The sequence below is a fragment of the Nostoc sp. UHCC 0302 genome, from assembly GCF_038096175.1.
Taxonomy (GTDB): domain Bacteria; phylum Cyanobacteriota; class Cyanobacteriia; order Cyanobacteriales; family Nostocaceae; genus UHCC-0302.
Genome location: NZ_CP151099.1, coordinates 1,097,573 through 1,155,243, shown reverse-complemented (window position 1 = coordinate 1,155,243; position 57,671 = coordinate 1,097,573). Strand labels below are relative to the sequence as shown.

The 57,671-nt window shown below is 40.4% G+C and carries 50 protein-coding genes and 3 pseudogenes (2 of these 53 running past the window's edge); 24 read left to right on the top strand and 29 right to left on the bottom strand.

Annotation, left to right across the window (positions count from 1 at the left end):
- The 4 genes from WKK05_RS04800 to WKK05_RS04785 form a co-directional block, all read left to right on the top strand.
- A protein-coding gene (locus WKK05_RS04800) for a sugar ABC transporter permease (RefSeq protein WP_341528637.1) crosses the window boundary here: on the top strand, window positions 1–551 show its 3' portion. Its footprint begins 361 nt before the window's first position; the window shows 551 of its 912 coding nt (coding positions 362–912); its start codon lies beyond the left edge, outside the window; the stop codon is at window positions 549–551.
- Between the two features lie 3 nt (window positions 552–554).
- A complete protein-coding gene (locus WKK05_RS04795; RefSeq protein ID WP_341528636.1) occupies window positions 555–1,439 on the top strand; it encodes a carbohydrate ABC transporter permease in 885 nt (294 codons plus the stop codon).
- Between the two features lie 9 nt (window positions 1,440–1,448).
- Complete coding sequence (locus tag WKK05_RS04790; protein ID WP_341528635.1) at window positions 1,449–2,549, top strand: ABC transporter ATP-binding protein; 1,101 nt, start codon at window positions 1,449–1,451, stop codon at window positions 2,547–2,549.
- 240 nt (window positions 2,550–2,789) lie between these two features.
- On the top strand, window positions 2,790–3,035 hold the full coding sequence (locus WKK05_RS04785) for a DUF1186 domain-containing protein (RefSeq protein ID WP_341531021.1): 246 nt from the start codon (window positions 2,790–2,792) through the stop codon (window positions 3,033–3,035).
- 353 nt (window positions 3,036–3,388) lie between these two features.
- On the opposite strand, the gene WKK05_RS04780 is transcribed toward WKK05_RS04785, so the two are convergent.
- From WKK05_RS04780 to WKK05_RS04770, 3 genes are all read right to left on the bottom strand, one after another.
- Entirely contained in the window at window positions 3,389–3,913 is a 525-nt protein-coding gene (locus tag WKK05_RS04780; RefSeq protein ID WP_341528634.1) for a DUF1772 domain-containing protein, read from the bottom strand.
- Window positions 3,914–4,366: 453 nt separating this feature from the next.
- The gene (locus tag WKK05_RS04775) at window positions 4,367–5,977 is read right to left on the bottom strand and encodes an acyl--CoA ligase family protein (RefSeq protein ID WP_341528633.1); all 1,611 of its coding nucleotides are present in this window, start codon (window positions 5,975–5,977) and stop codon (window positions 4,367–4,369) included.
- A gap of 249 nt (window positions 5,978–6,226) precedes the next feature.
- The gene (locus tag WKK05_RS04770) at window positions 6,227–6,445 is read right to left on the bottom strand and encodes a DUF308 domain-containing protein (RefSeq protein WP_341531020.1); all 219 of its coding nucleotides are present in this window, start codon (window positions 6,443–6,445) and stop codon (window positions 6,227–6,229) included.
- Window positions 6,446–6,787: 342 nt separating this feature from the next.
- Between WKK05_RS04770 and WKK05_RS04765 the strand changes: the two genes are divergently transcribed.
- The 4 genes and pseudogenes from WKK05_RS04765 to WKK05_RS04750 all read left to right on the top strand — a co-directional run bounded on the left by WKK05_RS04765 (window position 6,788) and on the right by WKK05_RS04750 (window position 9,875).
- Window positions 6,788–7,063, top strand: coding sequence for an HU family DNA-binding protein (locus WKK05_RS04765; RefSeq protein WP_341528632.1), 276 nt, complete (start codon window positions 6,788–6,790; stop codon window positions 7,061–7,063).
- A gap of 320 nt (window positions 7,064–7,383) precedes the next feature.
- A complete protein-coding gene (locus WKK05_RS04760; RefSeq protein ID WP_341528631.1) occupies window positions 7,384–8,124 on the top strand; it encodes a dienelactone hydrolase family protein in 741 nt (246 codons plus the stop codon).
- A gap of 450 nt (window positions 8,125–8,574) precedes the next feature.
- Window positions 8,575–8,925 (top strand): annotated as a pseudogene (locus tag WKK05_RS04755) (DUF4277 domain-containing protein).
- A 56-nt stretch (window positions 8,926–8,981) separates the two neighbouring features.
- Window positions 8,982–9,875 carry a transposase family protein gene (locus WKK05_RS04750; protein WP_341528630.1) on the top strand — a complete coding sequence of 298 codons (894 nt, stop codon included), beginning with the start codon at window positions 8,982–8,984 and terminating at the stop codon, window positions 9,873–9,875.
- Window positions 9,876–10,037: 162 nt separating this feature from the next.
- Here the strand turns inward: WKK05_RS04750 and WKK05_RS04745 are convergent.
- A pseudogene (locus WKK05_RS04745) lies at window positions 10,038–10,416 on the bottom strand (DUF6444 domain-containing protein); the annotation flags it as partial.
- 190 nt (window positions 10,417–10,606) lie between these two features.
- Between WKK05_RS04745 and WKK05_RS04740 the strand changes: the two are divergent.
- Window positions 10,607–12,010, top strand: a complete 1,404-nt coding sequence (locus tag WKK05_RS04740; protein ID WP_341528629.1) for a DUF2252 domain-containing protein — start codon at window positions 10,607–10,609, stop codon at window positions 12,008–12,010.
- Between the two features lie 423 nt (window positions 12,011–12,433).
- On the opposite strand, the gene WKK05_RS04735 is transcribed toward WKK05_RS04740, so the two are convergent.
- Window positions 12,434–12,640 carry a hypothetical protein gene (locus WKK05_RS04735; RefSeq protein ID WP_341528628.1) on the bottom strand — a complete coding sequence of 69 codons (207 nt, stop codon included), beginning with the start codon at window positions 12,638–12,640 and terminating at the stop codon, window positions 12,434–12,436.
- Window positions 12,641–13,400: 760 nt separating this feature from the next.
- Here WKK05_RS04735 and WKK05_RS04730 point away from each other — a divergent pair.
- Window positions 13,401–14,045, top strand: coding sequence for a TetR/AcrR family transcriptional regulator (locus tag WKK05_RS04730; protein WP_341528627.1), 645 nt, complete (start codon window positions 13,401–13,403; stop codon window positions 14,043–14,045).
- Window positions 14,046–14,443: 398 nt separating this feature from the next.
- Here the strand turns inward: WKK05_RS04730 and WKK05_RS04725 are convergent, their stop codons facing one another.
- The 7 genes from WKK05_RS04725 to WKK05_RS04695 all read right to left on the bottom strand — a co-directional run bounded on the left by WKK05_RS04725 (window position 14,444) and on the right by WKK05_RS04695 (window position 20,231).
- The gene (locus WKK05_RS04725; protein WP_341525064.1) at window positions 14,444–15,385 is read right to left on the bottom strand and encodes an IS982 family transposase; all 942 of its coding nucleotides are present in this window, start codon (window positions 15,383–15,385) and stop codon (window positions 14,444–14,446) included.
- A gap of 632 nt (window positions 15,386–16,017) precedes the next feature.
- A complete protein-coding gene (locus WKK05_RS04720) occupies window positions 16,018–16,656 on the bottom strand; it encodes a histidine phosphatase family protein (protein WP_341528626.1) in 639 nt (212 codons plus the stop codon).
- A 262-nt stretch (window positions 16,657–16,918) separates the two neighbouring features.
- Window positions 16,919–17,077, bottom strand: a complete 159-nt coding sequence (locus WKK05_RS04715; protein WP_341528625.1) for a hypothetical protein — start codon at window positions 17,075–17,077, stop codon at window positions 16,919–16,921.
- A gap of 1 nt (window position 17,078) precedes the next feature.
- The gene (locus tag WKK05_RS04710) at window positions 17,079–17,291 is read right to left on the bottom strand and encodes a hypothetical protein (protein ID WP_341528624.1); all 213 of its coding nucleotides are present in this window, start codon (window positions 17,289–17,291) and stop codon (window positions 17,079–17,081) included.
- A gap of 372 nt (window positions 17,292–17,663) precedes the next feature.
- The gene (locus WKK05_RS04705) at window positions 17,664–18,548 is read right to left on the bottom strand and encodes an aspartoacylase (RefSeq protein ID WP_341528623.1); all 885 of its coding nucleotides are present in this window, start codon (window positions 18,546–18,548) and stop codon (window positions 17,664–17,666) included.
- Window positions 18,549–18,600: 52 nt separating this feature from the next.
- A complete protein-coding gene (locus tag WKK05_RS04700) occupies window positions 18,601–19,632 on the bottom strand; it encodes a glutathione S-transferase family protein (protein ID WP_341528622.1) in 1,032 nt (343 codons plus the stop codon).
- A gap of 74 nt (window positions 19,633–19,706) precedes the next feature.
- Window positions 19,707–20,231, bottom strand: a complete 525-nt coding sequence (locus WKK05_RS04695; RefSeq protein WP_341528621.1) for a DUF937 domain-containing protein — start codon at window positions 20,229–20,231, stop codon at window positions 19,707–19,709.
- Window positions 20,232–20,570: 339 nt separating this feature from the next.
- Here WKK05_RS04695 and WKK05_RS04690 point away from each other — a divergent pair, with 339 nt between their 5' ends.
- The 5 genes from WKK05_RS04690 (at window position 20,571) to WKK05_RS04670 (ending at window position 24,996) form a co-directional block, all read left to right on the top strand.
- Entirely contained in the window at window positions 20,571–22,124 is a 1,554-nt protein-coding gene (locus WKK05_RS04690; protein ID WP_341528620.1) for a GTP-binding protein, read from the top strand.
- Window positions 22,125–22,158: 34 nt separating this feature from the next.
- On the top strand, window positions 22,159–22,395 hold the full coding sequence (locus WKK05_RS04685) for a hypothetical protein (protein ID WP_341528619.1): 237 nt from the start codon (window positions 22,159–22,161) through the stop codon (window positions 22,393–22,395).
- Window positions 22,395–22,796: a type II toxin-antitoxin system VapC family toxin gene (locus WKK05_RS04680; RefSeq protein WP_341528618.1), complete on the top strand. Its 402-nt coding sequence runs from the start codon at window positions 22,395–22,397 to the stop codon at window positions 22,794–22,796. Before WKK05_RS04685 ends, WKK05_RS04680 begins: the two co-directional genes overlap by 1 nt.
- Window positions 22,797–22,910: 114 nt before the next feature.
- Entirely contained in the window at window positions 22,911–23,039 is a 129-nt protein-coding gene (locus WKK05_RS04675; protein WP_341528617.1) for a hypothetical protein, read from the top strand.
- Window positions 23,040–23,271: 232 nt separating this feature from the next.
- Complete coding sequence (locus WKK05_RS04670; RefSeq protein ID WP_341528616.1) at window positions 23,272–24,996, top strand: serine/threonine-protein kinase; 1,725 nt, start codon at window positions 23,272–23,274, stop codon at window positions 24,994–24,996.
- A gap of 39 nt (window positions 24,997–25,035) precedes the next feature.
- Here the strand turns inward: WKK05_RS04670 and WKK05_RS04665 are convergent, their stop codons facing one another.
- Window positions 25,036–27,165 (bottom strand): tetratricopeptide repeat protein, encoded by a 2,130-nt coding sequence (locus tag WKK05_RS04665; RefSeq protein ID WP_341528615.1) that lies wholly within the window; start codon window positions 27,163–27,165, stop codon window positions 25,036–25,038.
- 282 nt (window positions 27,166–27,447) lie between these two features.
- Between WKK05_RS04665 and pstS the strand changes: the two genes are divergently transcribed.
- The 4 genes from pstS (at window position 27,448) to WKK05_RS04645 (ending at window position 32,194) form a co-directional block, all read left to right on the top strand.
- A complete protein-coding gene (gene pstS / locus WKK05_RS04660) occupies window positions 27,448–28,500 on the top strand; it encodes a phosphate ABC transporter substrate-binding protein PstS (RefSeq protein WP_341528614.1) in 1,053 nt (350 codons plus the stop codon).
- Window positions 28,501–28,687: 187 nt separating this feature from the next.
- Window positions 28,688–29,650 (top strand): fatty acid desaturase family protein, encoded by a 963-nt coding sequence (locus tag WKK05_RS04655; RefSeq protein ID WP_341528613.1) that lies wholly within the window; start codon window positions 28,688–28,690, stop codon window positions 29,648–29,650.
- Window positions 29,651–29,936: 286 nt separating this feature from the next.
- Window positions 29,937–31,622 (top strand): OmpA family protein, encoded by a 1,686-nt coding sequence (locus tag WKK05_RS04650; RefSeq protein ID WP_341528612.1) that lies wholly within the window; start codon window positions 29,937–29,939, stop codon window positions 31,620–31,622.
- Window positions 31,623–31,726: 104 nt separating this feature from the next.
- Window positions 31,727–32,194: a hypothetical protein gene (locus WKK05_RS04645; protein WP_341528611.1), complete on the top strand. Its 468-nt coding sequence runs from the start codon at window positions 31,727–31,729 to the stop codon at window positions 32,192–32,194.
- Window positions 32,195–32,282: 88 nt separating this feature from the next.
- Here WKK05_RS04645 and WKK05_RS04640 read toward each other — a convergent pair whose 3' ends face one another.
- The 10 genes from WKK05_RS04640 to WKK05_RS04595 all read right to left on the bottom strand — a co-directional run bounded on the left by WKK05_RS04640 (window position 32,283) and on the right by WKK05_RS04595 (window position 46,484).
- Window positions 32,283–33,482, bottom strand: a complete 1,200-nt coding sequence (locus WKK05_RS04640) for a DUF4159 domain-containing protein (RefSeq protein WP_341528610.1) — start codon at window positions 33,480–33,482, stop codon at window positions 32,283–32,285.
- Window positions 33,483–33,542: 60 nt separating this feature from the next.
- Window positions 33,543–34,574 carry a phage tail protein gene (locus WKK05_RS04635; protein WP_341528609.1) on the bottom strand — a complete coding sequence of 344 codons (1,032 nt, stop codon included), beginning with the start codon at window positions 34,572–34,574 and terminating at the stop codon, window positions 33,543–33,545.
- Between the two features lie 153 nt (window positions 34,575–34,727).
- Window positions 34,728–36,929: a putative baseplate assembly protein gene (locus WKK05_RS04630; protein WP_341528608.1), complete on the bottom strand. Its 2,202-nt coding sequence runs from the start codon at window positions 36,927–36,929 to the stop codon at window positions 34,728–34,730.
- Complete coding sequence (locus tag WKK05_RS04625) at window positions 36,926–37,342, bottom strand: GPW/gp25 family protein (protein ID WP_341528607.1); 417 nt, start codon at window positions 37,340–37,342, stop codon at window positions 36,926–36,928. Before WKK05_RS04625 ends, WKK05_RS04630 begins: the two co-directional genes overlap by 4 nt.
- Window positions 37,343–37,672: 330 nt before the next feature.
- On the bottom strand, window positions 37,673–39,721 hold the full coding sequence (locus tag WKK05_RS04620) for a VgrG-related protein (RefSeq protein WP_341528606.1): 2,049 nt from the start codon (window positions 39,719–39,721) through the stop codon (window positions 37,673–37,675).
- Window positions 39,722–39,805: 84 nt separating this feature from the next.
- The gene (locus tag WKK05_RS04615) at window positions 39,806–40,384 is read right to left on the bottom strand and encodes a hypothetical protein (RefSeq protein ID WP_341528605.1); all 579 of its coding nucleotides are present in this window, start codon (window positions 40,382–40,384) and stop codon (window positions 39,806–39,808) included.
- A gap of 38 nt (window positions 40,385–40,422) precedes the next feature.
- The gene (locus tag WKK05_RS04610; RefSeq protein WP_341528604.1) at window positions 40,423–45,480 is read right to left on the bottom strand and encodes a hypothetical protein; all 5,058 of its coding nucleotides are present in this window, start codon (window positions 45,478–45,480) and stop codon (window positions 40,423–40,425) included.
- Window positions 45,481–45,503: 23 nt separating this feature from the next.
- The gene (locus tag WKK05_RS04605) at window positions 45,504–46,067 is read right to left on the bottom strand and encodes a phage tail protein (protein WP_341528603.1); all 564 of its coding nucleotides are present in this window, start codon (window positions 46,065–46,067) and stop codon (window positions 45,504–45,506) included.
- On the bottom strand, window positions 46,067–46,369 hold the full coding sequence (locus WKK05_RS04600) for a hypothetical protein (RefSeq protein WP_341528602.1): 303 nt from the start codon (window positions 46,367–46,369) through the stop codon (window positions 46,067–46,069). The genes WKK05_RS04605 and WKK05_RS04600 overlap by 1 nt, the downstream gene beginning before the upstream one ends.
- Window positions 46,356–46,484 (bottom strand): hypothetical protein, encoded by a 129-nt coding sequence (locus WKK05_RS04595; protein ID WP_341528601.1) that lies wholly within the window; start codon window positions 46,482–46,484, stop codon window positions 46,356–46,358. The genes WKK05_RS04600 and WKK05_RS04595 overlap by 14 nt, the downstream gene beginning before the upstream one ends.
- Window positions 46,485–46,511: 27 nt before the next feature.
- Here WKK05_RS04595 and WKK05_RS04590 point away from each other — a divergent pair, with 27 nt between their 5' ends.
- A complete protein-coding gene (locus WKK05_RS04590) occupies window positions 46,512–47,993 on the top strand; it encodes a DUF4157 domain-containing protein (RefSeq protein WP_341528600.1) in 1,482 nt (493 codons plus the stop codon).
- Window positions 47,994–48,212: 219 nt separating this feature from the next.
- Window positions 48,213–48,425: a hypothetical protein gene (locus WKK05_RS04585; RefSeq protein ID WP_341528599.1), complete on the top strand. Its 213-nt coding sequence runs from the start codon at window positions 48,213–48,215 to the stop codon at window positions 48,423–48,425.
- Between the two features lie 6 nt (window positions 48,426–48,431).
- Here WKK05_RS04585 and WKK05_RS04580 read toward each other — a convergent pair.
- The 6 genes and pseudogenes from WKK05_RS04580 to WKK05_RS04555 form a co-directional block, all read right to left on the bottom strand.
- Window positions 48,432–49,058: pseudogene (locus WKK05_RS04580) on the bottom strand (Uma2 family endonuclease).
- Between the two features lie 115 nt (window positions 49,059–49,173).
- A complete protein-coding gene (locus tag WKK05_RS04575) occupies window positions 49,174–49,368 on the bottom strand; it encodes a hypothetical protein (protein WP_341528598.1) in 195 nt (64 codons plus the stop codon).
- An 89-nt stretch (window positions 49,369–49,457) separates the two neighbouring features.
- Window positions 49,458–50,084 carry an FHA domain-containing protein gene (locus tag WKK05_RS04570; RefSeq protein WP_341528597.1) on the bottom strand — a complete coding sequence of 209 codons (627 nt, stop codon included), beginning with the start codon at window positions 50,082–50,084 and terminating at the stop codon, window positions 49,458–49,460.
- Window positions 50,062–52,200: a substrate-binding domain-containing protein gene (locus WKK05_RS04565; RefSeq protein WP_341528596.1), complete on the bottom strand. Its 2,139-nt coding sequence runs from the start codon at window positions 52,198–52,200 to the stop codon at window positions 50,062–50,064. Before WKK05_RS04565 ends, WKK05_RS04570 begins: the two co-directional genes overlap by 23 nt.
- A 42-nt stretch (window positions 52,201–52,242) precedes the next feature.
- Window positions 52,243–52,923, bottom strand: coding sequence for a response regulator transcription factor (locus WKK05_RS04560; RefSeq protein ID WP_341528595.1), 681 nt, complete (start codon window positions 52,921–52,923; stop codon window positions 52,243–52,245).
- An 8-nt stretch (window positions 52,924–52,931) separates the two neighbouring features.
- The gene (locus tag WKK05_RS04555) at window positions 52,932–54,053 is read right to left on the bottom strand and encodes a HAMP domain-containing sensor histidine kinase (RefSeq protein ID WP_341528594.1); all 1,122 of its coding nucleotides are present in this window, start codon (window positions 54,051–54,053) and stop codon (window positions 52,932–52,934) included.
- A gap of 638 nt (window positions 54,054–54,691) precedes the next feature.
- Here WKK05_RS04555 and WKK05_RS04550 point away from each other — a divergent pair.
- From WKK05_RS04550 to WKK05_RS04540, 3 genes are all read left to right on the top strand, one after another.
- A complete protein-coding gene (locus tag WKK05_RS04550) occupies window positions 54,692–55,528 on the top strand; it encodes a Pvc16 family protein (RefSeq protein WP_341528593.1) in 837 nt (278 codons plus the stop codon).
- Between the two features lie 30 nt (window positions 55,529–55,558).
- On the top strand, window positions 55,559–57,217 hold the full coding sequence (locus WKK05_RS04545; protein WP_341528592.1) for a phage tail sheath C-terminal domain-containing protein: 1,659 nt from the start codon (window positions 55,559–55,561) through the stop codon (window positions 57,215–57,217).
- Window positions 57,218–57,373: 156 nt separating this feature from the next.
- Window positions 57,374–57,671, top strand: partial view of a phage tail protein gene (locus WKK05_RS04540; RefSeq protein WP_341528591.1) — the 5' portion only. The gene runs 179 nt beyond the window's last position; the window shows 298 of its 477 coding nt (coding positions 1–298); its start codon is at window positions 57,374–57,376; its stop codon lies off the right edge, out of view.

The following is a 57,671-nucleotide window of genomic DNA, read 5'->3' as shown; positions in this document are numbered from 1 at the left end:
CCGCTTTAATTGGTCTAGCATGGGCTTGGATTTTTAACGACCAATTTGGAGTTGTAAACGACATTTTACGTCGGTTGGGGTTGATTAAAATTGGGATTAACTGGCTAGGAGATCCAACTCTAGCAATGCTCGCAGTGATTTTTGCTGATATTTGGAAAACCACACCCTTTATTAGTATTTTATTGCTGGCTGGTTTGCAATCGATACCGAAAGACCTCTACGAAGCTTACTCTGTCGATGGAGCAAATGTTTGGCAAAGCTTTCGTAATATTACCTTGCCACTACTGCTGCCGCAAATCTTGATTGCAGCCCTATTTCGATTTGCTCAAGCTTTCGGAATTTTTGACTTAATTGCTGTGATGACCGGAGGTGGCCCTGGTGGCGCTACTGAAGTGGTGTCTTTGTACATCTACTCTACAGTAATGCGCTACCTAGATTTTGGTTATGGGGCAGCCCTAGTAGTAGTGACATTTCTAATATTGATTGCTGCGGTGGCGATCGCTAGTTTATTGCTCAAAAAATACCGTGCCAAAACATCAGGAGCAATTTAACTGATGAGTATAATTCCACAAACAGTTTCAGCAACTCCAGGACGAACAGGTAAAACTAGGTTTTCTCTTAAAAAAATCTTGCTACTAATAGCAGTTGTATTAGTGGTACTATTCAGCCTCGCACCAATTTTATGGCAAGTACTGACCTCGTTTAAAGTCAACGAGGATATCGCTGCTGTTCCTACTGTTTATTTCCCTCAGCGATTCACTTTCAGTCACTACATTGAATTATTCACCCGTCGTCCATTTTGGCGCTACATCCTCAACAGCGCCTTTGTATCGATTACCTCTACAGCTTTAGCTTTAGCGATCGGAGCGCCCGCGGCTTATGCCCTAGCACGGCTACGCCCTTGGGGTGAACAATTTATCCTCGCAAGCATTCTGATCGTCACTTTGTTTCCTGGAATTCTTTTGTTCTTGGGACTGTTAGAAATTATTCAGGTGCTTAGATTAGGCAATAACTATCTGGCGCTGATTATACCTTACACTGCCATTAATTTGCCGTTGACAATTCTGGTACTCAAAAGCTTTTTTCAACAATTACCAAAAGACTTAGAAGATTCCGCTAGGGTTGATGGCTACAACACCTTTCAATTACTGTGGCAAATTGTGCTGCCTATGACCCTTCCCGCTTTGGTGACTACTGGAATTCTCACTTTTATTTTTGCCTGGAACGAGTTTATCTTCGCTCTGACATTTATGACTCGTGAAGAGTTGAAGACGATTCCCGTTGCTGCTGCTCAGTTAGGTGGTGCAACAGTATTTGAAATTCCTTATGGTGCGATCGCTGCTGCCACCGTTTTGGGAACACTTCCCCTGGTTTTACTAGTTTTGTTTTTCCAACGCCGAATTGTCCAAGGTCTTACAGCTGGTGCTGTCAAAGGATAAAAAAGAAAAATGGCTAAACTTGAACTCACAAACTTGAATAAAACTTATACTTCCAAAGTCGTCCCTGTCAAAAACGTTAGCTTAACTGTAGATAATGATGAGTTTCTCACTTTGCTTGGCCCTTCTGGTTGTGGGAAATCTACTGTCCTACGTATGATTGCGGGTCTGGAAGAACCTACTCACGGTCAGATCAAGATCGGGGACGTGGATGTCACCCATAAGCCAGCCGCTGAACGCAACATCGCAATGGTATTTCAAAGCTATGCACTCTATCCCCACATGACAGTCTACGAAAACCTCGCTTCTGGACTCAAGATCAGAAAAGTACCATCTGCCGAAATTAAACGGCGAGTAGCAGAAGTGGCAGGAGTTTTAGGATTAGAAGATTTAATCAACCGTAAGCCCGGTCAAATTTCTGGAGGACAACGCCAGCGGGTTGCGGTCGGTCGTGCTTTAGTGCGTAATGCTAATGTATACCTGTTGGATGAACCGTTAAGTAATTTAGATGCACTGTTGCGAGAACGAGTCCGAGCTGACCTTAAGCAAATTTTTGCTCTGCAAAAAGTTCCAGTGGTTTATGTTACCCACGACCAAACAGAAGCAATGACACTCTCCACAAAAGTAGCTCTGCTCAATGATGGCTATGTTCAGCAACTTGACCCGCCCGAACTCATCTATAATCATCCAGCTAATCTATTTGTGGCTGGATTTGTTGGTAGCCCTCAAATGAATTTGCTAACTTTACCTTGTCAAGAGCGATCCGTAATACTGGGTAATTTCCAACTACGTCTCCCAGATATACCAACTATACCATCCCATATTGTCCTGGGAATCCGCCCAGAAAATGTCCGCATTGCTCAATCACAGGATTCCCAGACTATCCGAGGGCGAGTGTATTTAATAGAAAACTTGGGTATGCAATATTTGGTCAGTATCAGAATTGAGGGTTCGCAATCCGAAGCAATTACAGTACGTGCTTTATTGCCAATAGACCAAAATTGGAATGGGGAGGATATTACATTAGCATTGCCTCCTGAAGATATTCATTGGTTCGATGTTCAATCTGGCCATGCTCTTGTCAGAAGACAAATGCTAAATGTAAAAGGCTAGTACTATCAAGGCGGCCGCATCATGCCAACAAAAGAAGTTTATTCTCAATAAGCTCAAAAATAATCGCATTAATCGCTCCTTATGGTCAGTTCCTTCTTGGTAAAGAAAGCGTGATGTATAGAGGTACAAGCCTTGGTAGACTAGTTTTGATTGGAGGAAAATTCAGCACCAGAAATTCTGCGGTTTGTTAATAAAGACAGCGAAATTTGAAAAGATGCAACTAGAATAAATTTTATCTGAATTAGAAAACAATACCGGAGATTTCCCTGTTTAGCTTTAGAAAGAGCGATTGAAGAACGCTCAGCTATAACTCCCATATTATTATCAAGTCTAGAGAAGTTAAGTAATAATCTTCAAAAGCTATTAGAAAAAGAAGAATGCATTTTACATATTTATGCGCTCTATTTAGTAGTACAATTTAGAGAAACGTTAGCATATCCGGTAATAATCAAATATTTTTTGGTGATTATTTTGAATTGGGAATAGAAAGGTCTTTAGAAAAACTGCGTTCAAATCCACGTTATACCAATTCAATTAATGATTGCAACACATCCTTGGGTGAAGACGCGATGAATCGCGTCTCTACAAATGGGCTATTTGCCATATTCTTTTTTCAAATTGGTATTACTCTTTCATTGAAGATGTGATATCAGAAATGGAAAATTGGGTCTGTTTTCAACAATTAAGACCTCAAAAACTGGATACCAGCTTTTTTTATACCAGAAGAATTCATTTCCTGGACACCAAAAAAAGCTAAAATTCAAGCTAAAAATCAGAAAAAAATGCAGTCACAAGCTCGTCGGAAAAATCGTTCCAAGAAAAAATGAGAGGAACATTTTTTAGCTAACGGTGTTACTGAGCCGCTCTGCAATTCTTGAACCCAAACAAAGTGCAATGGTAAGCGATACCGCTGCTGCTAAAGCTGCTGCCGTCCGAATGTGATTCCATAGTGTCCAGTTAGCGAGGTAGCTAGACCATAGGCTTGCACCGATAGTACTGTCCGGCTCGACTTTTGCCAGGGCTTCATTGAGTGGTACATTGAACACGATTGTTACACCTAATGTACCAACAAGGTAAAGCAAGCTGCCGACGAGTAAGTAGGGCGCACCGGGTTGATGCCACTTTAATAACGAGGAGATAACTAAAAAGATGCAAGCCGCAGCCGTTCCCAAAAACACTGTCATAAACAATGGATTGATCACCGTGATATTGATAGATTGCATAGCAGCAATGCCCTGTGCTGGCTGAAGTCGAGCAAGGGCGCTCATCACGAAAGTCGAGAAGGCGAAGAAGACTCCGGCTGTTAACCCACAGCCCAGTACTGAGAAAAGCTTCAATGCAAAATATTGTTGATACAATTGCATGGCATCCTTTCAAGTCCAGATACTCACAATTTTTTTATGGTTAGGTTACCATATTGTGCTGCTTAGATGAGCAAGTTTAACACCCTGCATGAAAGCTTAAACAGAGCTATGTCTACTTTAAGGGGCTGCGCTTATACACTCTCCCCAATCACGCAGCCAATTACCCAACCCGTCGCACCCAAGAATATCAAGAGCTTTGCCGATGTTGGCTATGGGATTAATAGTGGGTGCGTTTAAACGAAACTTAAACTTTTTAAGGTTGAACTGAGGGTTCTATCAGATTATACCTTTAATATTCAATCCACACTTGCTTAACGTCAGTTGACTTCGACTCCCAAAACACGAGTTTTTCTACTTGCTGTAATCCAAAATTATTAAACTGTTTGCTACACTCACTGCTATATATCTATTTCAGGAGATTTCATCTCCTCTTAAGGACTTTCAGTATTGCAACTAACTGCCATAAATCCTCTTTTCATAACCGATCCATTCTTTCTCCCGTAACAAATACTTTTGAATTTTACCAGTGCTAGTTTTTGGCAGAGTAGTAAATTCAATCGTCGTAGGGCATTTAAAAGCAGCAATTTGATGGCGGCAGAATTGGATTAATTTTTGTTCTGTAACTTGCGCGTTTTCTTTGAGGGTAACAAAGGCTTTTGGCACTTCACCACGCTTAGCATGAGGTACAGCAATAACTGCACACTCTAACACGTCTTCATGGCGGTAAAGACATTGTTCAACTTCAATACTAGAGACATTTTCCCCATTGGTAATGATGATATCTTTCATGCGATCGCGCACCTCAATATAACCGTCAGAGTGCATTACTGCTAAATCACCGCTATGAAACCATCCTCCTCTAAATGCCATTTCGGTTGCTTCTGGGTCATTATAATAACCTGTCATCACCATATTTCCCCGCATCACGACTTCCCCCATTGTTTCACCGTCCGCCGGGACATCATTCATATTTTGATCTACGACTCGTAAATCATCTGCACCGATATAAGGTACGCCTTGACGTGCCATAAGTTTTGCTTGTTTTTCAATATTTAAATTATTCCAATCTGATTGATATTCACAAACACTATATGGGCCATAAACTTCTGTTAAACCATAAACGTGAATAATTTTTGCGCCAATGTTAGTAAGTTTTTCAATCAATGTAGGTGATGGTGGTGCGCCTGCTGTAGTAATAGTTAAAGGTTTTGCTAATAATTGCGGACAGTCTGGATGATTGAGGAGAGAACTTAAAACTACAGGTGCAGCATTTAAATGAGTTACTCCAAGTTGTTGAATTAACTTCCAGATATTACCGGGGTTAAACTTACGCAAACAAATATGAGTACCACCGATAGCAGTTACCGCCCAAGTAAAACACCAACCATTGCAGTGAAACATAGGCAGAGTCCATAAATAAACTGAGTTAGGCGTGAGTGTTGTTTCAATTATTTCTCCTAAAGAGTTAATATATGCACCGCGATGAGAATACATTACACCTTTGGGTTTTCCAGAAGTTCCACTAGTGTAATTAATAGAAATCGTGTCTCTTTCATCCGTAATTACCCAAGATAAAGGAGTAGGATTACCAGTTTGCAGGAACGCTTCATAATCCTCTCCATTTATAGGTTCAAATCCTTCAACATCTCTAATATTAATTATGTGTTTAACAGTTTCTAGACTATTTTGAACAGGTCGAATTATATTTGCTAATTCTGTATCAATAAAGAGAAATTTAGCACCGCAATCATTCAAGATATAAGCAACTTCTTGGGAAGCTAAACGAGTATTAATAGATACTAGAATACCACCTGCTAAAGGTACAGCAAAATGGGCTTCCAACATAGGTGGAGTATTGAAACAAAAAAAAGCGACGCGATCCCCTTTTTCAAGTCCAGCATGATGCAGTGCTGAGGCTAGACAATTTATCCTCTGAGCAAATTCCTTGTAAGTGAAACGTTTTTGATTATATGTAATAGCAACTTTATGGCTATAGACTTTAGCATTACGTTGAATAAAAGTTAGAGGTGTGAGAAAGCTGCGCCCAACTGTTTCAGGGTTCATGGCTAATGCTAACAGTAATTATTTACTGCATGAGCATATCATCAGGGCGGCTGTATCATCTGCATTGTAAATTTTCGTATGTTCCTTCATTCTTATTTTTTCCTCCCTTTGCTGATAAGAGTTATTAATGCTAGATTTCCAATACTTGCAATACGTAACTTGAATTAACACAACAATTAGGAAAGAAAGAGCTATCATTGGATTCGTCACCAAAAGCTACAGTACTTACTAAACTTCCAAACTGTGGTGTTACGCCAGTCGTCGAAGTATATTTCCAAGCACTTGTTGAATCGAGTTCAGGAGATGGAGGGGGAGAAAGAGCCACTTAAGTTGCACCTTTGGATTATTGGCATAAATGATTTGAGCAATTCCGGCAAACACAAAAATCCAGCCAAATACTAGCACTGAAGTAACGGATGCAAAGAAGGGAAATGCGATCGCAATCATGCCTAATACAATCATGACGATTGCGATTACAGTTAACCAACCTGAATTAATCTGAAGGTTTTTCCTATTTTCAAGATCAGTGACTCTTATAAAAGTTCTCTTAGAGTCGTTTCAACATTTTGAACTAGGCAATCCCGACGCCGCCTGTTACACCATAAACTTCTCCGGTGATGTAGCTGCCTTCTTGGGAAGCAAGCAATACATACACAGGAGCTTACCCCTTAATTCAAAGTTGCCACAGGAGTAGCCGTGAATTGTTAATTTTCGTCTGCTGCTTGATTGTTAGTCCTTTTCCCGCTATCCTCACAAAAGTTAGTCATGGTAGAGTAAACTTCTTCTACTTGCAATACTTCAGGGTGATTTATGAACAAAGGCGAACTAGTAGATGCTGTAGCAGCAAAGGCCAACATCACAAAAAAGGAAGCATTGGAGGTGATATCAGCTTTTTTAGAAGTCGTTACTGAAGCTGTAGCGAATGGGGATAAAGTAACGCTGGTTGGGTTTGGGTCATTCGAGCGACGCGATCGCTCCCAGCGTGAAGGGCGTAATCCTAAAACCAACGAACCAATGACCATTCCAGCTACCAGAGTGCCTGCGTTTTCTCCAGGTAAGCAGTTTAAAGAAAAAGTAGCACCATAGATGAATTGCTTTACCACAGTGTATGGTCTTCAGGCTTCTTTTCGGATTGCAGCATCAGTGGTTGTTTTGTTAGCTGTCCTGGCAGGTGGACTTTGGTTAAAGGAGGATTTTAAACGCTGAGCAATGCAGATATTCGTAAGCGAATAATTTTTAGAACTTCTCTGTAAAAAGCACCAATCGCTGTGTCATGTCATTTCCAAAAATCTTTGCAACACATAAATCGGCTACTTATGTATCTCTATCAGATTTTTCGTGAAATGGTATCAGTTATTTTTTGGAGTTGTTAAAAAGGAAAACTGAACGTATACATGAAGGAGCAAATGTTGAAATTTATCGAACACAAAGAAATACAAGCTGAAATTGTAGAGCTAGCTGATAATTTGCAAGGCTACTATGCTAGACCACAAGCTGAAGGTATTTATCCCGCAGTTGTAGTTTTTATGGAAGGTTTTGGTCTAAATGACTTTATCAAGTTTAATGTATGCAATCACCTAGCTGAATTAGGTTTTGTTAGCCTAGCCCCAGATTTTTATCATGGCGATGTTTATCAATACGCAGATTTCCAAGCGGGGATTGCTAAAATTAAAACTTTGGATGAAGATGTGATTATGGCTGAAACTGGCGCAGGGCTTGAGTTTTTAGCTAACCGCCAAGAGGTTGATTCTGCTCGCATTGGTGCGATCGGCTTTTGCTTGGGTGGACGTTTGGCTTTTTTAGCTAACTCTGTTTATGCTCATCAACTTAAAGGTACTGTTTGTTTTTATGGTGGTGGTATCGCACCAGAAAAAGATCCATTTGATCGTCCGTCTTTATTAGATCGAGTTGAGGCTATGGAAGCACCTCTGCTGTTAATTTACGGTGCGCTGGATAATATGATTACTCCAGATGAGCACGAACGTATTACTAAGTCTTTGTCTGTAGCCAAAAAACGCCATATACTCAGGGTGTTTCCTGATGTTGGTCATGGCTTTGCAAGCATCAAACGTGAAGGCTCTGAGGCAGTTGCAGCCAAAGAAGCATGGCAAATGGCTATAAACTTTTTATCCGAGAATTTGGGCTGACCATCTCAATAATTTACCAGTCATATCTTGTTCTGTGAAAAACTGATCGCTAAGACTGCATATGATTAAGGGTTTCTAGCTTTTTATGTAGATGTTAGGAATAATAACTAATGAACCAAACTTGAAATTATTTAAACCCACATTCCGCACCTACAACTGTCACACCCCAAAGGAACAGATATATTTAGTACATAAGAACTAATAATTAAAAGAATTGACTAGAATCTATTAGAGCTAAATAGAAATTATTATAATTAACTTAGATATACAGTTGAATATTTACGACTAAGTACAAAATTTTAGTTCTTAGGTTATTTTGATGTCAAAAAGGGTTCAAAATCATTGAAAGCTTTATCCTCAATAACTATAAAAAGATAAAAAAACGTTTTGAATCGGCATAATTAGGAGAAAATTTCAACAGATATTTTAGTGGAATTTCTGTCTGTTGTTATGTTTAGTACCAAAGACCTTGAATTGAAGAAGATTGACCATTTAGGGATAGTAGCAGGAATAGTAGATTCAATTGGGATGGTAGAAATAATTAATAAATGACTAGGGGCAGAGCCAGGAGAAAAAGTCAGTGCAGGTCAGGTGGTAAAGGCGATGATTTTAAACGGATTAAGTATGATGTCACAGCCTTTATATATGTTCCCAAAATTCTTTGAATTAATCGCTTGCGAACACTTAATTGGTGCAGAAGTAAAACCAGAATATCTCAATGATGATAAGCTGGGAAGAATATTAGATAAATTATTTATAAAAGGACTAGATACAGTAGACTTGTCCGGAATATTAACTTAGGAAAAGAAAAATGGTAAAACGTTTAAGTGAGTATCTACCATTTGTCTGTATTAATTATGGTTTTTGATTACATCCAGAAATATCCGCACCGAACAAAACAAATTTTAGGGATTAGTTATGAGCAGTTCCAATCACTGTTAAATTGTGCCATAAATCGTTACAAGGAAATTAAAACTAAACAAGAAAGACAGAAAATTAGAATCAATGCGTCTGGTGGGGGTCGTCCAGCAAAATTATTAATCCAAGAGCAGGTATGTTTATGCTTGTTTTATTTAAGACAAATGCCAACATTTCAAGTATTAGGAATTTTGTTTGGTATTTCTAAGACAGAAGCTAATGACACATTCCATGATTGGATACCTATCCTCCGAGACATTTTACCCTCCAGCTTGTTAGAACAAGTTTCAAATAATGAAAGCGATTTGCTCTTTGTTCAAGAAGTATTGATGAATTTTAGGCTATTGGTTGATAGCCTGGAACAACCAATATATAGACCTTCTGACTCTAAAGAGCAGCAAGAATATTTTTCTGGCAAGAAGAAACAACATACTTTAAAAAGTCAGATAATTGGGCTGCCAGAAGGTAAAGATATTGTTGAAGTAGATATAGGGACTCCTGGCCCAACAGCAGATATAAAATTATTTCGTAAGTCTCGAAGTAAATTTGATGAATCACAACCATTTTCAGGGGATAAAGCGTATCAAGGTGGTAAAAACATTACTACTCCTCATAAAAGAAAACCAAAACAAGAATTAACCCAACAGCAGAAAGATGAAAATAAAGCTTTATCTAGTAATCGGATATTTATTGAGCATTTGATTCGCTTGCTGAAAATATTTCGTATAGCTTCACAAAGATTTCGCCTAAAGCTTGACACTTACGAGCAGATTATTTTAACAGTTTGCGGGTTAGTTAGGCTAAGAATAGGTAGTTTAGTTTTACCAAATTAATTACTATTAATAGTAATGCTAACTTCGATATTAGGGAGTATTATTTATGCCTCTAAACTATCACTAACTATCTCAAACCCTTATGACTACGTTTTCACGAAGATATCAAAGTTTCGCCCCAAAGCTTTGAACAGTCTGCCTTTGGAGTTTTCAGACAAGTCTTTTTAATGCAAGAGGAGCAAATGCTTTGTGACCACAACAGACACAGTTGCCAGGGCGTAAAATTTCATAACGAGCTACTCTGCCAAATCCCTTACGGGTTTTGCCTTGATGTCCTGGTTGCCCACCCGGTTTCTTCTTCGGCTGATTTGATTCCTCTTGTGGGGGTGCTTTTTTGTTTTCACTCTTCTTGTGGATGTCCCCTGATGGCGGTTTGGACGAATTAGAACTGCTCTATTTCTCTACTGACTTTTAAACGCTCTATTTCTTGCTGTAATTCACGTATTACCTTGCTCTGCTCAATGATCATGTTTACCAGTTCTTCTTTCGATAACTGGCCCAAACTTTCTCTCTCTACTTCTTGAGGCAGGTTTTGGTTCATATTTGTGATACTCCACCTCAACTGTCCCCTTTGTCAATACTCTGTTACCTGAATCCTTACATGAATAGTTGTTGCATTGTGCTTGAAATCACTTTCTAAGTTCTCGCTCAAGGTGGTAAAAAATTCTTGTTAGATGCTTTTATACAAGAGTCCAGCAACAGCCAGTTTCTTTACCGTCTAAGAAAATTTCATGCTCAAATATATATCTGCGATCGCCTCAAGAGTTACTGCGCTCAGCGCAATCGCAGCTGTCTTCATCTTAACTTTGGGGTTTACATCTACAGTTCAAGCTGCAACTCCTCGTTCAACTTGGGTAGAAAATGAAATTTACCAATATAACCATCAGTTTGCTTCTCAGTTGCCCCAAGAACTAGCAACCAAAATGCAAAAAATGACAGTCACTTCCTTTGCCTTTTATCGGGGAACGGCTCACATCTTTTATCGTGATATGCAAACGTTACCAAGTTCTGTATTTGTCAATTCCTCTACCTCAGCCATCTGGTTAGAGGGAGATATGCATATGCAGAATCTGGGAGGAATGAGAGATAGCAACGATAACAACGTTTTTGATACCAACGATTTTGATGAAGGCTATCTTGGCCCCTACGTTTGGGATTTGCGACGTATGGCAGTTTCAATTCTTTTAGCCGCTAAAGAGAACGGGCTTAGCTCCAGTGATGCTCAAGATATTGTGCGGAATTTCTTAGATAGTTACCTCAACAAGATGAGCGACTTTAAAGGAACTAACGAAGAACAATCCTACCGTTTAGAATCGAGCAATACGAGCGGTGTAGTGAAGGATTTGATTAAAAAAGCATCAAATAAGAGCCGTTCTCGTTTGCTAAGTAAGTACACGCGGCTAAATATTAGTGGCAATCGCATCTTCCAGACAACCTCTGAACTCCAGCCTGTATTCAGTAGCACCTATTCAGACATTGCTGGAGCTATAAGCAACTACATTGCCTCAATTCCTAGCAGTAAACGTTACAGCAATAGTTACTACACTCTCAAGGATATTCGTCTGAAATTAGGTTCAGGTACTGGTAGTCTTGGTAAGTACCGCTATTTTCTGCTGATTGAGGGGCCGAGTTCAGCAACTGATGATGACCGGATTTTGGAGATGAAGCAGGAAAGTAGTAGTGCAGTTGCGATCGCAAGTCCAAATCTATTACCAAGTTCCGTCTACGGAAACCATGAGGGAGCAAGAGTGACAATAGCCACTAAAGCTATGCTCTCAAATATTGACCCTTTGCTTGGCTATGCGACAGTGAGTAGCATTCCTTTTATGCTACATGAAAAATCGCCCTACGAAGTGGGCTTTAATTATACGTTGCTCACGACTAAGTCCAAGTTCATGGATGCGATCGCGTACGCAGGGAAAGTCGTTGCGAAGAACCATGCCATCTCTGATAAAGACTACGATGCGGCAATTATTTCTGACAGTGTTGATCAGGAAGTGACTGATATCGTGAGTGGTAATCAGGCTGTGTTCAAAGCTGAAATCGTTAACTTTGCGGTGAACTATGCAACTCAAGTCGAGTATGACTATACCAGTTTTGTAAATGCTTATAACCAAGGGGTGACACTTTACTAGGTTACACTTATTGCACAAGCGTCAACCTATTTGCAGGCAGGAAAAAATCTGGTATAAATCTAAGTCTTTTCACTCTTGAGTTTTGAACAGTCTGGCTTTGGAATTTTCGGACAAGTCTAATAAGTGACTAAAAATTGTAAGTTTAGATTAGCTTGCTTTGGATTTGTCTATATTTATTTAGAATAATTTGTCTTTATAATTATCATTTTCCTTAAATTTATTTCTTAGTATACCCAAGGTTAAACAGGTAGCAAATATAAATACTGGAACATCCAAAGATGCTCCAGTACTGATAAGAATCGATATTTGTTACTTATTTATTCTTCAAGCGGAAGGGAATATCTGAAAAATTGGGAATATAGAATTCTAAATATTTTCAGATAATTAACCAAGGAAAGTTGAATAGTTACCTAAGCTTTAGGCTTACCAACCTAATGAAATAGCATTTTCAAAACCGAATTGTACTTCATCAGCGGTCAATCCAGGATTACCAAATACAACACCAGCGCCTAAGACGAACAGGTATTTGTTCAGGTTAAAGTTAACGATATCACCGTAAGTACCACCGCTGACAGTAGCAGATTCTTCAACTGTAATGTCGGTAAAAAGGGTGTTGTTGATAGCTTGCATGGTTTTTAATCCTTAATAAAGAGAGATGGAATTTACTAGGAGTTGATTGCTTTTTTTTAGCTGCTCAACTCTTTGCTTAATCAATACAATAAGTTGAAGTAGCTAGGTTAGTCATTTACACTTTGTGCAAACTTAATTGCCCAATTTAGAAAGCTCAATTGCATAATTATGACAGTGCTATGTCACAAAAATACATACAGCAATCAGATATCATCTAATCAGATATGCATTATATAGCAATTGCCAGGCATATAAAATATACCCCACCCGCGCGACAGCGCGGGTGGGGTTATTTTGTACCTCACTGGAGTTGGAAACGCTATATAACTTGATAAGTACTATTTCTACAAGCTAGTTTAATTAGACATTCTTGAAGAAGAATTCAGAATCAGTCTTCGTGAAGGACTGGTTATTATTTACAATAAAGTGAAAAGCTTATTCTGAAAAAGGCAACCTGCTGCCAGTTGGTTTAAAAATGGACTGTTATCGAAAAAATGTTCTAAAGATTCAATCTTCAAGCCGTCATCCACACAAACAATATTGACTCTGCTAACTTTAGTGAGCACAGTATCTCTACCCCATATCCAACAGAGGTTAATTTATAGCCATTTAAGTCTGCGCTAAATTAGTCAATTGCTATACTTTTTTATCTTGACTGATTTGTAAAATTATGTATTAAGTTTATCGTCATTTTATCTCTCTAAAATGCAACAACTTTTTAAACATAGATTATAATGCAAGTAAGTACTTACCAGCATAAATGAGTAAAACAGTCCGTTCCTCTACCCTTACCCGTGCGCGTTTGATAGAAGCGGCTTCACAGGTTTTTGCTAGTTTAGGTGTTCAAGGAGCAACTACTCGTGAAATAGCTCGTGTTGCTGGTGTAAATGAGGTAACTTTATTTCGTCACTTTGCTAGCAAAGAACAATTGTTAGGAGCAGTGATTGAAAATGCTTTGGCACTTCAAATAGAAGCCCTTGCTCAACCAGAAACATGGACACAGAATTTGAGCATTGATTTAACGCGGTATGCTCAGCTTTACAACACAATGCTAGAAGGACAAGAAGATTTGATTCGTACCTTTATTGGGGAAGCCAAACGTCATCCTGAAGCAGCCAAGCAAGTTATTCAACAAGCTACCAATCCTTTAAAAGAAAAGCTAATAGATTACTTGCAATGTAGCCAGAAAATAGGTACTGTCAGGTCTGAGCTTGATCCATATCCGGCAGTTGATATGTTTACGGGGATGCTGTTAGCTGGAATGCTCTGCCGCACAGTAAAGTTTGCTCAAGGTAACTATAGCCGTGATGACTATATCCAAACCTGTGTAGATATTTTTGTGCGCGGTATTAGTACTGTTCCTGTTTCAATCGTAAATGCAGCTATAACCCAGAAGGCAGAGTAAAAATTTGTTTTTAGCTATCCTGCCTAAACCCAAATCTAAAGCTCCAGCAGATAACGTTTTGGTTACTGGCTTGAGCTACACTCAATCTCAGGTTATACGTGACGGCGATCGCTAAATCTGATGAATACTATATTTTATAATTTAAAATGCAATTGCACAGACACAATATCCATTTGAAACGACTTACAACTCACAAGCGACTGTAACACCGATTACAGCAAACATTTTAAGAATAACAAGTCTTGGAGAAAACGTTAATGCACCTTATGGTTCAAATAGACTTGCAAATATAAGCTATGGTCAGTTGAACCCGAATACAGGTGTGCTTGTAATTGAGCCAGACTCAGCAAAGTTTGGTTTAGAGAACTTACTATTTGGCAATTTACGCCTAATGTGAATTAAATAGGTTGAGACTGAAAAGTGAGAACATTGATGCCAAAACGGCGGCGAAGCAATAGACGTAGTGTGTGAGATGCAACTTTGGCAGCAATATGTACACAAAAGCCATCAACAGTTTTATTAAGTAGGCGTTCGGGATTACGGCCAGTATTTTGAATTTCGTGAAAAACACCTTCAACGCGTTGGCGAACACGACTAATAAAACGTTTCAAAGCATGAGAATGTTGAAGATGCTGGTTATCGCGCTTGTTTGTCCAGATACGATTACCAGTGCGGCGAGCGATGGCAGCTTGCCAGTCGGCAGAAATAAAGCCTTTATCTGCGTAAATATCGCTGTGCTGAACCATCTCTAAAACAGCATCAGCGGCAATTCTTTCATCAGTATTAGCAGGTACTATGTCATAAGCAACGGCAATTCCATTCCACGTTGATAGCATTACTAGCTTGTAGCCAAAATAACTCATTTCTCTAGCAGCACATCGACCAGGGGCAGCGTTTCCGGCAAAGTCACTATATCGCTTGTCTCGTTTGAGTCCTAATACTGGTAACGGTTTAGTATCGAGAAGGAAATATTTTTCACTTCCTTCAACCAATTGCTCTACCCAACTGCGGCGTAAGTTCTCTAACATCCCATCTAATTTGCGTAACCGCCGATTAAATTGACTCTGGTCGAGTAAATTTGGAAACCATTGCTTGTAATTTCCCCTGATGAAACCAAGAAATTGTGTTTCTCCGGGAAATGGTAGATAATCCATGACCAATGCTAGTGTCATGATTTCGCTATCACTCATTCTCGTCTTCGCACCCGGTTTTATCAAAGTTTCATTTTTTACTTGCTTTTGATACCAATCATCGACTACTACAAATATTGTTGTAATTAATGTTCCAAAGTCTATGCTAGTCATGGGGGAAGTCTGAGTTAAAAGTCTGGTAACTTTCATCTTCTTACTTCTCCCGCCTTTTTTTCTAATTCACATTAGGCGTAATTTGATAATTTCTTCTCAAGGAGAAGATAAGTAATACCAGTTGGAAAAAAGAATGCGACAAATAGACCATTTGTAGAGGCGCGATTCATCGCGTCTTTACCCAAAGATGTATTACAATCATTAATTGAATTAGTATAAGTCGGTGCAATAAAACCAAACTATGTGAATAAAAGTAAATAAGGCTCAAACTCTTTTTCTTGCGGAATTTACCAAAGCAGGAATTGGTACTTTCATGTTGCAATTCCAACCTTTTGCCACAGAAATGGAGGGTTTTGCTACCGAAATCATACCAAGAGTGCGAGCGTTGCTAGATAGTGAAGAGATGTCTGCGACGGGCTGCGCCGCGAACAGTAAGATACACAGCTTCTCGGTGTAGTACTTTAAGGATGAAGGTGATTCCCTGACAATATTGAAGAGATGTACGAACTACCCCAATGGTTAATGGTTGACTATTTTGACGGTCTTGACTCAACCAGAAGCATGGGGTAACTTCAGATTAATTACTTTTTCTTGCCCTTAGATTTCTTGCCATTCTCCGGTGAATTAAATCCTTTTGTGTTGGTCTTCGGTTTTTGTTTAAGGGACTATTATGTTCCCGGACGAGAGCGAATATGATCGGGTATATGATGGCGATCGCCTAATATTTCTAACAAAGGGCCATTAACGTCAAATTTAACCATACTTACCGACGCAACCAAAATATTCACCCGATAACGATAGCGTCCCAAATCAATTCCCAGTAAACTGCAAAGCATAATCCGAATCGTGGCTTTATGGGAAACTACTAAAACATTACCTTGGGGATGTTTCTCTTGAATTTCAGCAATTACAGGCATAGAACGGTTAGCAATATCTACCGCAGTTTCTCCACCTAGTGGTGCATTCCAAGCGGGTTCTGTCAACCATTTTACATAGTTTTCTGCGTAATTCTCTTGGATAAACGATTTACTCAAAGTTTCCCATTTGCCGTAACTACCTTCTCTAAGTCCGTCACGCAACTGCATATCCATACCGATAGCATCACAAAATGGCTTGGCAGTTGCAACTGTGCGCTTCATTGGACTAGCATAAACCGCTGACCACTTCAATTCTTGATAAACATCGGCAAAACTCTCTGCCATCTGCATCCCTTCAGAAGTCAACTCTGCATCGGTTTCACCGCAGAAATTACCACTTTGACTAAAAGTAGTTTCTCCATGCCGCAGTAAATATAAATTGAGTGTCATAGCTTGTATCGCCATTGGGATAAAGGAGTTTGTGCAAAATTGAAGAAGGCAGAAGGAACAAGTCACTTATGAGATTCAGACTTCTCCTGACTTGGAGCCATTGAACAAGAGTTCAGTCGGGGTCTTAAACCCAAGTTCGCTACGGTTACTCAACTGATGACAGAAGACAGTATTCCTTCTGCCTTCTGCCTCCTGCCCTCTGCCTTTGTTGATAAAATACCATCAATCTCGCAATCGAGTATGTGACAGCAGGACAAATTAATCAACCAAAAAAGTCAATCAACCACAAAGTTTTGAAATCGAAGACAAAAGTAGCGGCTTGAGCTAGTAAAAAATCAGCATAACCATGAGAGGCGATCGCACATTGCAGAAATAACTTGACCCTGAGCGCAGTCGAAGGGTCAAAAAAGCGTCGTTTCAACTTACCCCCAAAAACTGATACCAATTTTTTCTTGCAGTAGTTGGTACAGTTCGTCTAAGGTTGCATGATTATTGTTTTCGATTATATCTGCCAAAATTTCGAGTTTTTCTGGAGTTAATCTCAGTTTTACTCCCTCATTAAACTTTCTTGGTGCTACGTTTCCCGTATCACGATATTGCTTGGTAACTTGACTACAAAACTCAGAGCTACACAAAACCGTTTAGCTAGTTGGCGTTGAGAAATTCTCCCTTTTTATAAACATCATGATTTTTTGCCGTAAATCAATCGAATATGCTTTTATCAAAACTCAGATCAGATAATTTTACGTAACTATATCTCACTTATTTGAGAAACGCTATATAATATTAACAAATTTATAGATAAAAAAATAACCTCCAGTAATATTACTTTCCTGGAGATTTTAAGCAAAGACATAGGAATAGTGGACTATCTTAAACATTAACTTATCTTCTTACTAAAGCTAATTCCCTCCCTCTAAAGTGTAATACAAGATTAATTGTTTCAGTCATGGAAAATACAAAGTTAAGCTACTCATAAAAAATTAGACATAAATTATATTAGAAATCTATATATGAATTTGCTCCTTCTGTGTCAAACTCATTGCAACTCCCTTTTCGTAATAAGCCGCTTCATTGATAAAAATAGGCCAGACTGTTGATTTTCCTTCATAAACAATTGTTTGACCGTCAAATGTCAGGAACATCGGATTTCCTGGGTTCAGAGCTTCATAATCTCTGTCTTGAAGTTCTGGATGAATCATCCCAAAGATTGTACCATCCTCTTGTTTTGGGTAGTCTACACTCGATAAGTGGTGATATAAAGTCAGCGTTTCATTAATAGATGGAATTTTATCTTGGTTGAATCTTTGAATATAGTCCAGAACTGCATGAACAAGTGACTCTGTTTGTTGAAATAAATTCGCTTTTAAGATACCTTGGGCAATAGGGCCAACCTCAATTGCAAAGCCTAATTCACACAAAGAATTTAGAAATGGGTTTTCTTCTACTGATTGAAAAGAACAGCGATACACTTTAACCAAAGGGTTAATATGACTAAGATAAGCAGCCAATTTTAAGTTGAAGGGATGGCTATTTACCAAAATAATTGTTAAACCCATATTAGCAGTACTGCTGTGTAAGTCTAAGATGAAATCTACTTGTTCATACCCACCATAACCCAGGCTATTGTGAATTGATTTAGCTCGTAATTCTTCATAGTTATTGAGTTTGGGATCTTCTAATTCTTGCTTGAGAAAACTGCGGTTTAAATCTTTATCTACATATCGTCTTCCGACTGCAAAAGCTTTAGGATTTGCTAATAGAGTAACTGTCTCAAAACTATTTCTAGTAATCAAGTTAGGAAACTGAGCAAACTTTTTGATTAGGTAAGCTCCCGTGAACTCATTTCCATGAGTTCCGCCGACGATTGCAACTCGACTAATCTGCTTCACAATGACACCAACTCCAGAACACAGCCATCAAAGAATATGTTCTTAGAGTAACTTATGAAACTTCTAGTTTGCTGATATTCTCGCGATTATGTGGTTCGTTAAGATACTTCATATCAGGGCCATTAGGGATAATCCCACCAGGATTGAGTGGGAACAAGTTACCATAATAGTCCTGTTTCACGCTTTCTACGTCGCAGGTGTCAGCAACACCTGGAAGCTGATAGAGGTCACGTAAATAACTTCCTAGATTTGGATAATCCCGAATTCGCTGACGGTTGCACTTAAACAACCCATAGTAGGCACTATCAAACCGAAATAACGTTGTGAATAGGCGGACATCTGCTAGTGTGAGATTTTCTCCACATAAATAGCGGCTATTCTGCAAGACTGTCTCAATCTCATCAAGAGTTGTGAACAGTTCATTACAAGCCTGATTGTATGCTTCTTGAGTTTGAGCAAAACCGCAGCGATACACGCCATTGTTCACGGCATGATAAATTTTCTCATTCCACCAATCAATTTTTTCTTTGAGTGCTTGCGGGTAGAGATCCAAGTGGGGATTTTTTGCAAATTCATTAAGCTGAGAGTTCAACATCACAATAATTTCTGAACTCTCATTATTGACAATGGTTTTTGTTTGGTTATCCCATAGGACTGGAACTGTAGAACGACCAGTGTAGCCGGGTTCTGCTAATTGATACAGTTCAGCAAGTGTTTGAAAACCCTGTCCTTCTTCATTGAACACCCAACCGCCTTGTGTGGAAGAAGGATAGACTATACAAACTGATATTACTGCTTCGAGTCCTTTAAGCGATCGCACAACCAGGGTTCTATGCGCCCAAGGACAACTCAACCCAACATAGAGTGTATAACGTCCCGCAGCTGGTGGGTAAGGATTCCCATCTGCTACGCCGATAAAATTGCGAAACTGGCTGTTAGGACGAATATATTCTCCTGACTGATTGCGGGGAGCCAGCTTAGACATCATTATCTGCCACAGAGTAGTCCAAACAAACTTACCCAACCAAATAATCAGCTTTGGCGGGAGTGACTTACCCTTTTTCTTCAATTGGTCATTTGTCATTTGTCATTTGTTATTGAGCATGGGGCATTGGGCATTGAGACAGACGCGATTCATCGCGTCTCTACAACGCGTGATTACCGTCCCATATGGCGACTAGCTAACTGGATGGCATCAGCAATATCAACATCGCCATCACCGTCTGCATCTAGGAAGGAATTCAGCACGGAGTTTCCGCCACTTTGGGGATTTTGAGCATTAGCACCAGATTGCAAGAAATTCAACACAATTGGCACAGCTATAGGTAGCAATTGTTGAATAATACCAGCATCTAATCCACTGCGCTGGGCAGCAACTTGAGCTACTTGTTGTTGTATCTGAGGAGAAAACAGCGAATTCACAGCTTGGGGATTAGGAGAAGTCCCAGCATATTGATTTACTATGGCTTGCGCTTCTTCGTTACCAGCTGTATCTCGTTTCTGTTGTAGGGAAGAACGCACATAACTACCCACAACACCCAAAACAGATTGGATTGTTGAGGGATCTGTACCAGTGCGATCGCTCAGCTGATTGACAGAATTGATGATACCTCCCAACTGACCTAAATTACCTTGTTGATTGGGATTGGCAACGGCCCCAAGAATTTGGTCAAAAAGTCCCATAAGTTAATTTCTCCCTTTGTTCTGATTTACCTAACAGTCTCACAAAAAGCCTGCTAAAACTTCAAGTGACTTGTATAGGCGAACTTTAATCAGTCCACCAGAAAATTTTTACACGCCAGATGCTGCTTCACTATTATGAAAAAATCAACTTTTAAAAACTAGAACCTTAAGAAAGAGAAATCGTAGACTGAATCCAGTCGTAAGAGTTTAAAAGTAAATTTGATACCATAAGCGCTCTCCGTTTCTCAAAAACTGCTTTTGTCTACCCTGGTGAAAAACACTGAACCTATTAAGATTAGAAGCATCTGCCTACTGAATAACCACTAGTTTTTATCATCCATGCCTCTGTCGCGCATAGTAACGCTGATTGTCGGTCTAATCGTCATTTTGGGCTTAAGCCTGTGGCTGATTGATTCCCTCTCACGCCTCTACTGGCAGTTATCCTATTCGCCGCTGTTAGGTAATTTGCTGCTGTTGCTGCTGATTTTGCTCATCGGGGCATTAGTTGCCGCCTTTGTTTATTATGTGTTGGTGATGCAAGCTGGAGAAAAGCGATCGCGCCGTGGTTCTCGGCGAGTTACACCAGCGCAAATTCCCGCTGCCAAATCTGATGCGGCTTCTTCAACTCTGCAAGCTGTGCGGCAACAGGTAGCCCAAATTCAAGATGAAGTGGCACGCCAAGCTTTATTAAGTCGCTCAAGAGAGATTGAAGTAAATTTAGCACGCGGTGAGATTCAAGTCGTGGTGTTTGGTACAGGGAGTGCTGGCAAAACTTCTCTAGTTAATGCCATTATGGGGCGCATGGTGGGGCAAGTAGATGCACCGATGGGAACAACCCAAGTAGGAGAAACCTATTGTTTGCGGTTGAAGGGATTAGAACGCAAGATATTAATTACCGACACGCCAGGAATTTTAGAAGCAGGAGTGGCGGGAACAGAACGAGAACAGTTAGCGCGGGAACTGGCGACAGAGGCAGATTTATTATTGTTTGTAGTGGATAATGACTTGCGGCGTTCAGAATATGAGCCGCTGCGAGGATTAGCAGAAATTGGCAAGCGATCGCTCTTGGTTCTCAACAAAACTGACTTGTATACAGACGATGATAAGGAAGCCATTCTCGCGAGGTTACGTCAGCGGGTGCTAGGATTTATCGCTCCTAATGATGTGGTGGCGATCGCTGCTAATCCTCAATCTGCACAATTAGAAACTGGGGAAACTTTCCAGCCGGAAGCGGATATTGTCCCCTTGCTGCGGCGAATGGCTGCTGTTTTACGGGCTGAGGGTGAAGATTTGGTGGCAGATAATATTCTCCTACAATCTTTGCGTTTAGGAGATGAGGCGCGAAAGCTCATCGATGGGCAGCGTCGCCGTCAAGCTGACAAAATTGTTGAGCGATTTCAGTGGATTGGGGCTGGCGTGGTATCAGTCACGCCTATACCAGTAGTAGATTTACTGGCAACGGCTGCTGTTAATGCTCAAATGGTTGTAGAAATTGGCAGAGTTTACGGTTGCGAATTGAATATGGAGCGAGGGCGCGAATTAGCTCTTTCTTTAGCAAAAACTATTGCTAGTTTAGGCATTGTTAAAGGAGCAATTCAATTATTATCTACTGCATTACAACTTAATGTTGCTACTTTTATTATTGGTAGGGCAATTCAAGGTGTAACAGCAGCTTATTTAACAAGAATTGCCGGGAAAAGTTTCATTGAATATTTTCGTCATGACCAAGATTGGGGTGATGGTGGTATGACAGAAGTAGTGCAGCGACAATTTCAAATTAACCGCCGGGACGAATTTATTAAGGCTTTTATTCAAGAAGCGATCGCACGCGTAGTCAAACCGTTACAAAATCAAGCTGAGGTGGTTGAACATGATGAAGAAGCACAGAGTTAAGATGTTATATAAATAGATAAGAGGTAAAATAACAATGGATAAAACAATAACTCTTGAAGACGCATTAGAGCTAATAAAACAGCTTTCATTGATAGATAAAATACGCTTAATAGAGCGAATTGCCCCCCAGATTGAACGCGAGTTAACAAGTATTCAGTTTAAACCGCGAAAGTCGTTACGAGGATTGTGGCGAGGTAGTAATATTTCTGAATCAGATATTGCCCAAATGCGGCAAGAAGTTTGGCAAAACTTCCCGCATGAGGATATTTAATGTCCCATTTGGTAACAGATACTCACGCACTAATTTGGTATTTAGAGGATAGCCCAAACCTTAGCGTTGCCGCTAACGAAGCATTTGACAAGTGCGATAGGGGTGAAATTATAATTTACATACCAACAATTTGCTTAGTCGAAATAGTTTACTTGCAAGAAAGAAGACGAATCTCAGCAAATATGAAATATCAGCTAGATACTGCATTAGCTGATAAAAGTAGTGGGCTAGAGTTAGTCAATTTAACAACTGAAATCGTTGATGCACTGGCTACAATACCACGCGATACTGTTCCAGATATGCCAGACAGGATTATTGTTGCTACAGCTAAGTATATGAACTTACCTTTGATCAGTCGAGATGCCAAGATAATTTCATCTGGAATAAGTATTGTTTGGTAAATAATAAATTGCGATCGCACGCGTAGTCAAACCGTTACAAAATCAAGCTGAGGTGATTGAACATGATGAAGAAGCCCAGAGATCAGACAAATAGCATTATTTTATATTGTAAACATGAGCAAATATAAAATTTTAAAACCTGACCAGAGCTATACTTTTAGTCGCATTATATCCCCGACTTTTCCCGATTTAAAAATAACAGCTAACCAAATTTTTCAAGCTGGTGAAGTTATTGAAGATTAAATATTAATATTAATTTGCAATTGAGCGATCGCCTTGTTGTCCACAGAACTTACGCTCACAGAATATGCTGTTGGGTAAAATAATTATATCATATTTCCTAAGTATAAATACCGTGCTAAATTAAGCTTGCATTTAAGTAATCATCTTTCTAAAGATATATTCTTCAAGCATTCCGGAAACAAAAAGCGACACCAGAAAATCTAAATAAAAGGACTTACTGAGTAACCAGCTCATGACCCACCACATGATCGGTAGAGTACTACAAGGGCGTTACCAAATTATTCAAAGTTTGGGTGCAGGCGTTTTCGGACAAACATACATAGCTGTAGACACAGATTATCCAGATAATCCCAAATGTGTTGTTAAGCAGCTCAAGGTTAGTAGTTCTCAATCCAGCTATTTGGATATTCTTAGGTTACGGTTTCTAACTGAAACTGAAACCCTCAAGCGTTTGGGACGCCATCAACAAATTCCAGAATTCATCGCCTGCTTTGAAGAACACGAGCGATTCTATTTAGTACAAGAATATATTGAAGGCCATGCATTGACTGCGGAACTGCCCATTGATGAACAATGGGGGAGTCTGTGGAGTGAGAATGAAGTTATCGAATTCCTTAAGGATGTCTTGGGTATTTTGGAATTTGTTCACTCTCAAGGCGTTATTCATTGCGATATTAAACCGGAAAACTTAATCAGACGTGCTGTTGATGGCAAGTTGGTTTTGATTGACTTTGGCTCAATTGTGCCAATTGATTTTGGCATGGATGCAGAATTGCCTATTTATCGGATTCCTGTCACTTCATTGGGGTACATACCGCCAGAGCAATTTATTGGTAAAACGCAGCCTAACAGTGATATTTATTCTCTAGGTATGATTGCCATTCAGGGTTTAACAGGACTAGAACCACTGCAATTAAAAGTTGATACTTCTACTAATGAAAGTGCGTGGCGTTCTCAAAACACGCCAGTAAATGATTATCTAGCAGCTGTCCTCAGCCAAATGATCCGTTACAATAGCCTAAATCGCTTCCAATCTGCGAGTGAGGTACTGCGGGTACTTAAGCAAATAGTATCGGAAACTCCGCAAACTGTAGAAACAACCTATACAATCGCTGAAGCGGCAGTTAAGGATGATAATTCTAACCAGTATTCTGCATCTGGGAAATCATCCCCACTATTAACAGGAATGAAAGTAGGACTGGCTGCTAATTCTTTATTGATGGGATTTAGTGTCTATTCTCTAGCTAATACCTCACCAGCGCACTCAGAGACAGATACTTTATATAAAGCAACAGAAGAATATCAAGCAGGAGATTTACAAGAAGCGATCGCTTTAGTTAAATCAATTCCCTCTCACAGCAATGTTTATCCAGAAGCTCAAGCCACAATCGAAGAATGGCAACAGCAATGGCAAGTTGCTGCACAGCATTACCAAGCTGCTGAACAAGCTTTAAATCAGGGAAGATGGTCAGAAGTACTGCGTATTGCTCCTAAAGTTCCAGATATTTTATATTGGCAATCTAAAACAGATCAACTAGTTCAACAAGTACACATTAAAATTGAAGCCGAGACAAAATATTTATTATCAAAAGCTTATGAAATGGCTGGTGCGAAAGAATTTTCTACTGCATTAGAGTATCTGCGGCAAATCCCTGAAGAAAGTTCTGCTGGTGCTTTAGTTCAAAAAAAGTTAGCTGAGTACAATAAAAAGCGACAAATCAGGGCAGCTTATTTTTTACATAATGCTAATAAGAAAGCATCTGTTGGTGACTTTAATAGTGCTGTAAAATTTTTGGGCAAGATTCCTAAAGATACTCAAGTTTACGCTCAAGCTCAAATCAAACTAAATGAGTATACTCAAAAGCAACGTCTGCAAACTCAAAGTCAGAATTTAGCTGTAAATCATGTTTCTGCCGCCCACAAAAAAAAATCAGCTACTAAAACCCTAATTTTTTAACATCTGTAGAGACGTTGCACTGCAACGTCTCTACAGATGTTAGGGTATATTTTTTGGTGAACTGGTAGAACTAGGTGATGGGATGATTGGTACAATTACAGGCTTTAATTTTTCAGATTGTAGCTGACTCTCGGCTTGGTTGCGGGCTTGTATTGCTTGTTGGTAATCAGGTTTATATTTAATTGCTTGAGTATAAGAGGCGATCGCTTCTTGATATCGTTTCAAGTTTAATAAAGCATTGCCTCTACTATACCAGCTTTCGTAGTAGTCTGGCTTATAACGAACTGCTCTATCATAAGATGCGATCGCATCTCCATATTTCTGTAAATTATATTGAGAATTTCCTAGATTGTACCACAATTGATAGTCATTTCGCTTAATTGTCGCTGCCTTATTGTAAGATGCGATCGCTTCTTCATAGCGTTGGGTTTGATGCAGTGACCAGCCCAGATTATACCAAGCTTGATAATTATTGGAATTGTACTTAATTACTTGTCTAAAAGATTCAACGGCTTCTGGATAACGTTGTAAGCTAAGAAGGATATTACCTCTTGACAACCAAGCTTGATAATAATTGGGCTGATAATGCACAGCTTTATCATAAGCTGTAAATGCGTCTGTATAACGTTGCAAGTTGACTAAAACATTACCCAAATTGTACCAAGCCTGCTGATACTCAGGTTTTAATTCAGTGACTTTTTGGTATGCAGCAATTGCATCTTCATAGCGTTTGAGATTCTGCAAGGCTAATCCTTTTTCATACCAAGCTTGATAATAATCAGGTTTTAATTCAATTGCCTGGTCATAAGCTTGTATAGCTTGGTCATACTGGTTTAAATTACTAAAAGCTTCGCCTTTAGCATTCCAAACTTCCGGGTTGTCGTTTTTCAGTTGTAGTGCTTTATCAAAAGAAGCGATCGCTTCTTGATATCGCTGTAAATTTATTAATACAAAGCCTCTTCCACTCCAAGCTTCTAAATAATCTGGCTGAATTTGAATTGCTTTATCATATGCTGCCAGCGCTTCTTTATATTCTTTTAACTCATTGAGTGTTTTGCCTTGACCATTCCACCCTTGGGCATAATTGGGGATAATATTAACTGCTTTTTCATATGCTGTTAATGCATCTTTATACCGTTGTAAGTCAAAAAGTGTATTTCCTTGTTTATATAAGTCTGTAGCATTATTTGAATTAACGTGGTTATAAATAAATATTGATGCTACTCCACTAATACCTACTAAAAATATTGCTATGAAAAATTTCCCCAATATGCCTTTTTGCGATTTCTGCTTCTTTATATGATTTTGTGGGGTAGCAGGAATCAATGCTATTGTCTGAGGGGGAGCTTGTGTTAACTCCTTTAATGCTTGTAATGCCACTGTTGCCGAAGCATAACGTTGCCGAAAATCATAGCGCAACATTTTGTCTAAGAATTGAGCAAATTCCGGCGTGACTGTGGTTTGGTTCTGCCAAATAATTTCATTAGTTTCGGCATCTCTTAATATCTCTTCAGGAAATAAACCAGTTAGAGCTTGAAGTGCAATTATGCCGGCAGCATAAATATCACTGCTAAATTTTGGTGTACCTTGAGCTTGTTCTCCAGGAATATATCCGGGAGTACCTATAGCTACAGTAGATTTAGTTTGACCTTGGGGAGTAATCACTTGAGTAGCGATTTGTTTAACTGCACCAAAATCAATTAAAATTAACTTATTATCTTGCTGACGTCTCAAGATATTCCGGGGATTAACATCGCGGTGAATAACATTCTGTTGATGAACAAATTCTAAGATTGTCAAAATTTCTTCTAAAAGTGAAATCACCTCGTCTTGACTTAGGGTTTTACCTGGTATTATCTCTTTACTTAAATCATGACCTTCAATGAATTCTTGTACGAGATAGAATTCTGCATCTTCTTCAAAGTAAGCTAAAAGTTTAGGAATGCGATCGCAAGTCCCTAACTTATACAAAACTTGAGCTTCAGTATCAAATAAACGCCTAGCTGTCTCTAAAGTTACTGGATCGCTTGCTTGAGGCTTGAGTCTCTTGACAACACATTTAGGTGAACCGGGTAACTGAGTATCACAAGCGACAAAAGTTTCGCCAAACCCCCCACCTCCCAAAAGACTAATAATTTGGTATCTTCCTACAAGTGTGTTTCCCAGCATCTGATTTGCCTAGTTAATTTCGATGCGAACTGATTCCGATCTTGCCACAGGTTAGCTAAGAGAGGGTGAGGTGAAAAGATGGATCAGGAGGAGGAGGTTGCTTGCTGCCTCATTTGGCAATTGCTAGATGCTGTTTTTGAATACAGCTTAAGTATTAGGTAAAACTTTTAATAAGCCTATGCATGAGGTTTTTTATTGTTTTAAAATTAACAGCACCACTCCCACGTTAAAAATTGGGAAACTACCACATTGATAAATTAAACATTGGAACTAAAGATTTATATGTCTGCTCAAATTCAATCGAAACGACTAGCTTGTCTTCTGTCCCTAATAGCCGTTTCGGTGAATATTGCTTCTTGCACTGCTGGTCATACAGAGATAGGAAAAGTTTCCCTTGTTGGGGCCGGGGCAAGTTTTCCTGAGCCTTTGTACCAGCAGTGGTTGTTAGATTACAATCAGCAAAATCCTAACGTAAAAATTAACTATCAAGCCATAGGAAGCAGTGCTGGAGTGCAACAGCTGATCCAAGGTACTGTAGACTTTGCCGCCAGTGATGTGGCAATTACAGCTGAACAAGCAGCTAATATAAAGCGAGGAGTAATTGCTCTGCCCATAACTGCTGGTTCTATAGTGCTAGCTTACAACCTCTCCAATGTGCCAAGTGGTCTGAAGCTACCACGCCAAGTCTATACAGATATCTTCCTGGGAAAAATTACGAATTGGAATAATCCTAAAATAGCTGTAGCTAATCCAGGGATAAATTTGCCCGATCTACCGATTAAAGTTGTACACAGAACTGATGGTAGTGGTACAACAAGCGTGTTGACACGACATCTAAATGCTATCAGCCCAGAATGGAAAAATAAAGTCGGCGCTGGTAAATCCATAGAATGGCCAGTAGGAATTGGTGCAAACGGCAACGCAGGAGTTACTGCTCAGATTCAACAACTTCCCGGAGCGATTGGTTATGTAGAATACAGCTACGCTAACCGAAATAAATTGCGTGTAGCTGCTTTGGAAAATAAATCTGGTAATTATATTACGCCAACACCTGAATCAACAGCTAAAACCTTGGAGGCAATCAAGCTACCTGCTAAAAACTTGATTGGTTTTAACCCCAATCCTGCGGGAACTCAGTCTTATCCCATAGTTACTTATACTTGGCTTCTGACTTATCGCCAATATGAAGACTCAGTTAAAGCTCAAGAACTGAAAAATTTTGTGAATTGGGTTTTAATTAAAGGGCAAAAATCTAGCTTGGAACTTGGATATATTCCTTTGTCTAAAGAAGTTGTCGTTCAAGTCCAGGCTGCCGCTAATCAAATTGCACAATAACTATAAAATTCGGAATTACAAGCAATGATTAGTAAATTCTACGGACTTGATTCATCACTGTTTTGATCCATTAGAATAAACTACAATACAGTTCAGTTAAGGATTGTTTGTAGAAATTTCGTCTCTGTAGAGACAATGCAATGCAACGTCTCTACATTAGGTTATCGGTTATACCAATTAAATAATTATGTCTAATGATGCAATTACTCAACCAGAATTATTAAATAGTAAAGCTAATCAGCAACACAACCCCCGTCAGATTCTCTCTTTACAGGATTTGAGTGTTTTGAACGATCGCTCCAATTCTAAAGGACTACTTCAACTGGTTTTGCATTTAACTATCATGGGATGCAGCGGCTACCTATGGGCAACAAACTTTGGTAATTGGTTACTAGCAATACCAGCACTAGCAATTTATGGTTTTAGTATTGCTTCTATGTTTGCACCTATGCATGAATGCGTTCACAGAAGCGCTTTTGCTACTCATAGTTTAAATGATGCTGTTGCTTGGTGTGCAGGCTTGCTCTCATTTTACAACAGCACATTCTTCCGTCACTATCACAAGTGGCATCACCTTTATACTCGCGTTCCTAATAAAGACCCAGAATTAACCGACCCCAAACCAAGCAACTGGGGCAAATACTTATTAATAATTAGCGGTTTACCCTGGTGGTTAGGAAAAATTCGTGGGCATTTTCGGATTGCATTCGGTCAAGTTGATGATTGTCCATTTATACCAGAATCAGCGCGTGCTGAAGTTATTCGCTCAACTAGAGGACAATTAGCCGTTTATGCAGGTGCGATCGCTCTTTCAATTGCAGTCGCACAGCCTTGGTTTATACTTTATTGGCTACTGCCATTGATTGTAGGTCAACCGATTCTGCGTTTTATTCTATTAGCAGAACATACAGGTTGCACTCTTGATGCTAATCGACTGACGAATACGCGCACAACACTAACCCGCTGGCCTGTGCGATTATTCATGTGGAATATGCCATTTCATGCAGAGCATCATTTATACCCATCAATTCCGTTCCATGCATTAGCTGATGCTCATAAAAAGTTGAATGCACACTTTGCCCACATTGAACCGGGTTACATCAAAGTTAACAGAGATATTCTAGTTAAATCAGGACAATCAGCAATTTAATACCAAATTTGGATAGGAAGTATCATTTGTAAACGAGATAAAGTCATAGAAGAAATAGCAAGACATACGCCAATACAGCCAATTTATTGTAAATATTTTTGAAAATGGGATTAAATTCGACTAAAGTCTAAAAAATTACACTATTTATAGGGGTTATAGGGGAGATAATTGATAAATAGACTTACTGGTTAAATCTGAAATTAGCAAGTAAGTAATATATTTACGTTATTGTTAGGTCAGTATAATAATTTACAATATAAGCTTTTAAAAGCAAGGATTGGGTGAGATGAGCGATGTCCATAGACAAGACGCTGCGCGTCTACGCATAAAAACCCAACGCAAGAGAACATCAACTCAAACGAATTCATCGTTGACCTTACCAAATACTCCGACGCTGGCAAATCCAACACGTAGCTTTGGTATGCAAGCAGATACTGCTTTACCCGAAAAGGTAATTCAGAAGTCATCGAACTTCCAGCAAGAAATGCAACCTGGAAGTCTGGGACTTTTAGAATCAGTAGGTCATCAACAACAACCTATCGGTCACGACATTAGTCGAATCTCGCTACATCCGCAGGCAAAACTTAACGTCAATCAATCAGAAGCAGAACAAGGACAACCTCAGCAGTTACTCATGCGTGAAGATGTAGACGCAGGAGCAAACACAACCCAAACGCCTGAACCAACAGATGCAGGCCCAATTGCTGGCGTACCCACTGATACAACAACTACTGATACTCTACCAGCAGATTTACAAGAGTTCATTAATCACGGTATTTACGGGCCGGAGGCACTGGTTCCGCCCACTAACATTGGTGGTTTTGATGCTAGTTACGATCCTGATAGTAGTGGCTTGTTAATAGAAGTTAGAACTGGTGTAAATTTCAATAATGGTCTGGCAATCGACGATTCTAACGTGATTACGGCTAATCACACTGATCTCAATCAAGCCGCCATTGATGGCATGAACCTTCCCCCGGAAGAACGAGCCGCCTTCGTTGCAGACTTCACTTGGGATTCTGAACAAAAAGAAGATTTCATTGACAACTTACAGTTTCGCGTTGAAGGTGCTTGGAGTAGCAGCGGCACAGGACTCTCGTTTGTTTCAACTCGTCCAGGTTGGGAAAGTGTGACAGCAAGTGTAGATGTAAACGTCAACGTACATGAAGGTGCTGCTGGTACAAATGACCACCTGCAAACCACAGTTTATAAAGTTCCCGATGGTGGTACTTATAATGTAGGTGCATTTGTAGATAGCGATCGCAACGATCCAAACAAAGCTAGAGACCAAGATCCTCACAATAATGAATTGGTCATGTCTAGTACTCATGTCAACGAAACACCCGAAAGCCACAGTCTGTTGCGAAAGACAGTCCAATTTGAGAATAATTCATCAGCGCTAACTCCCGACGCCCAAAGCACATTGCAAGCTTTTGCAATTGACTTCCAAGATGCTAACCTCGACCTCACGAACCCTGTACAATTAGTTGGTCACGCTTCTTCTACTGGCACAGACGAACACAATGAGCAACTTGCTCAAGCACGAATTAATGAAGTACGGAAATTCTTAGCCTCTGTAGGTTTTACTGGAATTAACGAACGAGTCTCCACTCAAAACATGGGTGAAATCGATGCTACAGAAGACCCAGAATGGCGACGAGTAGACCTGATTGTTGGTAGTGGAGAAGGTCAACTAGTAGCAGCCCATGAATTCGGTCACGTTTTTGGGCTAGATGACGAATATGTTAGCAACGATGTAAATCCTGGTGGTAGCATTACAGGATCGGGTAAAGCAGTCGGTACAGCTGTGGGACATGACGATATGGCTCGTGCTATTGGTACTACAGGTGCGATCGCTGAAAATAACGATGGCATTATGTCCTTGGGTAATACAATCCGACCTCAGCACTATGCTACTTTTGGATGGGCGCTAGGAAAAGTGACTGGAGTTAATGAATGGAGAGCTACCTAATTATCACATCGCTCTTGCTTTTGTGCCTCTCCTGTCAGCAAAACCCAGGGGAAGCGAAGTCCAGTCCTGAAGCGATAGATACTTCAAAACCAAAGGATTCTGTTATGCTTTCTGCTGATTCCACCTTGGGCCTTCCCGAAAATCTCAAGTCTGCACAACCAATTTGGGAAGTAGAGCAAAAAAGTACTTCTAACCGCCCTGGTTCCATATCTCGTCTCTATGAAAATGGACAGATATATGCTTGGTCTAACTCTCGACGCGTACAAGTAAATGGCAAGTTAAGCCGCGAAACAGCGCCTTATGCTTGGCGGCTTGATGCCCAAATTCAACCAGAAGGTATTAAGCGCGTCCAAGAATTGCTTAAATCTGAATTTACAAAATTACCTGCCAATAATTCTGTTACTACTGGAGCAGATCAAGGTGTAGTAATTAGGCGTTCATACATCGATGGTGAGGCGCATAGCGTTACACTGCCCACATCAGCTACTAATAATCTTCCCCAAGTAATTCGCGACATTGACTACGCTATCCAAAGCAATATCATTCCTGGGGCTGTACCGTTGGCTCAGTAATCGCTCGTTTATTTCTCTGCTGATTTGAGTGCGATCACATATTTTGTAGGGGAAGTTACGCATTCGCGAATACACCCTACCATAATTATTACCACTGCCCAGAATTATCCTCTTGTTGGAGACCTATTAACTGTCGCCGTTTCCAAGCATAATGCAAAATATTAATTCCTAATTCCTGAGCTGTGCGAATAGTTAATCGCGGTAAATTTAATTCTCTATCCAATCCCCAAGCAGTTGCTAAATCTCCAATTGCTAAAATGATTCCTCCACCAATTAATAGTTTAATTTGTTGTTGATTAACCATTGGCAAGGCAGCAAATAAGAAAGGTTTTGTCCTTAAAGGATGACTCCGCTGCAACTCTTCTAAAGGTCTTATCGGATGTTCTAACTGTTGTGCTAATGCTTGAGTACTTTCAATTAAAGGTGTAGCATCTCCAGGAGCATCAACTAAAAGCACACCACCTAAATTCAAGTAATTTTTCAGCGATTCAAATTCCAGACTATTTAAAGATAAAGCTTGTTTACCTGTTAAATAAAGTAGGTCATAGTCTTGAATATTTTCTCCTAAAGAAACCTGACCTGGTTCATCAGCTCCTCGCAAAGTAGGGTATAAAGGTTCTACTGCTTGGAGCAAGTAGGAAAGGTTGAAAAAATTACGCGCACATTCCGGATCGCTATGGGTCGCCTGTGCCATTTGCACAAGTGCTTGAGGACGCATTTGTGCCTGACGCCGATAACGCAAATCAATATTGTTATAACCAGGAAAAAAAGCATCCGCAGGCTGAGTAATATCTGTTTGTCCTGGTTGCAGAAGTATTCGGGATATTTCTATTTCTGAACTTTCTGGTGTGGAGTTTCTTTGGTCAATTCGATAGGTTTCTTGAACAACATCTCTTTGCTGCCCCCGTCGCAGTTCATCAGGATCTACATAGCTAACTACTAAATAGACCATGATTGGCTCTGTGTGTGCTACTTCTACATCTATGGGAAAGTCATAAGAATTCGGCACAACAATTAAATTACCAGCTAAATCAATTGCAATACCGGGCTGAATTTGTACCCAACGCCCATCTCGATATCTAGCTTCTACTTGGCTGGGGGCTGGAACGTCTCGAACACCTAAACCGCAGACAATTCCTGGTTGGTTCAAAGATTGATATTGAGCATTTTGCCGTAATCGATGATAATCATGAGCTGTCCGCCAGCGTTCAGCATTAATTAATAGCCCGTCTGAAGCTTGTAGGCGTTCAAAAGATTTGATAGGTGGTGGGGGAAAAGGATGCGACATAATATTAATTAAAAATTCAAAATTAAAAATTCAAAATTAAGAAAATACATCATCCTTTTTTCAGTTATGATGATTTTCAATAGATAATTCGTAGGTGCAGAATGCAGGTTTTTCTTGTTCTACAATTCTTCTAATAAGTTGTTCGTTTATATTGGGATTGGCGCTATTTGAACGTAACCGCACTATAAAGTGATAAGGTTGTCCACCAGCTAAAACTGCGTTACCTAGTTGTGCCTCGCCTAATATAAAACTCGGCCCAAAAGGTTCTGTGATACTGATATGTTTATCAGCTTCATTAGGTAAATCATCGTCTAGAGGCAAACCAGTATAAAGATGTAAGTACAAACGCAATCCTTTACGAGTTCCCCGCCAGCGATAAAGTTCTACAGCGCGACGAATTAAACGCCGCTGTTGCTGAAGATCCCATGTTGAATCTACTTGCCAAGCAACCCAGTGAGCGACAAAAGGAAGTAGCGCCTGTGGTGCTGTCAAGGGGTCGAGGTTTGCCCACATGACATTGAAACTATCAATGACTGGTTGAAAACCTTGCTCAAATATCTTCATGAAGCGACCAATAAAGTCGACTTCTCGATAGAGAATTGGCAAGAATTCCATGTACGCAGTGTAGGGACGGATGTATAAATGAAAATACTCGCTAGTGTAGATTTGTTCTCGGTCAGTGCCTGAGTCTATGTGTATGGTAACTAGGCTGCGAAAGTTGAGAGTTAATTTGTCTTTTTTTCCAGGAGCGATCGCTTGTTGATCTTCAAAAAAAGTTGAGGGAACTCGGAAATACAAGACAGCATCCATCTGTCCTCTAGGAGGAATTTCACTGCCTTCTGTACCAATCTGACACCACTCAGTCGGAAAATTACCCTCAACGCTTAAGCTTATCCGCAAAGGTCGCTGTTCCAAGTTTTGCACTTGCACAATCATCTCGCTGGGATGACCAGGATGCAAAAGTAAACTACGTCCAGCCTCATTCATGCTTTCTGCTCCAGCAAATTCCAAACCTGCTACAGGTAAAGCTTCCGGAATTTGCATTGGAGTTAATTGAACACTGATAGCTGGAGTATAGCGACTTTGAACCATAGCATTGGGGAGTGGGGGGCAGGGGAGGCAGGGGAGGCAGGGGAAGCAGGGGAAGCAGGGGAAGCAGGGGAGGCAGGGAGGACAAGGAAAATAACTCTTGACCCTTCGACAAGCTCAGGGCATCGCTTTTGACTCTTGACCCTTGACTCTTGACTAATTACGAATTATTTGAATGTTGTGGCTGGAACGCAGATTATTATCAGCCCAAGAACACACTAATCCTTCAGTTCCTGGGTCAATCAACTGTTCTGGTGATGATTGACGTCTCCAATTCTCTCCTTGCTTACGTATGGGAAACAGTAAGACTGGGCCTAAATAACGCACGCCTGGAGTTTGTTGCAGTAATGCCACAATATCTGATGTATAAACTGGTCGCCCAAATGGCCAACCTTTACCATCCATACCTCCAGTTAAGGGATTTAAATATTTATACAGAGATATTCTTAAGTTTCTAAGGATTTCTTGTTGCGCTAGCGGATTTTCATAGGCTGGTTCTAGAGCTATTTCTGTCTGTACAGAAACCCCTACATAATTCGGTTCTTCTAAGTGTACTTGTACTCCCAACAACCGCCTTTCATCTAAATAGCTCAAAACTTGCTCTTGGAGTGCTGCACTTAAGGCAAATTGTTCTGGTGCTATACCTTCACCTTGGGCAATTCCATCTGTATTTGCTTGTGGAACTAACAGTAAACCTACTATACCTGCTTGAGACAGAGAATTTGCCGGTAAACAGCGCACACGAGCGATCGCACCTGCGCCAGCTTGCTGTGCTAAAACTTCAAAATCTTCGGCAGTGACTGCCCTGTCACGGGTACGGAGGATGCGAGGAGCCTTAATCACAGCTTGCTCCAATGACTCAGCATCCGCACCATTGATTGCTGGTCTCAGATTTATCACCCTAGCAACATATGGATATGCAGACTTCAAAAACTGGATTGCCCCAGTTTGAACATTACCTTTTCTACCACCACCTATGCGATAAGCAACCATTTTAATCTCTGAACCACGAGGAGGAATTGCGCCGTACTGGTGTTCAGATTGATTATTTTCCAGACTACTAACTTGTACAGATGTGTCGTCGAGTAGTGGTTGCTGGATTCGCGATCGCACTTGGGTTTGCTGTTTAAGTTGGCTAGGTTCTCGAATCAGCGGCCCAAATTGGATTTTACCAGTGAGGGAATCGATAGTGTAGTGAAGGTCTTGAGACCTAGAATCAGCAAAATCTCTCACCTCAGTCCATCTCTGAGGCAAACCACCAGCAGGTGTAACTAGGATATATTCATTTTCTCTGCGTTCCAAAATCGGTTTACTTAGTAATTCAAAACTCTGTCCGGGTTTACCGTTACTAATTCCTACACGCTCATCTCGAATCAACTTACTGTGACTAGCCCTAACTGTACCGCCAATTGACCGCACTGCTAAACCAACAATCCTTGGTGGATTATTGTAACCGGATTGATTTGTTTCTGGGATAGTAAAGGTACAGCGTAGCCAGCGACCCCGGTAAGCAATAAAGTTGGTCACAGGCCAATTTTGCGGTAAATGCAGACGGACAGCTGCGCCTATAGACAGGTTTTCACTCTGTTGGGCGATTTCGTAAAAACTGAACCCGCGAGTTTTATCATCTGACTCTTGCAATAAAACTGATTGCCAATTTTCCCCATCCCAGGCCTCCCACTTCCGAGGTGGTTGATTGGGGTTAATACCAGTAGGCGTAGCTGCGGCTCCTCGAAAATTAATATCTAGAACATTACCATCTAGAGGATCATCAGAATTGATCGCTAAATAAAAGCAGTTACCAGGCTGGGGTTCCTCTTCAAATATCGGTTGTTCACTACCTGTCCAGTAACCGTCTGATTGACGAGTCCATAAACTTGTAAATCTTTCTCGCAGAGATTGGGGAATGTCTTCGCTGGTTTGGGCAGTTAAGAAGTGTTGTATGCGGGGTTTGCCGATAATTAGAGGAGAATCTGTGCTAAAGGTAATAGCTTCTGTTGTCTCAGTTCGAATAGTTGAGGTTTCTAATCCTGCCGGAATAGTGTAGGCTTCAGGCAGTGCAGCGCTTAAATAAAAAGTTAATTCCGTGTGGGCTGGGGCGGGAGGCTGGAGACGAATACCCAGTAATTCTAGGAAAGCTACATAATTTTTCCGAGGTACTTGGTTAAATCTGAGCAACATCTGGTCAGTTAACCAAGCGAATAACTCAATTAGCGTAATCCCTGGGTCGCTGAGGTTATGGTCTGTCCATTCTGGACAGTAGCGAGGAATACGCAGAATACACTCTTCTACTAAATCATCGAAGGTGCGATCGTCTAACTTAGAAGAAGGTAATTTTGGTAGAAAGTCAAAGTTCACGACTCCTCCCCAGCTGAAACTAAATAAAAAGGATAAACAAAGTTATTAATAATATTAGGATTCTCTTTGAGTCGATAATTAATGATGATGTCTATTCTGCCACGCACAGGGTCAGGATCAGTTAGAACTTGATCGAGAATAATGCGCGGTTCCCAAACTTCTAAAGCTTGCGATACATAAAGACGGATTCGCAGTAAGGTATCGCTATTCATAGGTGCAAACGCTAGTTCTGACAAGCGCGAACCAAACTTAGGTCGATAAACCCGCTCACCTACTCCTGTGCGGAGGATAATCCAAATAGATTCTTTAACTTTTTGATCTTCACGGCTAAGTTGTATCCCACCTTGCACACTCAAATGCAGTGGATAAGCCCAACCTGCCCCTAAATAATCTTTTTGCCGACTATAAACCATATCTAATACTTAGACAGCTGTTACTTTTTAACAGTTATCAGTTATCAGTTATTAATAAATCTGACAATTGTTCACTGTTCACTGATTTAAAGATATCGGCACAGAAGGTTTAAGCCTATTCGCCAAAGGTCGAGGTTGAAGATGCGTAGGGTAGAGGAGTAGGGGGAGGGTCAAGTGGGAGGGTGACATACTCCCACACTGATGCTTGCATCAGTGTGGGCTTCTCAGGGACTCCGACGCTCGTTCCTCGTTACTGCTTCGCTATTACCGCCCAAAAATTCATCTTATCGCCTCTCGTTCTGGGTAGGCGAGAGGCATCTTTAAGTTTAGCTAAACAGGGGGGGGAACAGGAAGAGGTACCATGACATTCAAAGGACTTTCGATTGCAACCGTAGTCGCGGCTGCCAAGTTTATAGTCGGAGCCTCTGCTGCTATAATAGTTGCGGCTGTCAAGTTTATAGTTGGAGCCTCTGCTGCTACGATGGTCGAGGCTGTCATGTTTATAGCTCCAAACGATGTTGAAATCTCTATGGCTCCAGCCAATGTTGAAATCTCTATACCTGCCTTAGCTTCTAATATCAGCTTACCTAATGAACTAACTTCAAGAGTCGGCAATGGAGAGGGCGTGTCCTTCATTGTAATTTTATGACCGCCTTTAGTTTTAATCGCTATTGAGTCATGCAGTAGGTCACTGTCATTATTGATATATATTCGATTACGCGATTTAGTTCGTAGCTGAATACTACCATCTTCACCGTCATCATTCATATATATTCGATGACCGTCTTTAGTTATTAGCCTAATTCCTGGCTTTTTACTTTTGCCTTTCCCTGCGCTAAACTCGCCTTCCTCTTCGGTAAACTCGTCTTCCTCTCCGCTAAACTCGCCTTCCCCGTCGATAAACTGTAGAATATGACCTACACGAGTTTTAAAAGTGCGTAATCTTACACCGTACTCTGCAACTGAGTCGTCCACATTTTCAGGTGGTGCATCCTTACCGTTCCATAACCCGCCAATGACGAAGGGACGGTGAATATCGCCATGCTCAAAACCTACTAAAACTTCATCCTGTATCTCTGGTAAACAGTCGAAACCTCTATTTTTACCTGCTCCTATAGCTACAACTCTCGCCCAGTAACTGTTATGTTCTTCTGTAAGCGTTGGAAACTTGACCTTCACTCTGCTCAATTCCTCTGGGTCTTTGTTATCAGTTACAATTCCGATTAATAAAGTCTGAGATGGGCGTAGGCGTTTTTCTGTAGACAAAGTTGTGAATAAGTTACCAGAACGTAGTCCCCGCACGCTGAAGTCAGTTTTATAAACCCGTCCCTCCATGAAATGGCGTGTGTCTGTAACATAATACTTCCCACTATAGCGATCGCCCATATTCTCAAGATTAATAACCTGTCCTGGTCGAATGTCAGGATTTCCTTCTGCTTGGGCATCTGCATAAACAAATTCTCCTCCCAGTTCATCGCACAGAGCTTGAGCCATAATCTCTGCTTCTTTAGCACTGGCAACAGGTTTATCTACAGCAATCATTTCGGGGGACTTAAGATTGGAAAATGCACTATTGGTACTACTTCCTAGCTTATTACCTGTTTCAGTTAGTTGCTTTTCTGTAGTGGCTGTTTCAATAATCGGTTCTTTGTCACCATAGTTCCAGGCACGTACTGTCACAGAATTCACCTGTTCAGCACTGGTGACGCGAACCCTAAATTGCTTAATCTGATCTCCCCATTTTAATGCTAAATCTCCTTCAGCTTTGGGCTTGCAAAAATTCATTTTGCCATCGCTCATAAAGAGTTCAAAACCAATGCGGGCAGCTCTTTCCCGCAAAAGCTCCATATTAGTTTGGTTTTCTTGGAAGACATACTCATGGGCTTCGCCACTTGCCTCTATATTGCCAGGTGTTATCCCTACTTCTTTAACTATTTTATCGACTATATCGCTATCAGTTTGATTCTCAAAAGCACGATTATAACGACCTCTATGAAGACGATGGGAGAAGTCATAGCCACGAACAATAATATCAGCTCTATTGTTGTTATCGAAGTTAACTTCCATCCCCGTAATTTCGCCTTCAATCAGTATGTTTTCTATTTCCTCTTTAAAATCAGGATCTTGAGTAGTACTCGAACAAAAACCCAATTTCACTTTTTTTCCAATCTCAAACAACGGATCATGTTGCCACGGATTGATTTCTGGTTCGTTATGTGTAGGAGCATATCTGTTATATATTACTAGCGTAAACATTGCTGGCAAATGAAGGCTTTCTTCTATTGTCACTTGCAACACATCTAGTGCTAATTGTTCAGTAACTTTTTCTCCGTCTATCTCGAGTCGAAGTAGGCTTAAGTAAAGGCTTTCTGTAGACATAACTATTATTTTGTAAATATGAGGTTTTCAGAGCAGTCTTTAAGGACAAAGTATTGATAAATCAATATTAATTTCTTTAGTTAATTAAAAAAATTCTCCCAGTTTATCATCTATCTTATTTATGCCATTAGAAACTGATTCTATTCCTCCGGCAAGGTTTACTTTATCTACTTCTTGTAAGGATATATCTACCAGCGCCCTTACTGGTGTACCATCACTAAGAAACATATTTAAAGTGTAAGTTAGACTTGTAATTACACAATAGAAATACTCTTTTTTCCATGTGAATATATAAACAGGTGGACGACTGTCAGGTGATTGCTCAATAGCTTCTACACCTTTTTTAATATTGTCTATATACTTTTCCATCACTGACTCTTTGGTTTCATAAGTATCATAGACCAACTGTTGCAGTGTGAATTGGTAAGGCTCAACTCCAGAAAAATTTACTTTAGGAAGTAGAGTAGTTCCTCTATTGCCTATCTGACATTGCCAGTTCACAGTTCGAGTAAAACTAATGTCTGTGGGATTAAACATTAATTCAATATCTGGCGCTTCACCGTTATAAGCTACAAGCTTAGCTTTTTCAAGACTCGATTGAAGCTTTTCAACTTCAATAATATCTGGCTTAGTAATATTTGAAAATGTATCTAGTATTCCCATTTAAGTATTTCTCCTAAAATTAATTATTGAATGAGAATTTACCAAGGTAATCGACCTGAGTAACGGCCATCACGCTCTCGCTCAATTTCTATCCGTTGCCGTAATCTGTGATAAATTTCTCGAGCGAGAGCTTCAAAATCACCTTTATCATGTTTATCAGCTCCTCCACAAGACGAATCAGCCGTATCATTTTTATTACCTCTAGAAGACGAGTAAGTGTTCTCTATCGTTTGAGTTACTGGTTTTATTTCTGTTCTAGATATATCGGCTGGAGTCGCCTTTCGACGAGCAGCGAAACTTTTTGCTGAAGGAAGGTGTTTAGCAAAAACTTGTGGCGATTCTGATGAGTTTTGCTTGTTAGATTCTACACTATTAAAATTGAAGCTACTGTATTCATCATTATTTCCATTTAGTAATTCTTCCACACTTGACCATTGAGAAGGTATATTTTCCGATTGAGAAGGTGTTTGATTGATGAGATTTTTCTTTCGGAAAATCAGGGGAGGCGATGAGTATTGAGGTGAAGGTTCACCCACGTTAGTTGTTTTGTTTTGAAGAGTATTAAGCTGTGGAGAATGGAGGATGGAAAGCTTTTGTTTTTCAATGTTCAACCCTAAGAAAGAAGAAATTAAAGAATTAGATATTTGAGGTAAGTGAGTCTTAGCGCTTTTTAGCTGTAATGAAGTGTTTGAAGTGTTTGTAAAAGAATCGACTTTAGTCGAAGTGTCTTGAGCAGTTTTTTCTTCTGGTTCCTTAAAATTGAATGTCTGTAAACTATCTTGCTCAACTTCAGGTAGTGTGCTTATCTCATTTTGTGGGGAGTTTGGATTATCTAAGCTATCAACAAAAATTTTCCTGAAAATACTCGCAGTTTCACTAATCTCAGGCGGTTTTACGGTGACTTTTGGTGCGATTGTTGTTTCACCAATCTCAGGTGATGCGCTGCTAACTTTTGGTGCAATTGCAGTTTCATCAGTCTCAGGTGATGAGGTGCTAGCTTTGGATGCAACAGTTTCACCAATCTCAGATGATGTGGTAGTAATTGTTGGTGCAATTGTAGTTTCACCAGTCTCAGGCGATGTGGTAGTAATTGTTGGTGCTTCACCAATCTCAGGTAATGCGGTGCTAACTTTTGGTGCAATTGCAATTTCATCAGTCTCAGGTGATGAAGTAGTAATAGTTGGTGCTTCACCAATCTCAGGTGATGAAATGCTAACTTTTGGTGCGAGCGCAGTTTCACCAGTCTCAGGTGATGAAGTAGTAAATGTTGGTGCTTCACCAATCTCAGGTGGTGTGCTACTAGCTTTGAATGCAACAGTTTCACCAATCTCAGGTGATGAAGTAGTAATTGTTGGTGCTTCTGCAATCTCAGGTGATGAAGTAGTAATTGTTGGTGCGATCGCAGTTTCACCAATTTCAGGGGATGTGGCGCTAACTGGTGCGAGCGCAGTTTCACCAGTCTCAGGCGATGTGGTAGTAATTGTTGGTGCTTCACCAATCTCAGGTAATGCGGTGCTAACTTTTGGTGCAATTGCAATTTCATCAGTCTCAGGTGATGAAGTAGTAATTGTTGGTGCTTCACCAATCTCAGGTGATGAAATGCTAACTTTTGGTGCGATCGCAGTTTCACCAGTCTCAGGCGATGTGGTGCTAACTTTTGGTGCTTCACCAATTTTAGATGATGTGGCGCTAATTTTTGGTGCAATTGCAGTTTCACCAATCTCAGATGATGTGGCGCTAACTTTTGGTGCTTCTGCAATCTCAGGCGATGTAGCAGTAATTATTGGTGCTTCACCAATCTCAGACAATGTGGCGCTAACTTTTGGTGCGAGCGCTGTTTCACCAATCTTAGACGATGTGGCGCTAACTTTTGGTGCTTCACCAATCTCAGGCGATGCGGAGCTAACTGGTGCGCTCGCAGTTTCGCCAATCTCAGGTGATGCGTTGCTAACTTTTGGTGCGAGCGCAGTTTCACCAATCTCAGGCGATGCAGCGCTAACTGGTGCTAGCGCAGTTTCACCAATCTCAGGCGATGTGCTGTTAACTTTTGGTGCGCTCGCTGTTTCACCAATCTCAGGGGATATAGCAGGAATTATTGGTGCTTCACCAATCTCAGACGATGTGACGCTAACTGGTGCGCTCGCTGTTTCACCAATCTCAGATGATGTGGTGCTAACTTTTGGTGCGATTGCAGTTTCACGAATCTCAGGCGATGTGGTGCTAACTTTTGGTGCGATCGCTGTTTTACCAATCTCAGACGATGTGCTGTTAACTTTTGGTGCTTCTGCAATCTCAGGTGATGAAGTGCTAACTTTTGGTGCGATCGCTATTTCACCAGTCTCAGGCGATGTGACGCTAACTGGTGCGATTGCTGTTTTACCAATCTCAGACGATGTGCTGTTAACTTTTGGTGCTTCTGCAATTTCAGGTGATGAAGTGCTAACTTTTGGTGCGATCGCTGTTTCACTAATCTCAGGCGATGCAGCGCTAACTGGTGCGCTCGCAGTTTCAGGTGATGAAATGCTAACTGGTGCGATTGCAGTTTCACCAATCTCAGGCAATGTGGCGCTAACTTTTGGTGCGCTCGCAGTTTCACCAGTCTCAGGCGATGTGACGCTAACTGGTGCGATTGCAGTTTCACCAATCTCAGATAATGTGGCGCTAATTTTTGGTGCGAGCGCAGTTTCACCAGTCTCAGGCGATGTGGCGCTAACTTTTGGTGCAATTGCAGTTTCACCAGTCTCAGACGATGTGGTGCTAACTTTTGGTACGCTCGCAGTTTCACCAATTTCAGAGGATATAGCAGTAATTATTGGTGCTTCACCAATCTCAGGCGATGCGGCGCTAACTGGTGCAATTGCAGTTTCACCAGTCTCAGACGATGTGGTGCTAACTTTTGGTACGCTCGCAGTTTCACCAATTTCAGAGGATATAGCAGTAATTATTGGTGCTTCACCAATCTCAGGCGATGCGGCGCTAACTGGCGCAATTGCAGTTTCACCAATCTCAGGCAATGTGGCGCTAACTTTTGGTGCTTCACCAATCTCAGATAATGTGGCGCTAACTTTTGGTGCTTCACCCATCTCAGATGATGTGGCGCTAATTTTTGGTGCAATTGCAGTTTCACCAGTCTCAGGCGATGTGGCGCTAACTTTTGGTGCTTCACCAATCTCAGGCGATGTGGTGCTAACTTTTGGTGCAATTGCAGTTTCACCAGTCTCAGACGATGTGGTGCTAACTTTTGGTACGCTCGCAGTTTCACCAATTTCAGAGGATATAGCAGTAATTATTGGTGCTTCACCAATCTCAGGCGATGCGGCGCTAACTGGTGCAATTGCAGTTTCACCAATCTCAGGCAATGTGGCGCTAACTTTTGGTGCTTCACCAATCTCAGATAATGTGGCGCTAACTTTTGGTGCTTCACCCATCTCAGATGATGTGGCGCTAATTTTTGGTGCAATTGCAGTTTCACCAGTCTCAGACGATGTGGTGCTAACTTTTGGTGCGATCGCAGTTTCACCAATCTCAGGCGATGTAGCAGTAATTATTGGTGCTTCACCAATCTCAGGCGATGCGGAGCTAACTGGTGCGCTCGCAGTTTCGCCAATCTCAGACGATGTGACGCTAACTTTTGGTGCGATTGCAGTTTCACCAATCTCAGGCGATGTAGCAGTAATTATTGGTGCTTCACCAATTTCAGGCGATGCGGAGCTAACTGGTGCGCTCGCAGTTTCGCCAATCTCAGGCGATGTGGTGCTAACTTTTGGTGCGATCGCTGTTTTACCAATCTCAGGTGATGCGTTGCTAACTTTTGGTGCTTCTGCAATCTCAAGTGATGAAGTGCTAACTTTTGGTGCGATCGCTGTTTCACCAATTTCAGTGGATATAGCAGGAATTATTGGTGCTTCACCAATCTCAGACGATGTGACGCTAACTTTTGGTGCGATCGCTGTTTCACCAATCTCAGACGATGTGACGCTAACTTTTGGTGCGATCGCTGTTTCACCAATCTCAGGCGATGTGGTGCTAACTTTTGGTGCGATCGCTGTTTCACCAATCTCAGGCGATGCGGCGCTAACTGGTGTGATCGCAGTTTCACCAGTTTCAGGTAATGTGCTGTTAACTTTTGGTGCTTCTGCAATCTCAGGTGATGAAGTGCTAACTGGTGCGCTCGCAGTTTCACCAATCTCAGACGATGTGCTGTTAACTTTTGGTGCTTCTGCAATATCAGGTGATGAAGTGCTAACTTTTGGTGCGATCGCTGTTTCACCAATCTCAGGCAATGCGGTGCTAACTTTTGGTGCGATCGCTTCTGACTCTGGACTAGGTAAACTAGATGGTAACTCAGAATTTAATTGCAGATTATCGTTAGCAATATTCCTGAATAAAGTCGATTTATCTTCAACACTTGGCGAAGTGGATGTCGTTATACTACTAACAAAATTATTATCACTTGTAGTGTTGTCTGAAAGAGTATCCCGTTGTAATTTGGGGATATCCGAATTAATCTCAACAGGTAGAGGCTCATCTGATGCTAATAAGCTATCTTCATTAAGATTAATAGGAATGTTGCTTTCATCAACAAATTGAGCAACATTATTAGCAGCTGATGATTTGACTGTTTTTTTAGTTTTAGATTTCGGTTTTGACTTTTTTCCTGGCGGCTGTTGAGATTTATTTGTTTTTGTTGATTTAGATTTACTTTTAGTCTTTAGTTTTTCTGAAGTATCATTACTCGTATTTTTATCAATGCGAGTTGGCATTATCCTTGGAATACCGTCTTTGACTAATTCATTACTATTTTCTCCTGGAGTTCTTGAATCAAAAGAATCAAACTCAACTAATGAAGACTCACTATTTATATCTTGAGTATCCCAACCTATTAATGGTTGTATCGACGGTTCATGCTCACGAGACAATAAAAATTTAGATGATGTGACTAATGGTGGTTTATTTTGTATTGGACTAATAACATGACTTTGTGAATGCAGAGAATGAGAATCTTTTCTCAACAACATTCTGTGAGGATAAAATAAAGATGATATTACACCAAGGGGATGAACATTATTTCCTAGAGAAGATTGAATAATTTGCATAGTTATATTTGAAAAATAGCCAATTAACTAGAAGGGAAATATCCTGTTTCATCTCGTTCTACAGAATTGCCTCCTCCTGTCTCTCTAGCAACTTGTAAACCTTCATAAGCCAAAGTTAATTCTTCAATAGCAACTGCATTTCCATCTGCTTGTAATGCAGGTGTTTTCCACGCTATAGGAATAGCACCAATTAAAGTCCAACTCATCATCGTTTCACCAGCTTGATTGAAAATCAAAATATTGACATTGCGTCGAGATGTTTTCTCTTCTTCATTAAAAACTGTATTCATCCAGTTCCAAAAACCTGGATGATCGGTAAACCCACGTTTAAGAGTTATGTCTTCAAATTCTGTATGACCTAAATAAATTCTTTGCTGGTCGTTGACACCACCTTCGTGAAAAACATTTTTCTGAATTTGAACACTTAATCCTGAACATTCAGTGAAAGATGCAGCAATAGAACTGTCTATTTCTATGTAAAAACGATTAGTAGTGACATAATTTAATTCGTGATCAACGTCGCCTTTAGCAAGGCTGTTAGGAATACCTATTGCATCTCCTGCTCTTCCGATGAAATTTCCAACCATTACAACCACCTTTGGGAACTATAATTACTTGTCCTTTCCTGCTGCGATCGCAAGTCTTCTAGCAAAAGTTTATACACACGCTCTGTGAGTTGGTTTAAAAGTAGTGAGTCGTTGAGGCATTTACTAGCAGCTTTAGCAACTTTGCTAGCATCAGATGACGCTGAAACATCTGCGTAGCCAGCAGTACCACCAACATCTCCATTGAACGTGAAAAAAGTTTGTTGCTGTTTTGAGTTCATACATGAAAAAATTTCTCCTAAAATTAAGGTTAGAGGTACTGCAACAGAATCAAAAGTAGCCAAAAGTCGAACTTCGTCCTTGTCTTGATTTAGACTTTTGATGAATTGTGTTAAAAGTGCGATCGCGATATGCTACTAGCATATTTTGCATATTTGCACCAGCAAGGTATTCACCCATCAACTGCTTGAGCATCAGGAGAACAAAATGAGAGAACGTATAGGCCAAGCCAAAAAAGCAAGTACTGGTTCCTCTTCAATACCATCTCTTAAACAATCAACACGCGGTTTTGGTTTAAACTCCTCTTCTGATTCACCTCAAACAACTACTGAGGTACAAGCACAAAATAAACCTCCAACTCACGACATTAGTCGAATACCCGTGCTTCGTCCCCAAGCAAAACTCTCAATTAGCCAACCTGGGGATAAATTTGAAGAGGAAGCTGATAGCGTAGCACGGCAGGTAATGCAAAGAATAGCGCAGCCTGTAAATCCCCAGTCTATCCAGCGAGAAGCATTGCCAGAGTCAGAAGATGAGTTGCAAATGAAAACTCTGAATAATAGCAGACTGCAACGACAGTCAGCACCAAAGGATGAGGAAGAATTACAAATGAAGCCGATGGTGCAGCGTCGGGCCAAGGCTCTTATGGCAGATGCGCCAGACCTGGAAGCGTCGATTAACCAAGCAAGGGGTGGTGGACAGCCGATGGCAGACAACATCCGCGAACCGATGGAACAGGCATTGGGCGCAGATTTCAGTGGGGTGAAGGTTCACACGGATGGTCAATCTGACCAGTTGAATCAGTCAATTCAGGCGCGGGCTTTCACGACCGGACAAAATGTGTTCTTTAGGCAGGGGGCGTATCAGCCGGGGAGTCGGGAGGGGCAGGAGTTGATCGCCCATGAGTTGACCCATGTGGTGCAGCAAAATGGGGGGCAAACGGCGCAACTATTAGGAGGAAAAGTACAGCGACAAATAATACAACGTAGACCAGACGAAGAGACGGGGGGAGGAGAAGTCGGCATCCCATCAGTAGCGCAGGAAATAATAAACAAATTCAATACTGGGGGTTTATTAATTAGAACCATGCAAAAGCAGCACGCAGAAAAAGAATTTGATCATTTGGAGGCTACAGTTGAAGAAGCGCTAGAGATGGCTAAACGAGGGAATCACAGTGGTCTTAGGAAGTGGTCGCTCACGCATAAAGATTTACTACCAAATTACTTCAAGATGGGACCAGAAGTAACGACAATGGCTAGATACATGGCAGTTCTTGTCGACCCATCGCAGGTAGGAGATTCATATATTGGGTTCCATGAGAAAGATGCTTTTAGTGGGAACCTACAGCCAGATACAAAGCTGGTTGAGCAAGATAAAGCAATTTCTGAAATAGAAGACCTTTTGAAAAAACTCAAACAAAACCAGGAGAAAAGTGCCAATGCTTTGGAGAACAATGAAGTACAGACTCTAGGGTTCTCTGCCAATTCAGTAGCAGGACTCATGTACAAAGCCGGCGGTGGCATGAGCGGACCGAAACAATGGAGCGCAGCGAAATCCGACTTTCAAAGATTGGTTAATACTATGGGCAAAAAGCTCAACCAACAGACATTCCAAGTGTTCACATACGAAATAGAAGGAAAACAAACAAAGCTTGTATATCTAGATACTCTATCGGCAAAGATGGATTAATAATTGTTTGCCATTTTACGATTATGTTAATGGAATACAGCTATAGACCATGTTCAGTGCGATCGCCTAATCTTGTATGGTGCGTTAACGAAGTAACGCACCGAACCAATCATTCGATGTCCTGTGGCGTAAACCACCAAATCTCTTGTCAAATATCCACATACAAACATCTAACGCACCCTACTAGCGTTACTGGGCTACAGCACATATTGATTCGCGGTGATCAATCTCTCCATTCTCACCAAAAATGCGATCGCTCAGACGCTACAATGGAAACAATTTTTTGTTCAGGAGGTGCTGTTGTTGACAGATTCTTTGAACAAAGCAGCGATTGTAGAACTTTACGAAGCGATCGCCACTCTTGTAAGGGGCAAAAACGTGCGTGTAATGCGCCATTTCTCGGCTCACTTGGTATTCTTGTCAGAGAGTTAGCCACTCTTAAAAATTAATGCGACGATAGATTTCAGTCAGGGGAATTTCTATGTTTAAGCTGTGCAGAACGATCACCCGGTCAAGGTTAGAGTGAACTTGCCACAGCCAGCGATCATTACTGTTACTATCCTGGTTGTAATACTGCTCAATGTAGGGTTCAGTTTGGCTCACAAGCAGATATTCACAAAAGCTGGCAATAGAGCGATATTTTCTGAACTTTTCGCCTCTATCGTAGGCTTCGGTAGAGGGCGATAGAACTTCGACAATCAGTAAAGGATTGAGAATTTCATCATTGCGATTGCCATTGAATTCTGGTTTGCCATTAACAACCATCAAATCGGTATAAGTACCACACTGATATTCAGGAATCCAAACTCGCAAGTCGCTGTTATACAAACGAAAATCGGTGTCTCTCAGCAAAAACCCTATAGTTATTAATAAGTTGCTAGCGATGTCTCACGACAAGCCGCTTCGCGTCTACGCACTGTGGGCTTCCGAACCTCCCGACATAGTAATAATCTCTCCGTTGCGGTATTCATGGCGTTCTGGGTTGGTTTCTTCCATAGCCCGATACTCGTCTAATGTGAGGCGAGTTGTTATTACATCTGGGGGACTGCTTTGAGCAAAGACCACAATCAGACCTCTTGAATAATGAGCTCTAAAACTATTATCAGCAACGGGAGGAAGAATTAGCAATTTAATGAGATCGCAATATGACTTGTATGATGGCGTAACCTCACCTTTATCTCTAGGCGAAGCGCGATCGCTCAATCGGTACGCTTGTTTTAGAACAATCTGAAGCGATCGCTGATCTTAACCCAGATGAGATCAGACAAAAATAGAGGCAAATTTTTATCCCCTCTCCTAAGGATGGTGGTATTTTTGAAGTAATTTCATTTTGAAAAAAGAATGTGACAGGTAAACCATTGTAGAGACGCTTCAAACAGCGCACCTATACTCAAATTGAAGGGTAGTTGATCAAATCACCAACTACCCACTTAAGTGTTACATTTGTTAAATTAGCTACTAATGCTACATTATATATGTCGTAAAATTAACTAAATTATCCTGACCAAATCGCAATACATCTCCATTCAGCAAGCGATACTGTACACCAGGAGTTAAAAGATTCCCGTTTAAAAAAATACCATTTGTACTCATATCTACAATGATGTACGAATTTTGCGTCCAGTCCCAATCGACTCGCGCATGACGACGAGAAACTACCCCCTCATTAGGTATGCCAGCTAAGTCAATTTCTGGCGCAATTGTTGTACTTTGACTGCGGCGACCAATAAAACCTCCTTCTCCTAGCAAGCGAAATTCCCTCCCTGTAGTATGAATCAGCTTTAAAACAGGCAATCTTGGGGGTGGCGGGTTATAAACAGGCGGTATTGGTGGTTGTACAGCCCGCTCTTGATAAACTGTTGAATAATCAACGGGAGGTTGGGGAGGATGATAGCTAGGCTGGTCTGTTACTGGTCGTGGAGGTTGCTCAATAGGTTGTGGTTGTGAATTATTTTGTTGTTGACTAGGTTGTGGGGTTGGAGTAACTACATTACCCACAGGAGTGGAACACCAAGGGCAAACCTTAGCATTGTTGGGCAGGGCGCGGTTAAAATATTCGCAATTTGGATTAGGGCACCGATTTGCAGGCATAGGAATTTATATCATCAGGCATAGGTTGTAAAGCTACAAGACCTACTTTACTAAGTAAACACTGACCCTGACGAGTAGTTAGCATCTCAGCAAATGTAGAACCACCTGACGGGCGGTTATTGTCTTTAGGGTACACTACAAATGTAGGGTATCCCAAGGGGTAGCTCTGAAAAGTTGTAACATCAAAAAAATAGTCGTCATGCTGACACAAGTCATCTGACGTAGTTATTGGGCGGCGCTCACGCCGTTGAAACAGAGGCTGATTCGCTGGCTTACCGCCATCAATTATCGCTAATGGATAGCCCGCACACTGCGCCCAAGTTTTACTGAGAATCCCAAAGCTGATAATGCCAAGAGGTTGCCCATTTAGAGCTTCACTCTCTTTGCGTATCCGTACCTGGGTTTGGCTTGTTTCAATTCTCTGGACTTTGGCTTCAAATAAAGCTTTGTCTTGAGGATCGTTTTTGAGAACTATTTGTTGAAATTTCTGTATTGCTTCAGGTTCTATTGGGGCAAAAGGCCTAACAGTAAGATTTGGCAGTTTGGGATTAATTTGCTGCCAATTGGTAATTTTGCCTGTAAAAATTTTACGCAATTGGTCAATAGTAATTTTGCCTCCTAGTGCATTAGCAAGGTTTGAATCTGTTTTATCAAAAGCTACAAAAACAAATAGTCCATCATAAGCAACTTGTTTTTTATCAAGTTTACCTGTGATACTCTCTGCCAAACTGGTAATTGCAAAGTCTTTTTTACCTGCTTGTACTTCTTCTATACTTTTAATAGGGTTATTTATATCTGATGAAATAACAGTTGCATAGTTAAATGTTGCTTTTGCATCTGGTTTTGGGTTATTAAATACATCTTTTAAGCTACTGTTGTCTACTGACTGGGTTAATATGAAACTCCATGTACTATCTTTTTCTCCTGTATAAATATACTTTCCAGGAGGGACATTATCCACTTCTGAAAAAGTCCGTACAAGTCCAGACCAAATTAATAATTGGTTATCAGGTGATTTCTTCCAAGGCCAAAAATAATATAAGATTCCCCCTCCTAATAATAGCAAAGCTAGAATTCCTAACAAAATTAAGGGTGTTGGGAAACGTTTTGCTGTTTCTTTAGTAGTAGACAAGCTCCTGGAACTATTTACATCGCCTTCTTTAGGAAGCTGTAACAGTGCTTGACGAGCAACTTCAGCATTCTCAAAAGGAGTACTTAGACCAATTAAGCGATAAATAAACTGTTTTAAGTGACTATCAGTATCTGGCCATTGTTGATTATCTCTATAATCAAGTGGTTGGTTAGACGAATAATTTGTTGTCCGTCCTACCCATAAATAAAAAGCTACTAATCCTAATGACTCTAAGTCTTGTTCAGGCGTAGCAGGTGCAGGTTGAGCAATACTAGGTGGAATAAATAAATTTTCCCAGACAGCTAAATCACAAAAGAATATATAAAATTTTTGATTATTTTCTAATTGAATTAAAGTACTATCTAAATTGATATTACCATGAGCTAAGCCTTGCTGTATTTGGTTCGAGGGAAACCGCAGTTTTTGGGTGTGGAGAAACTGTAGAGTTTGTAGAGCTTGATTTAGTACCTCACGTACCTCAGCAGCCGTCATTGCTCCTTTTTCTATAAGATATTTACCTAAAGTCTGGGATGCTCCTATTTCTTTAGTAATTAAATAACAGCGTTCTCCTTTCTCATCAGCGATCGCTTCCCAAGTGTTTGCAAGACGAAAGTTTTGAATTCTACTATCTGCTAAACTCACTCCTCCAACGCGTTTAAAACTATCTTTACGCTTGAGAGTTTCGCTTTCATTAAAACTACGATTTGGTAACAAGTATTCTTTAATAATTACAGGATGCTTATCTTTAACTTGGATACCTGAGTATAAGCGCCCTAAACCTCGCATTCCTAAAAAACTACCCACCTGGTAAGTACCTTGATTTCCTTTAATCTCAGCTTCCTGGGGTAAAGTTGCAGGAAAACCGCATTCCAAACAAAATTTAGCGCCTTTGATTTGCTGGGCCGTTTGAAAAGGGCGATCACAACTTAAAGGAGCATTATATGAGCAAGGATATTCTTTATAAAAAGATTCAAATGAAGGCATATACAAAGGTTTCGAGGATTGCGTCTATCGCTTCTGAAGTTATCAAGCTTTAACTAATCCTAACTTGATAGCAGCTACAATAGCTTGAGTTCGGCTAGTAACCTTCAATTTTTCAAAAATACTTGTCAGATGAGCCTTAACAGTAGCTACTGTTACATATAAATGCTTAGAAATTTCTTCATTAGAAGCACCTTGAGTTAACCAATATAAAACTTCTTGCTCTCTTTCGGTTAAATGTAACTGATGACAGGCTCTGATAGCAGAGTCTGAATAAGCCTGAAAAAACCTGAAAAAACGGCTAGCAACTTCCGAAGGTAGATAAACTTCAGACCTAATTACAGTGTCAATAGCTTCACCTAATTGAGTTGCTAAACGATTTTTAAACACATAACCCGCAGCTCCTGCTTGCATCGCTCTAAAAATCCAATCGTCTTCTTGGTGACCAGATAATACTAAAACTTTACCACTATAAGAAGCTTCTTTAAGACGTACTAAAACTGTAATTCCATCACACCCGGACAATTGCAAGTCTAGCAAAATTAAATCTGGAGATTTCTGGGCTGTCAACTTTAAAACTTGCTCTACAGTATCTGCATCACCCACAATTTCTATAGGTAATGTAGAACTAATACTATAAAAGTTGAGGAGAGTACGTATCCCTTGGCGGAACCGTTCCTCGTCATCCACTAGCAAAACTGAAAGTTTTTTTTGTTCATGAATCATCTTTTTAATTATAAATTATTCCTTGGTCGAGGCAGAATTATAGAAAATTGCGCTCCCCGTTCTGACAAAACTTGCGCCCAGATACTTCCTTGATGATCCAAAATAATTTTTTTAGCGATAGTTAAACCCAGTCCTGTACCTCCTTTACGTCGGGAATAAAATGGGGTGAATACTTTCTGTAAATCCTCTTGAGATAGTCCTTTTCCTTGATCTGAGATTTTAATTAAAACTTCATCTTGAAAAATTTGCCAATTACAGGTAATAGTTCCTGAATTAGGACTGAAATGAACAGCATTACTGAGGATATTGTCAAAAACTTGTTTTATTTGTAATCTGTCTATCTTCAGTACTGTCGATGTATCTGGAATCGATATTTTAAGCTGTTTTTGATTAATTAAAGGTTGTAAATTTGTGATACTTTCAACTACCAAACTTCTTAAATTTTGAGATGTTACTCTTAATTTTGCACTTTGTCCACAATCAATCAGCTCATTTAAATTAGTATCTAAATCTTGTATGCTTTCGCCGATAATTGTTGCTTGCTCTTTCCAAGGACTATCCTTTAACCCTAAGTATAAATTATGTGCATACAATCCTATAAGTCCTAGAGAGTTACGCAATTGATGACCTACTCGATGCAGAATATCTTCCAGTAGTTGAATTTCAGTTTTTTGTCTTTTGTAGTCTAAGTAAATATCTACATACTTGCTCAGGAGTATGGCAGAGCGTTTTATGTATAATTGCAAACTCTCTGAGAGAGGTTCATGAGTAATAATTTGAATGTATTCAGGTTTTTGATTTCTATAGCCTATGGGGCAAATATAACAAATATATGAAAAGTCCTTAAGTCTAAATTCATGTAAAGTAAAAGCAGGTGGAAAATCTATAAGCCATGCTTCTGACCGCAAATAAGCTAAAATTTTTTGGGAAAAAGGAGTTTGATATTGACTATAATTTATAACTTCCTGATGAGCTTTGAATAAGCAATCATTATAGACAATCCGAGCGAAAAAAATTGGATCTTGACTAGTTAGCTGCTCAGACTTGAGTTGACAAAAATTTTGAATATCTGAAGAACTCAAATAGTTAGAGCCATTTTCTAGTTTTTGTATAGAAAAGCCTAGTGTCATAGCTTTACTCACTTTTTGCAACCAAATATTGCTACTCTTCTGCTGAACAGTATAAAATTATGCAGTTTCAGTAATACTTATTTTTTTGTTAAGTTATCTTGTTAAATAATTTAGACAAACAAGAATTATTAAGTTTATATTCATAGGTACTTCTCACTTTTATAAATATATAGTATAAGCGCATGAGAACGAACTTATTTATCCATCAAAGTTAGTCTGGTGGACTACTAGGACGGGATTTTCGACCGATCCCACAAGAAAGAAATGTAGTGCGTTTGATTAAGAACTGCTCCAGACAAATCTACAAACTGAAGTTGCTGCTTTTCGGATTCTTGAAAAACTAATATCTTCCAGCCCCCTCAATCATCATTCTGGGGATCAGGGGAGCAGAGGGAACAAGAGAAATAAATACAGATCAATTATTCAATTATTATTGACTCTTAACTCAGCACCTACTACAAATCTCCTGTCGCTAACAGCACTCAACACCCAGTACGGGCTAAACGCCCCGCTACCGCTAACAGTACTCTCAATGCCTAATGCCCCATCTCAAAATATCGACAAAAGTCTAATTAACTTTACAAGGCTGATACATATACTGTAGATACATCTGGATTAGTTACCAGCACAACACCTTCATGCTCATATCCGTTCTTCAAACTCTAGCCGAGATTCTAGCTGGAGGAACCTCACTTACCAGTACGGAGCAAATTGACTTTAGCCATCCTGGTAATCGAAGGGAACAGGGGGTAGGTCCAACTCTCAATTTATACATTTATGATATTCGTGAGAGTAAGCAGTATCAACAAGCCGGAAGGCAAGTTGAACGTAATATTACACGCCATCAACAACCTGGCACTGTAAATTGGGCACCTAATTGGTTTGATGTTTCACTGCTATTAACAGCTTGGGATAGGACGACTTTAGGCGAGCATCACTTTCTCAGTGAAGCATTGACTGTACTTCTACGCCATCAACCTTTGGAGGAGGAGTTTTTAGTCCCTGAATTGCGGGGTTATGGTAGTTTGCCTATGATGCTTGGAATACAGCCGCCACTTGAGCTTGGCGGCATATGGAGCGCTCTTAATGTACCTTTGCGTTTAGCCTTGTATTTAACAATAAGCGTGCCTCTTGATAGGCAACCTACCATAACACCTTTAGTTTGGGAACGAATTTTTGACCTGCAAAGTACAGCTGGTAAATATGGTGGTAACCAAGTTATGGCTAGGCGAGTAGTAATTGCAGGTTCTGTCAAGAGTGCGACAACAAATCTGTCACTACTGACGGCAAAAGTTACTCTCCAAGGAACTACAAAATTCACGGAAAGTAAGAAAGAAGGACTGTTCTTTTTTGAAAACCTTGAGAGAGGTAACTATGTTTTAAATATAAATTGTCCTGGCTATTTACCCAAGAATGTTAATGCATTGGTAGATGATAGTTATATTTTTAGAGAGATATTTTTAACTCCTGAATAATTAAGTTTTTACTGACTTGGAGAGACTTTAATGGCTAGACTTGATTATTTTGCTCCTGGTGTCTATATTGAAGAGTTTGACCGAGGGAGCCGACCGATTGAAGGTGTTAGCACAGCAATTGCCGGGTTTGTAGGCTTTACAGAAGATATTCGAGATGATGCTGAGCTATTTAAGCCAATGTTGGTGACTAATTGGACGCAATATCTCAACTATTTTGCCCGTCCTAATTCTGATGGTTTCACCGATTTCAACGCCTACTTACCCTTTGCAGTCTATGGCTACTTCATGAATGGTGGCGGTCGCTGCTGGGTGACAAGCATTGGCACTCAATTACCAGGCGCACCTAAACCCGCAACTCAAGAACCTACTACCCTGAGAATCAACGCTCGAGGCAATCGTCCAGCCCTTCGCTTTACTTTGCGCCCTGAGCAAGCAACAGGCGGATTAGTAAATATCTTAATTATCGATGGTTCTCCTCGTCCCCTACCTGAAGGTACTGAAGGAGAAACTGCTCCAAATACAGGGGAATATTTCACAATCCAGATTCGTCGAGGAGATGAGCTTCTAGAACAATACGAGAACTTGACGATGAACCGCGACCCGAATGCTCAAGTAGCAACTTATGCGCTGGCGGCATTGAGAAATTCTATGTATGTCAGTGTAGAAGACATTACTCAAAGTGGACAGCCATTAACTCGCCGTCCAGTTAATGGTCAATACGAACTAGCGCCACCAATTGTTGCCCCCCCTGCGGATAGATTCTCACAAGATATAGAAGGGGTAAGAGATGATCGCACAGGGGTACGCGGGATTTTTGAAATTGATGAAATCACAATGCTGGCTTGCCCTGATCTCATGCGGGCTTATCAAGAACAAGTGCTGAACTTGGATCAAGTCCACGGGATTATGGAACTGATGATCAGCATGTGCGAGGGTTCTGCCAGTGGCGATATTCCTAATCCACCCAACCGCATGGTTTTACTTGATCCACCACCTGATGCTGTTAAACCCCAACAAGTAGTGAATTGGTTGAATAGATTTAACCGTCGTTCGATGTTTGCAGCCCTTTACTATCCTTGGATCAAAGTTCCTAACCCGCGCGATCGCGGCAATCCCATTTTAGTACCTCCTTGTGGTCATATGATGGGTGTTTGGGGACGCACCGACGAAACCAGAGGTGTCTATAAAGCGCCTGCAAATGAAGTACCCAGAGGCGTAATTGGTTTGGGTTACGATACCAATTTCCGCGAACAGGAACTATTGAACCCCATTGGTATAAATTGCATTCGCAATTTTCCGAACCGAGGTATCCGCATTTGGGGAGCGAGAACTTTAGTTGAGCCAGATAAAACAGAGTGGCGTTATATCAGCGTGCGTCGGTTGATTAGTTACTTAGAAAAATCAATTGAACTGGGTACTCAATGGGCAGTTTTTGAACCTAATGATCAAGATTTGTGGGCGCGTGTCAGACGTACTGTCAGTAACTTTTTGGAGCGTATTTGGCGTGAGGGTGCTTTATTTGGAGATTCACCGGCACAGGCATTTTATGTTAAATGCGATGCGGAATTGAATCCACCAGAAAGTATAATTTTAGGTCGTTTGTACGTCGAAATAGGTGTTTGCCCCGTTAGACCAGCAGAGTTTGTGGTCTTCCGTATCAGTCAATGGAATTCACTTGATGATCAATAACTGATTAAGCTAACCCGCATATATTGCACTATTTTCCGTAAGAACGTCATTAGTCATTTGTGTTTACAAATGACTAATGATAACCCTTGATACGTAACAGCTTAGTATTTTCTGCAATTTTTCCACACTATTAATTTATTAGGAGATGAGATTCTCATGGCAAACGAATATATTGGTGCTTCAGTCTTTTACTTTAATGCAGAAGGCATTGAGGAGAAATTTGTTAAATCAGTTACAGGATTAGGGATAAAAAATAATGCCACTACAGATATTAGAGGTTCAGGCAAAAGTGGTAAGGTAATCCGTCAAAACACTCCTGGACAGGTAGAACATAATAATGTCACAATTACCTTAAATTACAATGGTGACGATAGCATCTACCAATGGTATTTAAAGTGTAGCCAAGATGGAGAAAAGCGTAACTGGGATGAAAACCGTAAAGCAGTTTCAGTTA

Coding starts and splice junctions, on each gene's coding strand:
- WKK05_RS04555 (WP_341528594.1), bottom strand. CDS start 54,053: ATGACACTAGGCTTTTCTATACAAAAACTAGAAAATGGCTCTAACTAT.
- WKK05_RS04680 (WP_341528618.1), top strand. CDS start 22,395: ATGTCCCATTTGGTAACAGATACTCACGCACTAATTTGGTATTTAGAG.
- WKK05_RS04685 (WP_341528619.1), top strand. CDS start 22,159: ATGGATAAAACAATAACTCTTGAAGACGCATTAGAGCTAATAAAACAG.
- WKK05_RS04780 (WP_341528634.1), bottom strand. CDS start 3,913: ATGCAATTGTATCAACAATATTTTGCATTGAAGCTTTTCTCAGTACTG.
- WKK05_RS04560 (WP_341528595.1), bottom strand. CDS start 52,923: ATGATTCATGAACAAAAAAAACTTTCAGTTTTGCTAGTGGATGACGAG.
- WKK05_RS04635 (WP_341528609.1), bottom strand. CDS start 34,574: ATGGTTCAAAGTCGCTATACTCCAGCTATCAGTGTTCAATTAACTCCA.
- WKK05_RS04545 (WP_341528592.1), top strand. CDS start 55,559: ATGGCTAGACTTGATTATTTTGCTCCTGGTGTCTATATTGAAGAGTTT.
- WKK05_RS04670 (WP_341528616.1), top strand. CDS start 23,272: ATGACCCACCACATGATCGGTAGAGTACTACAAGGGCGTTACCAAATT.
- WKK05_RS04655 (WP_341528613.1), top strand. CDS start 28,688: ATGTCTAATGATGCAATTACTCAACCAGAATTATTAAATAGTAAAGCT.
- WKK05_RS04615 (WP_341528605.1), bottom strand. CDS start 40,384: ATGGGAATACTAGATACATTTTCAAATATTACTAAGCCAGATATTATT.
- WKK05_RS04720 (WP_341528626.1), bottom strand. CDS start 16,656: ATGACACTCAATTTATATTTACTGCGGCATGGAGAAACTACTTTTAGT.
- WKK05_RS04595 (WP_341528601.1), bottom strand. CDS start 46,484: ATGGGTGAATACCTTGCTGGTGCAAATATGCAAAATATGCTAGTAGCA.
- WKK05_RS04760 (WP_341528631.1), top strand. CDS start 7,384: ATGTTGAAATTTATCGAACACAAAGAAATACAAGCTGAAATTGTAGAG.
- WKK05_RS04650 (WP_341528612.1), top strand. CDS start 29,937: ATGAGCGATGTCCATAGACAAGACGCTGCGCGTCTACGCATAAAAACC.
- WKK05_RS04730 (WP_341528627.1), top strand. CDS start 13,401: ATGAGTAAAACAGTCCGTTCCTCTACCCTTACCCGTGCGCGTTTGATA.
- WKK05_RS04665 (WP_341528615.1), bottom strand. CDS start 27,165: ATGCTGGGAAACACACTTGTAGGAAGATACCAAATTATTAGTCTTTTG.
- WKK05_RS04640 (WP_341528610.1), bottom strand. CDS start 33,482: ATGTCGCATCCTTTTCCCCCACCACCTATCAAATCTTTTGAACGCCTA.
- WKK05_RS04610 (WP_341528604.1), bottom strand. CDS start 45,480: ATGCAAATTATTCAATCTTCTCTAGGAAATAATGTTCATCCCCTTGGT.
- WKK05_RS04625 (WP_341528607.1), bottom strand. CDS start 37,342: ATGGTTTATAGTCGGCAAAAAGATTATTTAGGGGCAGGTTGGGCTTAT.
- WKK05_RS04790 (WP_341528635.1), top strand. CDS start 1,449: ATGGCTAAACTTGAACTCACAAACTTGAATAAAACTTATACTTCCAAA.
- WKK05_RS04675 (WP_341528617.1), top strand. CDS start 22,911: ATGAGCAAATATAAAATTTTAAAACCTGACCAGAGCTATACTTTTAGT.
- WKK05_RS04700 (WP_341528622.1), bottom strand. CDS start 19,632: ATGACAAATGACCAATTGAAGAAAAAGGGTAAGTCACTCCCGCCAAAG.
- WKK05_RS04620 (WP_341528606.1), bottom strand. CDS start 39,721: ATGTCTACAGAAAGCCTTTACTTAAGCCTACTTCGACTCGAGATAGAC.
- pstS (WP_341528614.1), top strand. CDS start 27,448: ATGTCTGCTCAAATTCAATCGAAACGACTAGCTTGTCTTCTGTCCCTA.
- WKK05_RS04765 (WP_341528632.1), top strand. CDS start 6,788: ATGAACAAAGGCGAACTAGTAGATGCTGTAGCAGCAAAGGCCAACATC.
- WKK05_RS04690 (WP_341528620.1), top strand. CDS start 20,571: ATGCCTCTGTCGCGCATAGTAACGCTGATTGTCGGTCTAATCGTCATT.
- WKK05_RS04590 (WP_341528600.1), top strand. CDS start 46,512: ATGAGAGAACGTATAGGCCAAGCCAAAAAAGCAAGTACTGGTTCCTCT.
- WKK05_RS04605 (WP_341528603.1), bottom strand. CDS start 46,067: ATGGTTGGAAATTTCATCGGAAGAGCAGGAGATGCAATAGGTATTCCT.
- WKK05_RS04565 (WP_341528596.1), bottom strand. CDS start 52,200: ATGCCTTCATTTGAATCTTTTTATAAAGAATATCCTTGCTCATATAAT.
- WKK05_RS04725 (WP_341525064.1), bottom strand. CDS start 15,385: ATGAAAGTTACCAGACTTTTAACTCAGACTTCCCCCATGACTAGCATA.
- WKK05_RS04645 (WP_341528611.1), top strand. CDS start 31,727: ATGCTTTCTGCTGATTCCACCTTGGGCCTTCCCGAAAATCTCAAGTCT.
- WKK05_RS04550 (WP_341528593.1), top strand. CDS start 54,692: ATGCTCATATCCGTTCTTCAAACTCTAGCCGAGATTCTAGCTGGAGGA.
- WKK05_RS04695 (WP_341528621.1), bottom strand. CDS start 20,231: ATGGGACTTTTTGACCAAATTCTTGGGGCCGTTGCCAATCCCAATCAA.
- WKK05_RS04570 (WP_341528597.1), bottom strand. CDS start 50,084: ATGCCTGCAAATCGGTGCCCTAATCCAAATTGCGAATATTTTAACCGC.
- WKK05_RS04795 (WP_341528636.1), top strand. CDS start 555: ATGAGTATAATTCCACAAACAGTTTCAGCAACTCCAGGACGAACAGGT.
- WKK05_RS04740 (WP_341528629.1), top strand. CDS start 10,607: ATGCTCAAATATATATCTGCGATCGCCTCAAGAGTTACTGCGCTCAGC.
- WKK05_RS04775 (WP_341528633.1), bottom strand. CDS start 5,977: ATGAACCCTGAAACAGTTGGGCGCAGCTTTCTCACACCTCTAACTTTT.
- WKK05_RS04750 (WP_341528630.1), top strand. CDS start 8,982: ATGGTTTTTGATTACATCCAGAAATATCCGCACCGAACAAAACAAATT.
- WKK05_RS04735 (WP_341528628.1), bottom strand. CDS start 12,640: ATGCAAGCTATCAACAACACCCTTTTTACCGACATTACAGTTGAAGAA.